Source organism: Pseudoalteromonas sp. PA2MD11, from assembly GCF_017808125.1.
In the GTDB taxonomy this organism is placed as follows: Bacteria; Pseudomonadota; Gammaproteobacteria; order Enterobacterales; family Alteromonadaceae; genus Pseudoalteromonas; species Pseudoalteromonas simplex.
Map to the genome: position 1 here is coordinate 79388 of NZ_JADKNF010000012.1, position 56988 is coordinate 136375.

The window sequence follows — 56988 nt, forward strand, 5'->3', positions numbered from 1 at the left end:
CATAAAAAGCCTCGCAGCAATGCGGGGCTTTTTACTTTCTAAAAGAAAACCCACTCCGCGCATACAAAACAGCGGCTTATTGGCTGACTCACCAAATCATATTAAAGCCCGTAGTGAATGCTACGGGCTTTTTGCTTTTTGGGCGGAGAAAAACCACTCCGCTCAATATTCAAAATGAATCATCATTCTTTGCTCTTTAATCTCGATTGCCCCTTTAAGTTGTTTAACCATTCTCTGCAATCTAGGAATATTTCTTAGGCTCACTAAGAAAGTCACTCATTATCATAACGGCTTGTTCTTCATATCCTTTAAGTCTGATTTACTTTTTGCTTAAAGGATTGAAAGTGAGTGTTATTGAGGGCAGTACTAAGGAATTTGGCAATACGACTATTCTACTTCATAGCTTGGGTTCTTCTTGTTATAGAATCGAATGGTATAGCCGGATGACGGGCGCATCGACGAGTTTAGCGAGGCTCACGCAAGGCAAGTACGTTGTTATTCGTAAATGGGCGCAAGTTAAAAATATGGCCGATGTTTCGAGTGAATTTAGTAGTCGAAATAGTGCGTTGATACACTTTTTAAATAACGTTGATATTGTTAAATCCCATGATGACTGGATCAGTGCCGCTAAGCAGCATTGTCTAAATTTGTTTGTTGAAAATGAAGGGCTAAAACCAGTTACTAAAGCGAGTTTCCCTAAACCGAGGTTGCAAGGAGCAATAGGAAAAGAAGTTGTTGTGAAATCGAAATTGGGTGAAAGGGAAATTGCTCAGGGCTTACTATTGCAGCTTGTTGGTAACCAGGCCGAAATTCAATTAACTAACTCAAAAAAGAAATACTTTTCAAATCAAGTGTATATAAGGTAGGTATTAAGCTGGTAGTTAAACTACCAGCTAATAAAGCTTGAACTACAACCAAATCTTTTGTAACTCTGGCCACTGCTTTTCAAATTGTGCACTGGGTTTTGCTTTAAAGTCGCTGCGCACGAATTGGTTCATCTTACCTTCTACATAGGCGAGTAAGAAGTTGGCTAGGGTGCTTTCGTCTGACTGGAATGCTTTACCTTCGCGCAGTTTGCGCTCGCGTAGCACTTGCTTGAACTGAGTTTCTAGCTTTTCAAATAAGCCTTGTACACGCTCACGTAAACGCTCTTGCTCACCTTGTAAGGCATCACCGGTCAAAATGCGGGTAATGCCCGGGTTTTTCTCGGCGAAGGCTAACAATAACAGCAAAATATTGTAGACACGTGTTTGGCTTTCTTTCTCATTTTCTAAAATGAGGTTAATGCGTGATAACAGGGTATCTTCAATAAACTCGATTAGGCCCTCAAACATCCGTGCTTTACTCGGAAAATGACGATATAACGCAGCTTCAGACACACCGACCTCAGCCGCGAGTTTTGCGGTGGTGATACGTTGACCTGGGCTGGTTTCTAACATTTGTGCGAGTGCTTGCAGAATCTGCTCTTTGCGATTACTTCTTTTTGTCGCAGGCATGACCATTCCTTTCTTATAATTTATTACTTGCGCTGTTGGGAGTCAGACAAGCCATTTTTTGTGCAAATGAGTGGCTTATGTTAATGTTTTATTCAGTTTCTTTCCAGCATTTTTACAAACGCTTGGCAAGCTCAGTCATTACGCTCATGGCTAAATCTTTTTTACTTCCCATTGCTAAATCTAGCTGCTCATTGTGCCAGAAGAGTGTTAAAGCATTATGATCAGAATTAAAGCCAAGGCCTTCTTTTGATACGTCATTTGCGCAGATCATATCGAGGTTTTTGTTCTTTAATTTACCTTGAGCATAGCTTGCAACATCTTGAGTTTCTGCCGCAAAGCCAACGGTATAAGGGCGGTTTTCGCTAAGCGCAGCGACATTAGCGATGACATCTGGGTTCTTAACTAAAGTGAGGGTTAGTTCATCACCTTGTTTTTTCATCTTTTGCTCATGAATTGCAGCTGCACGGTAATCAGCCACTGCTGCACAGCCGATAAAAGCATCCGATTGCGCGGCCAGTTCCATTGAGGCGGTGAGTAACTGCTCAGCACTTTCTATGTTAGTAAGCAGGGCATTAACAGGTGCTTTAATTGTTACAGGGCCTGAAATCAGATTTACCTTTGCACCTAACGCAAGTGCAGCTTCTGCAAGGGCATAACCCATTTTGCCAGAGCTGTGATTAGAGATATAACGAACTGGGTCGAGGGCTTCTCGGGTTGGTCCTGCAGTAATCGTGATAGTTTTGCCTGCAAGTAGTGGCTCTACTTCAGGTTGTGTACAAAGCGCGACTAACTCATGAGGCTCTAACATGCGTCCTGCGCCTACATCACCACAGGCTTGCTCGCCTTTACCTGGGCCCCAAATAACCACGCCGCGCTCACTTAGAGTGGCAAGATTTGCTTGTGTAGCAGGGTGGGCATACATTTGTTGGTTCATTGCAGGTGCAACCGCCACTTTTGCAGGGGTAGCCAGTAGTAGGGTCGTCAGTAAGTCATCTGCAATACCCATGGCCATTTTGGCTAAAATATTACTGGTTGCAGGGGCGACTAAAATAAGGTCTGCCCATTTGGCAAATTCGATATGACCCATTGCGGCTTCTGCTGCGGGGTCGAGTAATGAATCAGAAACAATCTCACCGCTAACTGCTTGCATAGTTAAAGGAGTAATAAAGTGTTTGGCTGAGTCGGTCATGACGACTTTTACTTCACAGCCTTGATCTTTTAAACGGCGAACAAGTTCTGCGCATTTATAGGCTGCAATACCACCACTCATACCTAACAGGATTTTTTTATTTACTGATTTTGTCATTACGTGAAATTTAACCTTTGTCGATATGGGCTAACGATAGCAAATCTTTACCGATAGCATGAAGTTTTCTTTTCTACAGACAGGAAAAAACTAAATTTTATAGTACAGTTTAATATATGGAATAGTTGTTTTAAGGATGAAGCAATGCCATTAACCGATTTACCTTTATCAGCAAGGCCGCGGGAGAAGTTACTTGCCCAAGGTGCCAAAGCACTCTCAGATGCAGAGTTATTAGCAATATTCCTACGAACCGGTGTGCCGGGCATGAATGCCATTGAACTGGCTGAGCATCTGCTCGATATTAATAGTACGCTGCATGACTTATTTAATGCATCTGAACAAGAGTTTTGCGCTCAAAAGGGTTTAGGGGCTGCCAAGTATGTGCAGCTTCAAGCAGTGCTTGAATTAAGCCGGCGCTATATGCTTGAGCAATGTAAGCGCGAGGCGTTATTTACTTCGCCACAAGCCGTGTATGACTATTTAACTATTCAGTTACGTGGCTTACAGCAGGAAGTATTTATGGTGCTGTACTTAGATAGTCAAAACCAGTTGATTAAAGACGAAGTACTTTTTTACGGCACTATTAATGCCGCGTCTGTGTACCCCCGTGAAGTGGTTAAAGCAGCGCTGCGTAATAATGCGGCGGCACTAATACTTGCTCATAACCACCCAAGTGGAGTTGCTGAACCTAGTCAGGCCGATAAATTGATCACCACTAAATTGCAGCAAGCTTTAGCCTTAGTCGATATAAATGTGCTGGATCACATCATAGTGGGTGGTGAAAATTGTGTTTCGTTTGCCGAAAGAGGGCTTATATAGAGCCAACTGTATTAGAGAGTGTGTTAAAAATGAGCAGTTTAGGGCGATTTTAGAAATTAGTTTAATTTAAATGCAGTTTTTACTTTCCCTAAGGGCATTCGATCTTTATAATTAGCCGCTATCAAATTTACACATGAGCTGATTGGATAAGATCTGTTACTTGATCTTTGCCTGTATAAGCTGTATAAAGAGCGCCCTTCGATTTATCCCGGGGCACAAATACTGGCCTAAGGGAAAATTAAGCTCGAGCGAAGTTATTGGAGATATATAGACATGTCTAAAGTATGTCAAGTTACAGGTAAGCGTCCAGCGGTTGGTAATCACCGTTCACACGCGAGAAACGCGACTAAACGTCGTTTCCTACCTAACCTACAAACTCACCGTTTTTGGGTTGAAAGTGAAAAACGTTTTGTAACACTACGCACTACTACTAAAGGTATGCGTATTATCGATAAAAAAGGCATCGACGCGGTTCTTACAGAAATCCGTGCTCGTGGCGAAAAAGTTTAAGGAACTGAATCATGCGCGATAAGATCCGTTTAGTTTCAACTGCTGGTACTGGTTTTTTCTACACTACCGACAAGAACAAGCGTAACATGCCTGAAAAAATGGAAATCAAAAAATACGATCCTAAAGCTCGTAAACACGTGATTTTCAAAGAAGCTAAAATCAAGTAATTTTAGTTTTCAGAATTCAAAAACCCAGCCTCGGCTGGGTTTTTTGTTTTTAGCGTTTAGAAAATCTTAATAGAGCACAATAATCTAGCTTGGCTTGCTGTTTTATCTTGCTTAATTATCAATCTAAGCGTAAAATGCGCGCTCATTTCGGCTTATTAAATTTAATTCCTTGCCTTAAACCGACTGGCCGAAACGGTAGAAGGCTCTATTAACCGTAAGGAATATCCATGCGTCATTACGAAATCGTATTCATGGTTCACCCTGATCAGAGTGAGCAAGTACCTGGTATGATCGAACGTTATACTGGTTCTATCACTGAAGCTGGTGGTACTATCCACCGTCTTGAAGACTGGGGCCGTCGTCAATTGGCTTACCCAATCGACAAGCTTCACAAAGCTCATTATGTTCTTATGAACGTTGAAGCACCTACTGAAGTAATCAGCGAGCTAGAAACTACTTTCCGCTACAACGATGCAGTGCTTCGTAACTTAGTTATGCGTACTAAAGACGCTGTAACTGAAGCATCTCCTCTTGCGAAAGAAGAGAAGAAAGAAGCACCAGCTGCTTAATCGTTTTGAGTTCAAGCATGGCGCTTGCAGTTGAGACAAAAAGATGAGCCAACCGCTTAATCCTTATATGAATCAGCTGACACTATCTGGGGTTGTTTGTAAAACACCTAAATATAGTCAAAGCCCTGCTGGTATACCGCATTGTATTTTTGTTCTTGAACATAAATCGATGCAAGTTGAAGCAGACCTTAACCGTAATAGTTATGTCAGGCTTCAAGTTGTTGCCAGCGGCACGCCAATGCAACAACAAACTCAACAATTGCACGTTGGGCAACAAGTGCAAGTGACGGGGTTTTTAAACCGTCACGAAGGCCGAAACGGCTTAAGCCAATTGGTCTTGCATGCTCAACATATAGAAAGAATTTTTTGAGGAATTTTACTCATGGCACGTTATTTCAGACGTCGTAAGTTCTGCCGCTTTAAAGCGGAAGGCGTACAACAAATCGATTATAAAGATCTAGCTACTCTTAGAAACTATGTTACAGAAAGTGGCAAAATCGTACCTAGCCGTATCACAGGTACTAGCGCTAAATATCAGCGTCAGCTAGCAACTGCTATCAAGCGTGCTCGCTACTTAGCCCTTCTTCCATACACTGACTTACATAAGTAAGCAGCGGATTAACAGTTTTTAAAAGGTGTAGAGACATGCAAGTTATTCTACTAGACAAGATCGCAAACCTAGGTGGCCTAGGTGACCAGGTTGTAGTTAAATCTGGCTTCGCACGTAACTTCCTTTTCCCACAAGGTAAGGCAGTTCCTGCAACTAAAGCTAACATCGAAACTTTCGAAGCACGTCGTGCTGATTTAGAAGCTAAGATCGCTGAAGATCTAGCTGCTGCTCAAGCTCGCGCTGACAAGTTAGAAGCATTAGCTGAAGTTACACTAGTTTCTAAAGCTGGTGACGAAGGCAAGTTATTCGGTTCTATCGGTACTCGCGACATCGCTGAAGCTATTTCAGCTGTTGGCGTTGAAGTTGCTAAATCAGAAGTTCGTTTACCTCTAGGTACTATCCGTGAGACTGGCGAATTTGACGTAGCAATCGCAGTACACTCAGACGTATCGGCTACTATCAAAGTAATCGTTATCGCTGAAGCTTAATAGCAATATTAAGTAAAAAAAAGCCGCACTTAGGTGCGGCTTTTTTGTGCCTGAAATTTATAAATTGTAGCATTTTGTACCGCTATTGCTTCTTCAGTTGCCATCCAATAGTATTGGTTTCTATATTTTAAATAGACAAATACTAGTCCTATAATCTTACCTATTTTACAAACATACGTTCTTTTTTCTTAATTTTATTTTTCTTATTAGTATAATCGAATGGGTAAAAGTAAATTGGTTAAAATTGACACTGACAACGCTGTCATTTATATTGTGCTGGTTAAAAAGTGTTAAGGGGTTGAGGTTGAAAAGTGCATTAGTACCACATGGAATGGGTAAACAAGCAGGATTTACATTAGTAGAAATTCTTATCGTGATCGCTATTTTAGGGATTCTGTATAGCGTAGCACTGCCTGCTTACACTGAGCACATGCAACGTAGTCGCCGTGCTGATATTCAACAAGAGTTACTGCAATACAGCGCCAGCCTCGAACGTATTTATTCACGAAATGGCGGCTACCCCAATGCATTTGCAACTCAAAATACTGACTATTACACCTTTACCTACACAGCAACAGATAAAGTATCAGGTGCTGTAAGCGATTTTAAAAATCGTGGCTACAGTTTAAAAGCCGCTCCTAAATCGGGTTCGGCGCAAGCAAGTGATCGCTGTGGTGACTTAACCGTTAAACATGATGGTAGTTATAGCGCTTCATTTAGTGATTGCTGGGAGTAACACAATTGCGTCGAATTGCAGGGTTTACCTTAATTGAGTTAATGGTTGTGCTGAGTGTTATTGGCATTATGGCAGCCCTTGCTTTCCCGTCTTTTAGTCAGCAAATTTTGCAAGATCGCGTCGTAACTACTGCAAATCAATTAAATAGTGCTTATAAATTTGCACGCAGTGAAGCGGTCAAACGCGACAAACCTATTAACCTAGTTGTTAGTAATAATAGTTGGCAAGTGACCCTCAACGAGGGCGGCGTAGACACGGTTTTAAAAGAATTTTCGGTCACAAAAAGCGGCGTTGCCGTCAATTTAGTCGCATTGGCCATTAGTGCCAGTGGCGAAGTTGATAAACAAGCTGAAATTTTAGTGAAAGATGAGCACACAAATACCACTGATTACGTGATGTGTGTGCTTAAAAGTGGCCAAAACTGGTTAGTAGAAAATTCACAGCGAGGATGTGCATGAATAAGCAGGCAGGCTTTTCATTATTAGAAGTGATGATTTCAGTGGTGATCGCTGGCATCGCATTATTAGGCTTGGCGGCAGCGCAGCTAAAATCGCTGCAATATGCAACCAATAGCTTTAATTACACAGTGTCACTTATTCAAGGGCAAAACACCATTGAGCGTTTGTGGCCGCGTATTTGTGAAATTCAAAAAACCAATACCGCACTTTTTCAAGACGCGATATTTAGAGCTTCGCTCGCGCCACAAGTGAGTGATTATCAGCTGACGATCCCAGCTACTTACAGTGATGACATGCAAATTAATGTGGCTTGGGTTGATAAACGCATGACAGACAATGCAGAAAATCAAATTAGTCTAAATGCCAGTTTTCCTGATTTAACGGCGGTGTGCTCATGAACAAACGCGTTCAGGGTTTTACCTTAGTTGAACTGATGGTGGCATTGGCAGCTGGCGCTTTTTTATTAGCGGGAGTGAGCTTGTCTTACTCGGCGATTAAAAGCACGATTGAGGTGAGTAAAGAGCTTGAAAACGCTCAAGAAGTGATTCGCTATACCAGTAAAGTATTCAACCGCAGCATAAAGCAGACACAACTAACACCGACCATCAGTGCAGATAAAAGCACGATTACCATTACTCAACCTAGCGGTGTGATTGCTTGTGATGGCTCTGCGACAACTGCGCAGGTAGTTGAAGTATATAGCTTAAATGGTAGCAACTTAATGTGTTCACTCGATGGTGCTGCCTCAGAGCGATTACTGACAGGAATCGAAGCTTTGTCATTTGATATCGCCGGTGAGCTTGTCACAGTCACTGTAAAGCCAAATGATTTACCAGCTCAGTTCGGTAATGGTATTAACATTGATATTGCCTTAACTAATGCAATATTAGTCAAAGCATACGGAGCTGGCAGTGTATAACAAGCAAAATGGTTTTACCCTAATTACAGTGTTGATCTTGACCAGTATGGCTAGCATAGTGGTGCTTAGTTCGCTACGTGAAAACGTTGTTCAAGAACGTTTAAGTGGCAACTTTCAAAAGAAATTAAACAGCCGCTTAATGGCTGAAAAAGGTGTGTTTGAACAAGCTAAGTTACTGCAACAAACCTTGAATGATGAAGGTGTATTAGCGGTTGAAGATTTGATCAGTAAAACCAGTAACGCATCGGGCTCTGGTGTTATTGCTGATGATGCCATTTTTAATGCCAGTTTAAGTCAAAACGCTGCTGGTGAGCTTGAAATTGCAAGCTTGGGGCAACGATTTGATGGTGACGCGCAAAGTAACTTAGTCGCCCGTTTTGCAGTACAAGGTGCGAAAGGTAGTTCTGTTTTCACTAATGCGATGGTGGGCTGTAAGGGAGTCGATTTATCGGGCAGTGGTAGTATCGACAGCTATGATTCGAGTAAAGGCAGCTACGAAGAAACAAAGTCGAATGATGGTGATGTTTCAACCATTGCTGGCGATTCAGATGTAGTGCTATCGGGTCATTCACCGATAAAGGGCGATGTAAAAGCGACCGGAGTTATTTACTTAAATGGCTCATCACCAATTATTGGTAATATCCATTCGAACTCCGGTGTTTATATCTCTCCTGGCAGTGGTTTACGTGTAGATGGTAATGTCTATACCCGTGGTTATTATACCCATCGTGGCGGGACTGTTTCGGGGGTTGTGCGAGCCAATGGTGATGCAAAAATGCAGTGGTCAACATTCATCACGAATAGCCAAGGCGAAGCGTTGGATATTATGTATGGCGGTTCAGGCGATTTTAAAGATACCAGCAATAACCAGCAAGATGGTGTGCATTATAGTGATCGTAAATTTAACGTGAACCCGAATGTTGAACCGGTAACTGTAGCCGATCCAGCTGCACCTGATTATGACCCTACAAACCCAGATACCAGTTGCGACCCGTTAATTTTGCCAGAGAAAATGACAGGCATCACAGACCAAGTAAGCAGTTACAGCTCTATTTCTGTAGGTCCTACGCAACAATTTAAGCTTAATACTGAAAAGGGCTATTTTAGTCGCGGTGGTAGCCAAGTTATTATGCCAAGCCTTGCTGATGTTTTCTTGTTTAACTCTAAAGCACAGAACCAAGCTAATGGTAGCAATAGCAAAGAGTATATTTTTGCTCTTGATAGACTCAAAATGACCAGTGACGGCAAAATGGAAGTTTCTGGTGGTGATGTTATTTTACTGATTGATGGTGACTTTTCGATGGCGGGGAGCACAACACTGACTATTAAAAAAGACAGTAGTTTAACTGTGTTATTAACCGGAAAAGTCAATATTGGCGCAGGCGCAAAAGTTATTACTGAGCAAGAAGGATTAACTACTAGTGGTCATCCGTCGTTATCATTCTACTCATCATTTAATGGTGTAAATGGCGTGCAATTTAGCGGTGCTGCGAATTTATATGCGGCTATTTATGCCCCTTTGACAACGGTGAAGCTATCGGGAAGTGGTGAGCTGTTTGGTAGTGTACGTGGCTCTACAATTACCGCAACAGGGGGCAGTGGTGCTCACTATGATGCGGGTTTATTACAAGTACAAAATGGCGGCACGCCTGCTTCTTCGGCACGTATCGTATTTTTAGGTTGGAGCTACAAAACCGCAGAAACAACTGAAGAAGAAAGCGAAGCATCACCTGCCGAATAACGTAAATCCCCAAATAAAATTGTGTAAGCTCAATTATTTGTAGCTTACACAAAAAAATTTAATTTCATTTAAACCTTTTGAATCCCTCCTTACGTCTAATACACTAAATTCACAACAATAATCATAAAGGACAACATCCAGGATGTTGATAGATGCAGAACAAGCGTTCGCCCAGCAAAGTGAGCATGCCTTGATAGAGCGCGTAAAAAGCGGTGATCAAGCTGCCTATGCAACACTTTATGAGTTGCATGTGAAGCGGGTTTATAGCCTTTGTTTGCGATTACTTGCAGACAAAGAGCACGCAGAAGATGCAACACAAGAAGTGTTTGTACAGTTGTGGCACAAAATCGCGAACTTTGATGGACGCTCACAATTTTCGACTTGGTTACATAGTGTTACCAGCAATATTGCGATTAGCTACATTCGCAAACATAAAAGCTGGTTTCAAAAAGTAGTGAGTTTTGAACAAAGCGGTATGGATGAGCAAAGCGCAGCAGATTGCGACGGCTTTAACGGCCTCGATAAATTAGTACTGAGACTACCTGAGCGAGCACGTATGGTGTTTGTACTTCATGCAATTGAAGGCTATCGCCATGAAGAGATAGCAAGCATGCTTGATATGGCGGTCGGTTCAAGTAAATCGCAATTTCACCGTGCAAGGCAGTTATTAAAAGAGTGGTATGAAAATGAGTAAGCCAGAATTTGAACAATTTTTAAATGACTCGCTTAACCATAAGCAAGATATTAGCCCAGACAAAGATCTCTGGCCCGGTGTTGAGCGAGCAATTGCGACAGGGCAGCCAGAGCAAACTGAGAAGCCAAACCATGGCTGGAATAAACTCGCTGCAGTTGCCGCTTGTTGTATTGCCGCACTATTGACCGTACAGCTTTTTGTTGGCCAAGGTGAGCCAAATAGCATGATGGCAATGAGCGACTATTTTACCAAGCAAAAGCAAGGTTTGTTGGTGCAGTATCAAAATCAACCTGCGTTAACCGATAACTGGCAGCAACAACTAAAAGAGTTAGAAGAAGCCGAAAGTGCCATAAAGCAAGCACTTGAGAATGAACCTGAAAACCCAGCTTTATTACAAATGCTGTCGCAGGTTTATCAGCAACAACTGGACTTAATTAACAAGGTGCATGCACCGAAGTGGCAAACGATTTAGGAGTGACAATTATGAAAGTACTAGCCTTAACTTTAGGATTATTGCCACTGATGGCAATGGCAGGACAAACCATTAATGAACAAATTGATGTACCTGCAAATAAACGCATTTTTATTGAAAACCAACGTGGTGATGTACGCATTGAAGGGTGGGATAAACCACAACTTAAAATCGAAGGTGAGCTTGACGATAAAGCACAAGGCTATCGTTTAGAGGTTGAAGGCAGCCGTGTTGAATTTATCGTAAAAATGCCGCGTAACTTAGGTGGCTGGAATAGTGGTGACGGTTCTCGTTTAACCATTTACATGCCAAAAAGCAGTGAGCTTGAATTTGCTGGGGTGAATGTCACAGTTAGTGCTAAAGAGCTTGAAGCGGGCGCAGAGATTGATACCGTCAACGGTGATATCACAGTGCAAGATATTCGCGGCAACATGAGCTTTGAAACGGTCAATGGCGATGTGAATGCCCACGACTTAAACGGTGATATTCGCTTTGAAACCGTTAATGGTGAAATTAACGATAAAAACTCACAAGGTGCCTTACGCTTTACCGCGGTGAATGGCGACATTAAGTCAAAAACCAAAGCACAAGATGTGCGTCTTGAAAACGTAAACGGTGATATCGACTTTGCTTTTGATGCAATTAAAAAATTGCGCATCAATACTGTAAATGGTGAAGCAGAAGTACACATCAATAAGCTGCTAGCAGATGCCAATATTCGTTTTGAATCAGTCAGTGGTGATGCCGAGTTTTATTTCCCAACTGATGTATCGGCAACGTTTGAAATTGAAGCTCACGCTAACGGTAAAATCGTTAATGAGCTTAGTGATGACAGAGCAACGAAGGCGAAATACGGCCCATCTAGCGACTTAGAATTTAGTATTAACGGTGGGGATGCTGATATTGAAATGGATACGATTAGCGGACGTATTGAACTTCGTAAACAGAAATAACGATTGCAGTTCACTCAATTACAATAAAGCGGGAGGACTTCCCGCTTATACCAATCGTGTTAAGTTGTTGGTCTTAAATAGCGACAGATAAATGAAGTGATAACAAGGCAGAAATTTTGACATGTAGTTACTCTACTTTAGACATTTCTAACGCAGTTAGCGCTTTATTTAGCACGCTAGAATGACCAAATATTTAAGTCGATTGGTATTAACTATTTGCACAGCCTTAGCAAGTAGATAGAATAGAGCCATTCAATTTTAGTTTTGTGATGTTATGGCCAAACCAGATAAGCAAGTCGATACGTTAAAAGTCCCTCCCCATTCAATTGAAGCTGAGCAATCTGTTTTAGGTGGTTTAATGCTTGATAATCAAGCGTTTGACCGTGTTGCTGAGTTAGTGGTTGCACAGGATTTTTATACCCGCACCCATAAGCTCATTTTTGAAGCAATGGTGAATCTTGCTGAAGGGGGTGATCCAATCGATTTGATCACTATTTCTGAGAGCTTAGAGAAAAACAATCAGTTAAGTAGTGTTGGTGGTTTTGCCTACCTTGCTGAAATTGCCAAGAACACGCCAAGTGCGGCGAACATTGATGCTTACGCGAATATCGTACGAGAGCGTGCTGTTATTCGTGAAATGATTGGTGTTGCAAACGAAATTGCAGAAGCTGGCTTTAGCCCCGAGGGGCGTACTAGTCATGACCTGCTCGATTTTGCTGAAAGTAAAGTATTCAAAATTGCTGAGCAGCGTAGTAAAAGCACTGAAGGCCCACAAAACTTACACAGTATCTTAGAAAAAACCGTTGATAAGATTGAAGAGCTTTATCAGTCGCCACAAGATGGTGTGACAGGTGTAAGTACCGGCTATACCGATCTGGATAAAATGACGGCGGGTATGCAGCCTTCTGACCTTATTATTGTGGCGGCACGTCCATCGATGGGTAAAACAACCTTTGCGATGAACTTAGCCGAACACGCCGCCATGACGCAAGACAAGCCTGTACTTATTTACTCATTAGAGATGCCTTCAGAGCAAATCATGATGAGGATGCTGGCATCGCTAGGTCGTATTAACCAAACTAAGGTTCGTACCGGTCAGCTAGATGATGACGATTGGGCGCGTCTGTCGTCAACCATGGGCTTGTTGATGGAAAAAGGTAAAATGTATGTCGATGATGCATCAGGCCTAACACCAACAGATGTGCGTTCGCGTGCACGCCGTATTGCCCGCGACCATGGCGGTATTAGTATGATCATGGTCGATTACTTGCAGCTAATGCGTGTGCCAAGCTTGTCGGATAACCGTACTTTAGAGATCGCTGAAATCTCTCGTTCATTAAAAGCACTGGCAAAAGAACTGCAGTGTCCGGTTATTGCACTATCGCAGCTTAACCGTACCCTAGAGCAACGTGCCGATAAACGCCCAATCAACTCCGACTTACGTGAATCAGGCTCAATCGAGCAGGATGCCGACTTAATCATGTTTATTTACCGTGATGAAGTGTATAACGAAGACAGTGCAGAAAAAGGCGTGGCCGAAATCATCATAGGTAAGCAACGTAACGGCCCAATCGGTAAAGTACGTTTAACCTTCCAAGGTCAATTCTCGCGTTTTGATAACTACGCGGGTCCAGCCATGGACGACGAATACTAATGCGCTTAGCCATTGCCGAAATCAACCTACAAGCACTTGCTCATAATTTAGCGCAAGTGAAGCGCTTTGCGCCTGGTTGCAAAGTAATGGCGGTGCTTAAAGCCAATGCTTATGGTCATGGCTTAGTTAAAATTGCTCAATACTTAAATGATGCGGATGCATTTGCGGTTGCGCGAATAGACGAAGCGTTAGCGCTACGTGCAGGTGGACTGACAAAACCGATTGTATTGCTTGAAGGTTTTTTTCATAAAGATGATTTACCTATCTTGCTTGCCAATAACTTTCAAACCATTATTCATGATGAAAATCAGCTCGCAACGCTTGAAAAAACAAGCCTTGATGCACCAATTGCATGCTGGTTAAAGGTGAATACTGGGATGCATCGACTGGGTATTGCACCATCGCAATTTGAGTCTTTCTACAGTCGCTTAAAAGCAAGCCCAAATGCCCGTGATGACATTAAGTTAATGACGCATTTCTCGTGCGCCGATGACATCAATGATGAAAAGACCGCTCAGCAAATTGCCTTATTTGATTCACTGGCAGATGGCAAAAGTGAGCAGCATTGCCTTGCAAACTCTGCTGGTATTATTGCTTGGCCAAAAGGTCATGGTGAGTGGGTGCGTCCTGGCTTGATGCTTTATGGCGTATCGCCGATGCTTAATGGTGTAGGGCAGCAGCACGGACTGGAGCCTGTTATGCGTTTGACTACGCGAGTTATCGCGATACGCGATGTCGATGCCGATCAGTGTGTTGGCTATGGCGGACGCTGGCATAGCGATAAACCGACTAAGCTTGCGGTGGTTGCGATGGGCTATGGGGATGGTTATCCACGCCATGCCGAACAGGGCACACCTGTAGTTATCAAATCACAACGCTATGGTATTGTTGGCAGTGTGGCGATGGACATGATCACGGTGGATATTGGTGATAACCGCGACAACATAAAAGTGGGTGATGAGGTGATCATGTGGGGGCCAGAGCTTCCCGTTGAAGAGATTGCCCAGTGCGCAACAACTATTCCTTACGAATTACTCTGTAATATCACCCCACGAGTCAGCTACGAGTATCAAGAGTAACTTTGTTACTCTTTAATAAAATACACGTCACTGAAACCCATTCGTGCGAATTCTTGGTCACGAAAGTTACGTACCGCCGCAGAGCCTTTTGAAGTCATTTCGACTTGTTGTTCCATCTTTAAGTAATTGGTTAAATCAATGCCTTCAGCCGCTGCGATCGCATGGTACATATCGCGGTATTTATCTTTTGCAAAATTGATTTCGCGAGGCTGGTTTTTAAATTTGTAAGTGATGCGGCGTGCCATAATGAATCCTCAATGTTTATCGGGGCTGATTTTACACTAAAAAATAACCATAGCCATGACTTGTTAGTACAAGCGGGTTACAATGCAATACTTTTTAAAGACTCGGTAACTCATAATGAAACTTTCAGTAGAGATCAGTAAGTACCCACTACATCAAGACTACATTCCGTTTATCAAAGGTTTTATTGACCGTGTAAACAGTTATGAAGGGCTTAAAGTGATCACCAACACCTTATCTACTCAGATTTTTGGTGACTATGATTTAGTGATGTCTGTACTTAATACTGAAATCAAACGTTCTTATGAAGAGTTTGGTAAAGCTATTTTCGTCTGTAAATTCTTACATGGTGACTTGTCGCCTAGCGAAGACTAAAGCCAACAGTAGCGCGTGTTATGGAATTTTTAAGCGAAACCTTCTCAGGCTTTACTGCCATGTCGCATTGGGAATATATTGCCGTTGCTTTATCGGTGGCGTATTTGCTGTTAGCGATTAAAGAAAGCTTATGGTGTTGGCCTGCCGCGTTTGTAAGCACCTTTATTTATACCGTAATGTACTGGAATGGCGCACTGTTGATGGAGTCGCTACTTAATTTTTACTACATGTATATGGCGGTATATGGTTGGGTCGTTTGGCGCAGGGGCATGGACAATAAAGATCATCTGCCCATTATTTCATGGTCGTTAAAGCGCCATGCGGTGATTTTGCTTGCCACCTCACTGGCCTCAGTTGCCATTGGTTTTGTGATGACCAATTACACGCACGCTGATTTTGCTTATTTAGACAGCTTTACCACCTGTTTTGCGGTGGTGACAACCTACCTTGTTGCCAAGAAGGTACTGGAAAACTGGTTGTATTGGATTGTGATTGATGCGGCATCTATGTACCTATACTTTGAAAAAGGGTATTACCCAACCTTAGTACTTTTCGTGTTTTACACCATTATGGCTGCATGGGGCTTTAAAACTTGGTATGAAGAATACGAGCAGCATCAGGCTAAGCCGCTTGCACAGCTATAGATGAAAACTGAGCAACAAATTCACGCGCTTTTTACGCGCTTCAACTCACGTTTAGTTATCACCTCAATCAGTCCACTGGTTGAGGGGTTAAGCAATGATAACTACCTAGTTAAAACAGCAAGCCAGAATTTTTTGGTTAAGCACTATTGCGACCACTGGCCGGCGATTGGTCTTGCAGCGCAAGCGCATTTTGCAAAGCAAAGCTGCTGCCCAGCCCCACTTTGGTTAGAACAAGCAACCGACACGGCTATTTTCGAATACGTGGCGGGTAGTATTGCCAGCGGTGAATTTTGTAGTAGCTTATTGCCCGACTTAGTTAATTTACACCGTTACCCTGTGCTAACCGAGCCGATGAATATTGCTTATGAAATTAACTACTACCAGCAAACAGCGCGGTACCAGCAACATGCTGAGCTAATTAAACAGTCACTGGCTTATATTGCTTCAGCGCCTAAAGACATGGGTTTTTGTCATAATGATTTAGTGAAAGAAAATATCATTGTGAATGAGACGGGTATGTTTTTAATCGACTTTGAATATGCCAAAAGCAACGATGTTTACTTTGACTTAGCTGCGCTGGTGGTGAGCTTTGCGTTAAATGATGAGCAGCAACTGGCGTTACTTAAACATTACCAAGCGTTAGTGTGCGAACATCACGAATTTTACTTATCAGTTGAAAAGCTCGCGGCATTTCATGCGCTGTTTTTACTTTTATGTATTTGTTGGTATGAACAACGTGGTGCGGTGGATAAAGTGGCGCCACTGCTAACACAGCTTAACCACTTCATAGAAAAAGCTAAAAATTAAAGACCGCCAATTCGCTCAGCAAGTTCTTTATATTTTTTTACATCTTCTTGTTCAAACAAAGGCTCCCCTTTGTCATCTTGTGATTTCGAGATCAGTAAATGTTCGCGAGCAAGGCGCTTTACGCGTTCAACTTTTACACCCAAAAATTCCGCGACTTGCTCTGTAGACATTAAACTCATGATCAAATTCCCCTTACATGGCAATACTGCCACCTTGTTATTAATTTTATTAAGTATACGTTAATACCTTGGTTCTGCACGAAAGTGAAGTGTTTTAATGCAAATTGCTGAATTTGTGTGCATATAAAGGCCTTGATGCTAGCATTTAGCGCAAGATGCCATTATCATTGCCGGGTTGTCATGCTGATATCGCGAGTCAGTATTGATGACGACAAATGTGCTCTCGTGGTGAAATGGATATCACGTGGCCCTCCGGAGGCTAAGTTGCAGGTTCGATCCCTGCCGAGAGCGCCATTTGCTCTTCTATTAATTTCATTCAGATGTGCTAATCTCATAGTTTAGTATTTGTTACTAGGCAGGTACCTCATTTCATAAATTGTTGTTGCATTTAGCTACACACCAAAAAATTAATTTGCTCTACTATGTTTAGTAATCAGTAGATTAGCTCTACAGGAGTGTTTGAACATGTCTATTTATAGTAATGTTACTTGTCTTAACTTTTGTATTAATTAGTTTTCAATTCAGAGAGGGAAAGCCTCAGACAATTGACGGGCAGATAATAAAATGATAAAAGCCAATATTCCTAAAAATGAAAAGCAAAGACTAAAAGCCCTTTACGACTATGAAGTAGTAGACAGTGAAGCCGAAAAAGTATTTGATGACTTAACGACATTGGCATCTGAAATTTGTGAAACTCCTATATCGTTGATTAGCTTGGTTACGCCAGATCGCCAATGGTTTAAATCAAAAGTGGGCTTAGACGCTGATGAAACAAATCGAGAAATTGCTTTTTGTTCGCATGCGATTTTAGAGGATGATGTGTTTGAAGTATCAAATGCATTAGAGGATGAGCGCTTTTTAGATAACCCGCTAGTTGTAAATGATCCTAATATACGGTTTTACGCAGGTGCTCAATTAGAGACACCAGATGGTTTTAAAATAGGCACTTTGTGTGTTATTGATAAAAAACCTAAAACACTAAACGAGCATCAAAAAGTTGCTCTAAAAATCCTGAGCCGAGAAGTCATTAGTCAATTAGAACTTAGAATAAAAAACAAACGACTAATTGAAATGAGTGAGCGTAAAACTGAGTATCTATCTAATATATCACATGAATTAAGAACTCCACTCAATGCTATTGTTGGCTTATCTGAGCTAATTTTAATGCATGAAAAAATTGCCGATGTAGATGCCGAGATTCGCTCGCATGTGGATCACATTTGTTTTAGCAGTAAGAACTTGTTGGAAATCATTAATGCTGTACTTGATATAAGTAAAATCGAGGCCAACAAAATGGAGCTAAACGAGGAAAATATAAACTTAACGGACTTATTAAAGAACATCATCACATTACTTAAGCACAAAGCTGAGGACTCGGGCGTCACATTAAATGAGTGCTTTAGCTTTGAATCTTGCACCTTCATAAATATCGATGGTCAAAAGCTATCACAGATCCTTATTAACATAGTCACCAATGCAATTAAGTTCAGTGGTGCCGGTAAGCGCGTGGATGTGACTGCATCTTTGCGAAATGAACAGCTTTGTATTGAAGTTAAAGACCAAGGAATTGGCATTAAAGAAGCCGATTTAAAGTTACTATTTAACAAATTTGCGCAAGTTGGAAAGGCAAGTACATCACAAGAAGGGACAGGGTTAGGGCTTTCGATTACTAAGGGGTTGGTTGAGTTAATGGCTGGCAGCATAACTATTTCTAGTGATGAAGGGGTTGGCACTACCGTAAATATAACACTCCCATATTCACTCGAAAAATCGAAAGCTCCTTTATTGAAAAGTGAGCCAATAAACCAAGTCACTTTAAGCCAATGCAAAGCGTTAATTGTAGAAGATAATAAAGTGAATCAGGTTGTAATAGCTTCAATGCTCGAAAAGCTTAATATGACGTATGAAATTATTGATGATGCAAACAACATACTTTCGAAGTTAAAGAACAATCATGTTGATATAGTTTTAATGGATATTAATTTACCTGGAATAAACGGTGTTGAGGCTGCAAAGCTTTTAAAATCTAATCACATTGCTATTCCTATTTTAGCTCTTACTGCTGATGTCTTTTTAAGTTCTGAAGATAAAACGGTATTTAATGGCTTTTTATCTAAGCCCTTGCAATTAGAGTTGCTCGAACAAGCCTTGCTTAAAGTGTTTAGTCTAGAGGCTAAGTAAAATAGGCATTGTGTATTATGAGTTTAAAACCAGTCTATTCATAATATACTGAATCCAAAGTATAAATTAAGGGGCACAATGGCTTATCAGCCCATCGCCTGTGGCGACTACGATAAATATGAATTATGGTGCATGCATAACTCTTTATTACGCATTACCTTAGAATCTGGTGAACAGTTAGAAGGTAAGGCAAAGACCTTGAAGATACTCAACTCCGGTGGCGAGCACCTGATTTTGGCAACAAAAAAAGGCGAACATGCCGTCCGCCTTGATTTAATTAAAATGGTTGTCGAGCTATAGCCATTTTTTATTTTTAAAGTAAATGCCAATCCCAACGGTTAGCACCACTAAGAAAATAATAAATAAGCTAAATGCGTAAGGGCTTTCAGTGCCCGGAATACCGCCTACGTTTACACCTAGTAAGCCAGTTAAAAAGCCAAGTGGTAAAAACAATGCAGCAACCACCGACATCACATACATGCGCTGATTTAGTTGCTCAGATACTTGGCTAGTAATTGCTTGTTGAATAATTTGCGCGCGTTCAATTGAGCTATCTAGCTCTTCTAAGTAACGGATCAACATATTGGTTGTTTCGTTTAAGCGTGCCTTATCGTCTTCATCTAACCACTTATACTTGTTGTTTAACAAAGTAATAAGTGCTTCTTTTTGTGGCCGTAGATAACGTTTTAACGCGATTGTCTGGCGGCGAATTTGTGCTAATGATTGATGATCAAAGCCTTTGTTTGGTTCATCAATTTCATCTTCAAATCCATCGAGTGTGTCATCTAAATTGTCGATAACAGCTTGCATACGCGAGGTTAGGTTTTGCGCTAATTGGCACACTAACTCAGAAATTGTGCAAGGACCATTGCTGCCATCGAACGATTCAACAATATCTTGCACCGATAATAAACGGCGCTTACGTGTTGTGACCACAATGTTTTCGTTAATAAACAAGCGTAGCGAGACCATGTCTTCTGGACTTTGCGCTGGGTTTAAGTTAACTCCACGTAAAAACAGCATATTACCATTAGTGACTTTACTTAAACGCGGGCGTGTTTCATCGGCAATCAGCGACTCAAGTTCGTAATCAGTTAATAAATTACTTTGCTCAAGCCATGCAACGGCTTCAGCTTGACTGTAGTCCATGTGCACCCAAAGCTTTCCGTGTTCGGGTTGCCAATTTTGCAGCTCAGTACTATTTTCAATAGCACGTGCACCGCCTTGTTCGTCTAAGATTAAGACATGAAGTAACCCATTGATCATATTGAACTCTCGTTTTACAAATAGTGCGATATAGTTGAGTATATACATTAGTATAGTCAAGACTATATTAATGAAATCGATTTATCGAGGGGATAAATATATTTCGTTGGTGTTTCTAGCTCTGTAGCGTATAAGACACTTTTTTATAGAGGGCACATTAATGAGCGCAAAAATTATTGTTGGCTGGCGAGAATGGCTTGGCCTGCCTGAACTAGGAATAGAAAAAATCAAAGCAAAAGTTGATACCGGAGCAAGAACTTCATGTATTCATGCTTTTGACATTGAGGAATTTTCAGAAAATGGCGAAACATGGGTGAAATTTACTACCCATCCTCTACAAGACGATGTAGAAACAACGGTAGAGTGTCGCGCCAAAGTAGTTGAGCGTAAGTATGTGACCAGTTCAAGCGGTCAGCGTGAGCTACGCTACTTTATTGAAACAAAATTAGTCGCAGGAACCCAAAGCTGGCCTGTAAGGGTGACTTTAAGTAACCGTTCAACAATGAAGTTTAGAATGTTGTTAGGGCGTACAGCAATGGAAAATCGCATAGTCGTTGATCCGGCTTTATCTCATTTATTATAGAAAAAGGACTTATCACACGTTGCTACGTGTATGAGTTTATCAGTTAAGGTTTTTAACTTATGAAACTTGGTATTTTATCTCGCAACCAAAATTTATATTCAACACGTCGCTTAATTGAAGCAGCAGAGCAACGTGGTCACGAAGTGAAAGTAATTGATGCACTTCGTTGTTATATGAACATTAATTCAGAGCAGCCTGAAATCCATTACCGCGGTGAAAATTTAAGAGATTTTGACGCTATCGTACCGCGTATTGGTTCATCAGTGACCTTTTATGGCTGTGCGGTATTACGTCAGTTTGAAATGATGGGGGTATTCCCTGTCAATGAATCAGTGGCGATCACTCGCTCACGCGATAAGTTACGTTCATTACAGCTACTTTCACGTAAAGGTGTGGGTATGCCAGTAACAGGCTTTGCAAGTAAACCTGATGATGTAAAAGATTTATTAAGCATGGTGGGTGGCACACCAGTGGTTATTAAGCTACTTGAAGGTACCCAAGGTATTGGTGTGGTATTAGCTGAAACACGTAAAGCTGCAGAAAGTGTAATTGAAGCGTTTATGGGCTTAAAAGCCAATATTATGGTGCAAGAGTACATCAAAGAAGCGGGCGGTGCGGACATTCGCTGTTTTGTATTAGGCGATAAAGTAATTGCTGCGATGAAGCGTCAAGCGCAAGAAGGTGAATTCCGCTCTAATTTACACCGAGGTGGTAGTGCGACATTGGTTCGTATTACTCCAGAAGAAAGAAGAACAGCGGTTGCAGCTGCTAAAGCGATGGGTTTAAACGTAGCGGGTGTTGATTTACTTCGCTCTGCACGTGGTCCATTGGTGATGGAGGTTAACTCATCACCTGGCCTTGAAGGTATTGAAGTTGCAACCGGCAAAGACATTGCAGGCATGATTGTTGAGTTTATTGAAAAAACAGCGGCATCAAAAAGAACTGCAACGCGTGGTAAAGGTTAAGCCTTTACCCATAGGAAAATAAGCGCTCTATTAAAAGGAAAAGTGCGTGGCTAAGGTTAAGAAAAATACACCGTTTTCAATTTTAGGCGATACGGTGGGTGTTGGCGAACGTAAAACATTTGCGATTGAAGCTGCCAAGCTTTACACCCACTCGCCGTTAAATATTCCAATTGAAGTCGTCAATGGTGTGCAGCAAGGGCCTGTATTAATGGTATGTGCTGCAATTCACGGTGATGAGCTCAATGGTGTTGAGGTTGTTAGGCAGTTGCTTGCTAAAATCGATCCAGAGCAATTGCGCGGTACTATTATTGCGGTACCGATTGTGAATGTGTTTGGCTTTATTCACAAGTCACGCTATTTACCAGACCGCCGTGACATGAACCGCAGTTTTCCGGGCTCAACACGAGGCTCGTTAGCAGGGCGAATGGCGAATGCGTTTTTTACTCAGGTGGCAATGCATTGTACGCATATTATTGATTTGCACACAGGTGCAATTCACCGAACTAACTTGCCACAAATTCGTGCCAATTTGAGCGACCCTGCAACGGCGGCTATGGCAAAAGCGTTTGGTACTCCAGCGGTGATTGACGCGTCACTTCGTAATGGCTCATTGCGCAGTGAAGCAGCCAATTTAGGAATACCCGTTATTACCTATGAAGCCGGCGAAGCGCTACGCTTTGACCCAATAGCCATTGCAGCTGGTGTGCAAGGTGTTGACTATGTCATGCGCCATTTAAAAATGGTGCGTGGCAAACGTGCTAAAAAGCTACCAGAGCCGATTATTGCAAGCTCGACGAGTTGGGTACGCGCTGAAGTTGACGGTATTGTTCGTGCACAAGTGTCACTCGGTGAGCGAGTAATGAAAGGGCAGGTTCTCGCTTATATTAGCAGCCCTCTTGGTGATGCTGAGCTTGAGTTACTAGCGCCACGCAGCGGTATTGTCATTGGTCAACAAACCATGCCGCTGGTAAACGAGGGGGATGCTGTATTCCATCTTGCTTACTTTGCTCACGCAAACAGCTTAGTTGAACAACAGCTCGAAAACTTTATTGATGAAATAAGTGATATTGAAGACGAGTTAAAAACCGCAGAATTAAATAACTAATACCCTATTCTGTAATTCAAAAAGCCAAACTACCTGTTTGGCTTTTTTGTATCCGCCTGTCCCCATCTAATACTTGACCTTAGAGCAAGTACAAGGTTTATAGTTTTTTTACTTACTTAATTGTCGTAAGAATGACTAAAGGATCAAAGATGAAAATTTTTCTATTTTATACAGGCTTATGCACGTTTGCTATTTCACTTATGCACGGCTTTTTTACTGAGCAAAGTGTTGTTCACATTGTGTTATTTCACCCTTTAGTCATTTTATTTAGTTTTATATTAATCGCCTATGGAAGCAGAAAAAAAACACCTCTTTAGCAAGCATCTCGTTAACTTTAAGTCGTTACTTTTTTGGACCTAAAATACGTTTTATGGTTGGCGCTTTGGTTGCTGTAGGTGGGTTTTTTAGGACCATCACAGGGCGGGTAACAAAGATGTTGTTTGGGTAAATCACTTTGTGACCATCAACGTGTTCAAGTACCACGTTCATTAGTCCCATTTCGATAATGCGGCCTTCTAAGAAGTTTGCACCGTCAATTACTCTCACCCAAAAGCCAACGCGGCAGTCGTTTTGAATAAACATCAGCAAGAAGGCTGTTAGGTTACTTAGTAACGACCAGGCTGCAAAAAGCGCGACACCCAGCATGGCAAAAATGGATGAGCCAAGTACTAGTAAGCCGCGTAGCTCTATACCCCAAAAAACCAATACTAAACACAGCATGACAATGGCAAGAATGATATTGAGCAACAGCTCAGCACGGTATTCACGATGCGGATCAGCTTTGCCTTTAATTGCTTTTAACAACAGTTTTTTGGTGGTTTTACGAAGCAGCGGGTAAAGCAAAACCGCGATAACAGTCACGATTAAATGATATTGCTCGTTAAAGAATTCGACGAAGTCCAAAAGGGTTCCTAAGTTAATATTTTACGTTTCGATTTTAGCTTTTTAGCTAAACAATAACACTACTTTAAAAGGTATTTTTAACCGTTACTAGCCACTGCACAGAGTCGATATCATCATCTTGTTTGTTAATTGGTGCGGCAATATCTAGGTGAATTACCGTACCGGCATTGGCACGGCTTGGCGCTAAGCGAAGGCCCACACCCACATTTTGTAGCACGTTACCATTGGCACCATTATCTTTGTCGTTATACCACGCTCTACCAATATCATAAAACGCAGCACCACCCACTTTAAACAATTGCAGTAAGTCATATTCCCAGTAGTAGCGCTTCTCTAAAGTCACTAAAAAGCTGCGGTCGCCTACTTGGTAGTCAAGCGGGTATCCACGCAGGCCATTCTCCCCACCAATCGTGAGTTGCTTATCAGCAGTGAGATTTTCTGCATATTGTAGGCGGGCTTTGGCATACCAGCTTTGTCTTAGTGTGGTATTGAGGTAATACTGTAACTGCGTGCTGGCAAACAGGTTTTCTACGTCATCGGTTTCTTCATTCCAGTAGCCATCAAGGTCTGCTTTAAAGCGCCACAATTGGTTGTCTCCAGAGTAATGCGCCTTTGATAAAGATAACGAATAAATAGTACGGCTGGCATCGTCGCTAAAGTCTTTACTCGAATAACCGAGAAAGGCGTGGATATTCCAACCAAGGTTTAAATCTTCAGTACGGTAGATGCTATCGAAGTTTCTAACCTTAACGTAGTGATCTTCAAACCATTGACCACTAACGTAAGGGTAACTCAGCGTTCTATCTTCAGCGATAGGTAAATTCGTTAATGATATGGCCTTGAAAGTATCTTTACGATTTTCTACCCCGAGTTTGATACGCTGAGTCCAGCTATTGCCAAGTTGTGATGAGTGACCAAAGTAAGCACGGTTTAAAATGGTCTTTTGCTCAAATTCGCTAACTACATCGCCGCGATAGTAAAGTGACTCTCGGCGTTGATCAGAGTAACTTGTCACACCGTAGCTGTAGGGCGTATCAATCGAGAAAAACGGATAGCTTACATCGAGATAATGACGTTTACCGTCATCGTTGTCTGAGTATTCTAAACGGCCTTGATAACGGCTAGAGAATATATGTGGATCGTCATACACAAATAGGTAACCTGTGCGATCAGCATCACGGGTGCGGCTAAATGACACTCGTTTACCCCAACCTAAAAAGTTTGACTCGCGAAAGCCGATACTCGACTCATTCTCACCGCCGCTACGGCTAAAGCTTATTTCTGGTAATAAAGTCCACAGATCGCGCGTAATTACTTTTACATGGACGTTGCCATCACAATCGAGCTTTGCGTTGATACGTGCATCATATAAATAGCCTTGTTTACGCAGTAACCGCTCTGACTCTAGTAATTTACGTGGATTGTAAACATCACCTTCTTCGAACAATAAAACGCTGTGTATTACCTCTGGCTCAGTCGTCATGTGAGCGCGATTGGCAAAGCGGAATAAAAAGTTATTTTCTTCTTCTAGCTCAGTGTTAAAGACGTTTAGCTGTTCAAGTTCAATGGCGACTATTTTACGGTTATTAGCAGCATCGGGAAGTGGATTATCTGCATCGAGTTGGCGGCGTAAGTTATTATCTTGCGATTTAAGCGTGCGCTGGTTTTGACAATAATTATTATCGTCAGTTAATAGCTGCTCTGCATGAACATTGGCTGCTATGCAGATTGGTAATAGTGCTATTAGCCTAGCAACAAAGTGCGACTGCTTAAATCCCATTTACACCCTTAGTTGAGTATGTCCTGTGCAACTACTACATACTAAGCGTGGAAAAAAGTCTAGCTTATTATTGTAATTGCATGACTAAATATTGATAAAGTTGCGGTAAAACTGCACTGGCCTCAATGCCTTCAGCATTAATCCAAATACTTTCACTGTAATGTTCAAAGTTTAGATTAAAACTATGATCTGTAAAGTGAAAGCGTAATTGATGACGATCAGCGCCAGCATCAAAGTCGGCGGTTGTTATTGCTGGAGCGTGTAAGAAAAGGGTTGCCCAAAGTTCAAAGTCTTCGTCGTGTGGAAGCTCACTTGACGTTATGAGAATGATTTCATGCTCAGTATCATAGCTTAGTTCAGTCATATCAGTCCTAATTAGCGGCAAGATAGTCGCGAATGGTATTTAAAAACGGTGCGCCGTACTTATTGAGCTTAGTGAAACCAACACCCGACACTTTTAAAAACTCACTGTCGTTGGTTGGCATTAACTGCGCCATTTCAGCGAGGGTTTTATCATTGAATACCACATAAGGTGGTACATCATCAGCATCTGCCAACTCTTTACGTAAGGCACGTAATTTTGCAAACAGCTTTTTATCGTAATTAAACTGAGCAAGTTTATCTTGGTAAACGTGCTTAGCTTGTAGGCGAGGTTCAGCAAGTTGCAGTGCATACTCACTTTTAAGCACCGCACGGGCGGCTTCGGTTAAGCGTAATGAAGAGCCTTGGGTAATATCTTGGCTTAATAACCCTTGATGGATAAGCTGCCTTAAAATACTCAGCCAGAACTCCACACTATGCTCTTTTCCTATGCCATAGGTGCTTAGCTGGTGGTGATTGTTATCACGAATACGGCTAGTATTTGCGCCACGCAGTAACTCAACAATATAGCCAATACCAAAACGTTGTTCTGCACGATACACACACGAGAGAGCTTGTTGCGCGACAAGTGTGCCATCAAAGCTAGTCGGTGGGTTTAAGCAAATATCACAGTTACCACAGGTTTCGCGCTTATATTCACTAAAGTAATTTAGCAAAATTTGTCTGCGGCATGTTTGTGCTTCGGCAAAGCTGGCCATAGCATTAAAGCGTTGCTCTTCAACACGACGCCGTTGCTCGTCTTCAATATCTTCAAAAAAGCGGCGTACGCGACCAATATCGGCCGGATCAAAATACATTATCGCTTCTGCAGCCAGACCATCACGACCTGCACGACCGGTCTCTTGGTAGTAAGCCTCAATGCTTTTTGGAATATCGTAATGCACCACAAAACGTACGTTTGGTTTATTAATCCCCATGCCAAAGGCAACGGTCGCAACCACAATTTGAATATCGTCACGGGCAAAGCCCGATTGCACAAATTGGCGTTGTTCATTGCTCATACCTGCATGGTAGGCGGCAGCATTGAACCCAGCATCAGCAAGTTTTTCGGCTACATCATCAACTCGCTTACGGCTGGTGCAATAAATAATGCCGCTTTGATTTTGCTGTTCTTTTAAATATCGAAGCAGTTGCACCATAGGTTTGAATTTTTCTTCTATGGTGTAACGAATGTTAGGTCTATCGAAGCTACCAGTGTGCACGTAAGGGTGGTTAAGCTGAAGCTGTTCAATAATATCGTAACGGGTTGCTTTATCAGCCGTTGCTGTAAGCGCCATCATAGGTACATGCATAAAGCGTTGCTTTAACTCGTTGAGCCGACAGTAATGCGGCCTAAAGTCATGACCCCAATGCGACACACAGTGAGCTTCATCAATTGCAAAAAGTGCGAGTTTAAGATGACTCAAACGCTCTAAAAATTCGTGTTGTAGTACTTTTTCTGGTGCAACATATAACAGCTTAATTTGGCCGTAGTGTAATTGCTGGTAGACAGCTTGTTGCTCTTCAAAAGGCAGGCTGTTATTGATGTAGGCCGCTTGCACGCCGAGCGCCCTTAGTTGGGCAACTTGGTCTTGCATCAAGGAAATAAGCGGCGAGATAACCACAGTAACACCATCGAGGATCAAAGCAGGTACTTGATAGCATAATGATTTTCCTCCACCCGTTGGTAAAAGTACAAGCGAGTCTTGGCCGTCTAGCGCTGCGGCTATAATCGCTTCTTGGCCATCACGAAAGTCCTTGTAACCAAACACTTGTTTGAGTACGGCTTGTGGTGATCGAACGGGTGTGTTGGGCATTGCGGTATTGGTATTCATCGCCGAGCATTTTAGTGGTTTTTTATAGCGATGTCTTTAGCAATATACCCAAACTACCTCAAAATGCAGAATTCAGCGTTTCACAGGAGCTTAATATCAAGGCGTTACTTTGCAACAATGGCAGTCCCTTTTAAGAAGTAAATACATGGGTTTATTTAGCGCGTTTTGGTTGCGTCACTGCTTAGGGGGCGTAAAATAGCGTTTTTAAACTATAAAGCCAAACTTATGCCTACCAACATTGAGCAGCGAAAAGGCGTCATTTTCGCTTGTTTAGCCTTTTTTATGTGGGGTCTCGCGCCCATTTATTTTAAGTTATTACAGCAGGTTTCTGCTTTTGAAATCTTAATGCATCGTGTTATTTGGTCGGTGTTGTTTTTACTTCTTATTATTGCAGCTCGTCATCAGTGGCAGCGTATTCGTGTCGTGCTTGGGCAGCCTAAATTACTCTTGATGTTGGTAATAACTGCAAGTTTACTTGGCTTTAATTGGGGCTTATTTATTTGGGCGGTGAACAATAATCATATGCTCGATGCTAGTTTAGGTTATTACATCAACCCACTACTAAATGTGTTGCTTGGTATGTTGTTTTTAGGTGAGCGGCTGCGTAAATGGCAAGGCGTTGCTGTAGGCCTCGCGCTTTGTGGTGTGCTGCTTCAATTAGTGAGCTTTGGATCATTTCCTGTGGTTGCTTTTTCGCTAGCTGGCTCGTTTGCTATTTATGGTCTTTTACGCAAAAAGCTGCCGATTGAATCATTACCAGGGTTATTGCTCGAAGCACTTATTTTATTACCTGTTGCACTTATTTATTGGTGGTTTATGGCGCCTTCGCCAAGCTCTGATTTAACTGCAAATGATTGGCATATTAACGTGTTACTGATTAGTGCAGGAGTGGTGACAACTTTACCACTGTTGTGTTTTACCGGTGCAGCAAAACGCCTTCAGTACAGCACATTAGGCTTTTTTCAGTACATTGGTCCAAGTTTAATGTTTATGCTTGCCGTGGCTTTTTATGGTGAGGTATTTGATGCTGAGCGTGTGGTGACCTTTGCCTGTATTTGGAGCGCTTTGGCGTTATTCAGTTGGGATTCGTACCGCCAAAGTCGTAAGCAACGCAAAGCGAAATTAGAGGCAGTGACTAAGCCTGTATAGGCTTAGCTTATTAGCTTGTTGCGCCCAGACTCTTTTGCTTGATAAAGCTTTAGATCGGCCTGTTTTATTAGTTCATCTAAACTATAAATAGGCCCATTATGAAAACCAATCGACAGCGTAAACTTGATACGGTCTTTGCTAAATTCAGGGCTGTGCTTTTCAACAAATAAGCGGAATTTTTCTAAACGCTGTAACGATTCATGTCGGTCTTGATCAGCAAAATATACTGCAAACTCTTCACCACCAAAGCGGCCAACTAAATTATTTTTAAAATACTTTGCCATACATTGCGATAGGCCTTTAAGCACTTCATCACCGGCATCATGACCATAGTTATCATTTATTGATTTAAAGTGGTCAATATCGATCATAGCTAAAGAGACAGAGTTTTCTGCCAGTTTTGCAGCTTTGAGGTGGCTGTTTGCTTCACCAAAGAAATAGCGGCGATTAGGCAGCTTAGTGAGGTAATCAGTGTTTGCCTGTAAACGAATCGTTTTAATGTTTTCAAGCATGTCGACGTTTTGACTTAGCCGGCAATAGAATTCTTCATTATTAAATGGCTTGCGAAGGTAATCGTCTGCACCAGATTTTAAAAAGCGCGTTGATAAGTGCAGAGTATCGAGTGCAGAAATGCCGATTATGGCTTTTTCATCATTGGAATATAAACGACGAATTTCAACACAAAGCTCATCCCCATTCATGTTTGGCATTTCGTTATCGGTAATGATCACCGATATTTTTGGGTTTTCAGCCAGTACTTTTAAAGCGTCGACACCATCAACAGCTTCAATGGTTTGGTATTTGTGACGAGTTAATAAGTTACAAATATGGTGGCGAGTTGCCGCTGAATCATCAACGACAAGAACTTGCACTTGTTCATTTCGAGGCAAGCGAGCGAGTTGTTTTTCCAGATACTGATAAGCTTGTTTATTTTCTTTAGTAATGTAGTCAATTATTGGGTGCTTTTCGACAATATTACGCGTTGTCTCATCTAGGTTTCCCGTCATGACAATTGTAGGAATATCAGAGGCGATAGTAAAAGGAACTGCTTCGCCTTTTGGTGCATCAGGTAGAATAAAGTCTACTACCGAGCAAAAATAAGAGTGCTCTTCAACTAACTTTTTTGCTTCAGCCAACGAGCCTGCAATATCGGCTTCATAACCAACTTTTTGCGCGATATGCTTTTGCACTCGCGCAATCGTTGGCGTATCTTCAATTATTAATATTCTTCTAGTCACGGTTTGCCTTGTTATAACTTTTTGGCGAAGCAATAGTTACTACAAGTTTTAACCTTAAAAGCCTAAAAAAGCAAATCGTTATAAGCTGTCTGACTCAGAATAATATTCAACGCTTTGTGTTGTTGGGTTTACAATACGGGAACGTCCAAACAATGTATGAAATTTCGTTTTGCAAGTGGTTTGCTTTAGGTATTTGACCCAAGCACGTTCAATTGCATTGGTCGCTTCAAGATTGCCGGTGACAACTTGAACAAATTGAGTTTGAAATTCATTTTGTGGTTCTAGGGTTTTGTTGTATAAACCTTTTAGAACAACACCATGCTGCTCGAGAATGTCGGCTTCTAGCAAAGTGAAGTGACCACTACGACCAAAACCGCGTGGGAAATTTTGATCATCATAGAATTGACGTTGGCTTGCAAATGCCTGACGAAGTGATGAAATGTCATTGCTCATGGCTTTATCCTCATGCCCTAATTTCTTGCTGGAGTATGGATCAAGTTGTCGATTTTATTAAACAAATTATTTTTATCGTAAGGGTAAAAAATGGATATCGATTTATTGAAGACTTTTGTTGAAGTGGTCCGTACGCGCCATTTCGGTAAGGCAGCTGAAAATTTATATATTACACAGTCTGCTGTGAGTTTTCGGATCCGACAATTAGAGCAAGGTTTAGGCGTTAACTTATTTATTCGCCAACGTAACAACATACAGTTAACGGCGCCCGGTGAGCGATTACTGCCACATGCACAAATGATCATTACGGGTATGCAGCGCGCAAAAGTTGATGTGGCACTTGCAGATAATATGCATAAGCAAATTAGCTTAGCAGGAACACCTAATATTTGGGATGCATTTTTACAGTTTGGTATTACTAATATTGTTTCTGCTATGCCGGGTGTGTCGTTAGTTGCCGAAGTCAAAGCACAGCAAGAGAGTACTCGCTTATTATTGGAGCGTACTCTAGATTTAGCTGTGTTGTTCGATCCCCCTAAAGTAGATGAACTGGTTGTACAGCGAATTTGTGAGCTACCTATTATTCCTGTGAGCGCGTTTGAAACAGCAAATAGTGAAAACTTTTTCGATAATCAATATGTGTATGTTGATTGGGGTACCACCTTTTCTTTATGGCATGCTCGTGAGTTTAACGGCCACGCCCCTCCATATTTTAGAACCAGTACGGGCCGTATTGCGCTTGATTTAATTTTGAAGTGCGGCGGCAGTGCCTTTATTCCTCAGTTATTAGTTGAAGAGCAGCTTAAATCTGGTGAGCTTTATCATGTTGAAGATGTTGCGCATACATCGCGTGATGTGTTTGTTGCTTACCACAGAGACAACGAGCAAACCCCTCTGTTAGAGAAGTTAGTCACTTTATTAACTGAGCTCCAAATAAAAGCTTAAAATTAATTTAATTTAGCTTTCATAAAAATTTAATTTTACAACAGTGAGTTACGTTTTTATTTCAAAATTAATTACATTTTATGAAGCTAAATTGACGCTTTTATTTCAACTGTCATCTTTCTGTCATTTTTTACTGTCACACTGCGCGCATTGAAACACAACATGTGTTTTTTGTTGCGATTATTGAGGAAACGACATGAAATTTGCAAAGTCTAGCTTATTCCTAGCTTTATTTGGTGGTTTATCTTTTTCTGCACTAGCTGATGTAGATGTATATGGTAAAGCAAACGTGACTGTTCAATCATCAGATGATGGCGAAGGGTCTTTCACTGAAATTAAAAGCAATAACTCACGTTTTGGCTTAAAAGGTTCAGAAAAAATTTCTGAAGGCTTAGAAGCGGTTTATAAATTTGAGTTTGGTGTAGACGTATCTGACGCTGATTCAAAAGGCGACAATGACGATAACATCACTGCGCGTAATCAATACGTGGGTGTGAAAGGTAGCTTTGGTCAAGTTGTTATCGGTCGTAACGATACAGCAATGAAGCAATCTCAAGGTAAAGTTGATTTATTCAATGACCTTGAAGGCGATATCAAGAACGTATTTAAAGGAGAAAACCGTTTAGGCGACACCATTTCTTATGCTTCTAAAGACTTCAGTGGCTTCAAAGTATTAGCAACTTATGTAGCTGAAGATGATGTAGATGCTGATAACGGGTACTCAGTAGCGTTAACTTACGGCGATGCAAAACTTAAAGAAAGCAAACTTTATGCATCAGTTGCAGCTGACAGCGAAGTAAAAGGTTACGACATTGTTCGTGCAACAGTACAAGGTAAACTAGGTGACTTCAAACTAGGTGCTATGTACCAAACACAAGAAAAAGTGGATGGTAGTGCAGAAGCTGATGGTTACTTAGTAAATGCTGCTTACCAAATGAATAGCAACACGTTCAAAGTACAGTACCAAGTAATTGACTTTGATGAAGGCGATAAGAAAACAGCTATTTCTGCAGGTGTTGATCACAAGCTAAACAAAAACACCAAAGTATTTGGTTTCTACTCAACGTTTGATACAGACAATCAAGTTGACCAAGATTACCTAGGTGTTGGTATTGAATACAAATTCTAAGTGAACACTCCCTTACTTGTGAGCCCAGCTAATTAGCTGGGCTTTTTTATTGAACAACAAAATTATACTGAAGTTAGCTTTAAGCTTGTGCGTAGTTTGATTTGCCTGCAAGCCAGCGTTGAATCAATTTATCGGTAAGTTCTGGGTAGTCATTCAATATTTTGAAAGCGATGGGTCTGACATGATTGAGTGTTTGTTTATCGCGGTTTAGGTCGGCGATTTTGAATTCAGCTAAGCCTGTTTGTTTGGTGCCAAGTACTTCACCTGGGCCACGAATTTCGAGATCTCGCTCAGCAATCACAAAACCATCATTACTTTCACGCAGCACACCTAAGCGTTTTTGCGCTGTGGCTGATAATGGCGCGTGATAAAGTAAAACACAGTGTGATGCCGTTGCCCCACGACCAACACGGCCGCGTAGCTGGTGAAGTTGTGCAAGCCCTAACCGTTCAGGGTTTTCAATAATAATAAGGCTCGCATTAGGCACATCAACACCCACTTCAATCACCGTTGTGGCAACCAGTACATGAATATTACCTGCTTTAAACTCACTCATAATGGCTTGCTTTTCGGCGGCTTTCATCCGGCCATGCACCAAGCCAACGTTTAGCTCTGGCAGTGCTGCTTTTAATTGCTCGGCGCTATCCTCGGCAGCTTGGCATTGCAGCACTTCAGATTCATCAATCAGGGTGCAAACCCAATACACTTGACGACCTTGCTCTGAGCATGCTGTTCTCACACGTTGAATGATTTCGTCTCGGCGTGCATCAGGAATCGCCACTGTTGTAATAGGCGTTCTACCGGGTGGTAACTCATCAATCACTGAGGTTTCTAAATCAGCGTAGGCTGTCATTGCTAAGGTTCGCGGGATAGGGGTTGCAGTCATCACTAATTGGTGTGGGTAGCAATCACCAAAGCGACCTTTTTCACGCAGTGATAAACGCTGATGAACACCAAAGCGGTGTTGCTCATCTATGATAATTAAAACGAGATTATTAAACTCAACCTGTTCTTGGAATAATGCATGGGTGCCAACAATCATTTGTGCTTCCCCAGAGGCGATTTTTTCCAAAGTCGCTGTGCGCTCTTTACCCTTACTTTTGCCTCCTAACCAGGCAACTTCAACACCGAGTTGATTAAACCATTGGCTAAAGTTGATACCATGTTGCTCTGATAAAATCTCTGTTGGTGCCATTAAAGCGACTTGGTAGCCTTCGCTTATCGCTGTGAGCGCACTGAGTGCTGCAACTAAGGTTTTACCAGAGCCGACATCGCCTTGTACTAGGCGCATCATCGGAAACGGGTGTTGTAAGTCACCTTTGATTTCTGCCACCACACGACTTTGCGCGTTGGTTGGGCTAAAAGCTAAATTAGCTAAAAACTGTTGCTCAAGTTGGTTATGAGGCTTTAAAGCAACCGCTTTTACCGTTTGCCCTTTTTGGCGCAGCTTTAAAAGGCTTAAGTTTTGCGCAAGCAGCTCTTCAAACACTAGCCGTTGCTGAGCAGGATGCATACCCTGTTCAAGAGCAGTTAAATCAACATCGTTTTGTGGGCGATGTAAGATCATAAGTGCATCGGCTAAACGCATTCCGGTTGGCTGAAACTGTTCTGGCAGTAACTCTTCGACAGGGTATTTAGTTAATAGTGCAAGTGCTTGATCGCTAAGTGCACGAATAGATAACTGTTTTAGCCCTTCGGTAACAGGATAAACAGGTGTAAGCGTGGTATTAGTTGGTTGCTCAGAAGGGGTATCCGATAAGCTGTATTCCGGATGTGTCATTTCAAAGCCAACTCTGCCACGGCGGATCTCACCAAAGCAACGAATGATTTTACCTGCACTTAAGGCATTTTTTTGAGCCGCGCTAAAGTTAAAAAACCTGAGCGTTAAACGGCCCGTGCCATCATTTACTTGGCAAACCAGCATGCGCCTTTTTCCAAAAGTAATTTGGCTGGTTTCAATGGTGGCTTCAACACTAACATGGCTATGTGGTTGCAGCTCGCAAATTGGGTGAATGCGGGTGCGGTCTTCATAGCGATGAGGCAAATGAAACAGCATGTCTTGTACCGTATGAATATTTAGCTTAGCTAGGCGCTCGGCCATTTTTGGGCCGACGCCTTTTAATTCTGTAATTGGGTATAACGCTAAGCTTGGATGACTCAAAGGTGACTCAAATTATTAATTAGTAGACTTTTTTCAGTTTACTTGCACTCGTTAGTGGCTTCAAGCGGTTGCGTGTGTTTTAAAATGTTCCAGAACGTTTCATCAGCAACAATTTCGCCATTTTCATCCAGCTCAGGGTACGGCAGCTCTTTTTCGCGGCATTGTTCAGCAATGATAGGGTGACAGCCTTCAAACAAAATACGATGCTTAACTTTCGCATCAAGCATATCGCGGTTATAAAGGCCTGCTTCTTCACGTTGGCGCTGTGCTTCAAATAAAATAAGTGCTGCTGCAACAGATACATTAAGAGATTGCACCATTCCTTGCATTGGGATGATGATGTTTTTATCAGCATGAGCGAGGGCACGCGGCGAAATACCATCACGTTCTTGACCAACAATAACAGCTGTCGGTTTGGTGTAATCAATTTCACGAAAGTCGACTGCGTCGTCGCTGAGGTGAGTTGCTAAAATTTGTACATCAGGATTTTGCGCACGCATCATGGCTACGGCTTCATCGATATTGCGATGCAAGTGAGTTTCGAGCCAGTTTTTACTACCACCTGAAGTATTGTTAGTTAACCATTTTTGATTCTCTGGCCATACAGCATGAACATGATGGCAGCCTGTCGCGTCAGCTGTGCGGGCAATGGCCGATAAATTATGATGCTTATGTACTTCTTCTAAACAAACCGTTAGGTCCGTTTGGCGGCGATCTAACACGCGCTTAACACGCTCAAAGCGAGTTGTATCCATAGTTGTGTGCTCGTTGACGGATTCTAATTGGCGCTGATTATACCCTAGGGAACAACAGCACGGCTAATTGGGTTTTGTAATGAGATCAGCGTTTCTGTTGATTGAATAGCTTCGATGGCTTGTATTTTGTTAATTAACACATCTTGTAGATGATCAATTGAGCGTGCCATCACTTTGATAAATATACTGTAATTACCCGTGGTGTAATAGGCTTCTACGACTTCTTCTAGCTCTTTTAAATGCAGTAACGTTTGTGGGTAATCACGGGCATTGTTGAGGTTAATACCAATAAAACAGCAAACATCGTAACCAAGCTGTTTGGCATCAATACTGACTTGGGTACCTGTAATAATTCCCGCTTGTTTCATCTTTTCGACTCGAACATGAATAGTTCCGGCACTTACTGCAAAGCGTTTAGCAAGTTCTGCATACGCTGTTCGCGCATTTTCCATTAAAGCATTAAGGATGTTTTTATCGAGATTATCGATTTGATAATTTTCCATGGTATTTATTAGTGTTAATTATTGAATCAGTAAAATTTATAGCATTATTTTTATGAAAATTTCAATGTTAAGTTCTTTTTATTGCGGGTTATTGAAAATTATGTTTGTTTGGTTGAGGATTGTTTTAACAGGAGGGGCCAAGCAGCGGGTTTCTCTAATCAAGCAAGTAACAATAACTGGGAATGAGGCCAATTATTATGAGTTCACACTACCTGCAGCAACAGCAGCAAATTAGTAAAGTAAAACAGTTTTTTTCAAGCCAATTAGAACAACAATTAGGATTAGTTGAGGTACAAGCGCCGATCTTGGCAAAAGTAGGCGATGGTATTCAAGATAACTTAAGCGGTACTGAAAATGCTGTATCGGTAGCAGTGAAAACAATTCCGGGTAGCCAATTTGAAGTAGTGCACTCTTTAGCTAAATGGAAACGCAAAACCTTGGCTGATTACGATTTTTCGGTAGGTGAGGGGCTCTATACGCATATGAAGGCGCTTCGCCCAGATGAAGAATCTTTAAGCCCAATTCACTCGGTGTATGTTGACCAATGGGATTGGGAAAAAGTAATTTGCGAGAGTACTGAGCGCACCTTAGACAAGCTAAAAGAAACCGTAACATCACTTTATCAGGCTATTAAAGCAACCGAACGCTTTGTATCAAGCGAGTTTGATTTAACGCCATTTTTGCCAGAGCAAATCACCTTTGTACACAGTGAACAGTTACGTCAGATGTATCCTGACTTTACTGCAAAACAACGTGAAAAAGCGGTAGCACAAGAATACGGTGCGGTATTTTTAATTGGTATAGGCGGCACACTTGCCGATGGCAAAATTCATGACGTACGAGCACCGGATTATGACGATTGGTCAACCCAAACCTGTAGTAAATTTGCTGGCTTAAACGGTGATATTTTAGTTTGGAACCCAGTGCTAGAAGATGCCTTTGAAATCTCTTCAATGGGCATTCGTGTAAGTCCTGATGCATTAGCTACTCAATTAGCGATTACAGGTGACCAAGCTCGTTTAGAGTTTGATTGGCATAAACAGCTACTTGCGAAGCAGTTCCCGCAAACAATTGGTGGTGGGATTGGTCAATCACGACTCGCTATGTTGCTGTTACAAAAACAGCATATCGGGCAAGTACAAGTTGGTGTTTGGCCTGAACAGCTAAAACAGCAAGTGGAAGGAATTCTCTAAGTTAAGATTAATGACCCTGGTAAAAAGAGGCTTAAAGCCTCTTTTTTATTAACTGGTTTTAAACTCCACCTCAACCTTGTTCTCTTCAAGCTTAACCTTGCAAGGGGGGTACTTACGGTTTGTACGTAGCACTTTTTCAAAAATATGTATTTCTACCCCTGAGTGCAATGTTTTGTTAACGACTAATTGCGCATCTTCAAGTAAATCATGCAAATGATGCTCTAAACTTGATAGTTTTTTCTCAAGCATTTCAGCTTGCTCGCAATAGTGCATTTGTGTGGCCCCTATTTTGGCCAGAAGAGTTTTTTTCTTTTCTGCATCTTTTACTAAATCCGCTTTTTCGATAGCCGCTTGTAAGGTATCAAGTTGCGAATCTGTTTGTGCTAAATCTTTGAAGCATTGGTCTGTTTGTGCTGTTACATCAGCACCTGAAGCCGCTAAGTTAATCACCATCTTCGCGCCTGATTCATTGCCAATTTCGCCAGCAATAACTATTTGAGCATCTAAAATTTCACCGCCAAATAGTTTTCCTTGGGGGTTATCTTCTTGGCCGACTTGCAACAATTTAGTGGCTTTCATTACACAATGGCTGGCTTGTCGGTCGATGAGGATATTGTTTGCTTCAAGGTAGCTGTATTGACCATGTGATAAGTGAATGTCACCTTGGCTGATGATATTACATGATAACTTTTTATCTTCGAGTTGGTGGCCAATTACGCCTTGTTTTATGGTGATATCACCAGCTGCAGATAAATGACCAGACTCTACAGTGCCCATAACTGTTATATCGCCTTTGGCATTAATACGCATTCCCGGCTCAACATTATGAGTTACAATGACGCTACCTTCAAAATCTACATGGCCGGTTTTTACGTTGACATCGGCAATGGTAAAAATATCATCAACACGCATGCCATTCGCGATATCTACTGGAACACCTGCAATGGCTGAAATAAGTTCAAGCGGATTATTTTTAGATATTTCGGTACCTTCACCAGCAACTAGAGTATTACTTTCACCAGGCTTGGCTGGTAATACATCACCGGTAACAGTAAAGCCTTCTTTACCCGGAGTCGCAGGGATTTGCTTGATAAGTAATACGCCGGGTTCGACACTGGCAAGCTTGCCAAAATCACGCATATCGACAGTACCATCTTCACGCAATTTGGGTTTTTTTAAGCGATCTTTGAGCGTTTCAACTTGAGAAACTAGTTTTGATGGTTGGCCATCGATAGGTAAGCGACCTTTTGCTAGCACGCCTTTAGCGACTTCTCCTGCTGGTAACTCAAACTGTTGTTGTAATAGCTGTTCCAAGAAAGCTTGTTTGTATCCGCGAGCAACGCCCGCTCTGATAAGCTCCTTTTTAGCTTCATCAAGCGTCATAACTTTGCCGCCTTCAGCAAGAGTAAGTTCGCCTGTAGCAAGCATTTTATCATCGCTTAGGGTTACAACTAGGCTCGCATCATGTTTAGAGGCAACAACAAGCATGCGCTCGTTAGAGTCACTTTTGAAGAATTTATTGATAGCTTCATGATCCACTCTGCATTCGCAAAATGGTGACTTTTCTAATGCTTCGATAATAAACGCAGCACTAGGAGGCGAGTTTTCATGAACATCTAATAAAACGTTGCCGTTGTGAGCGAGCTTAAACACGTGGAGATCCTTTTTGACTACATTAGCTAAAGGTTTTATTTGTTATAACAACAGAGTGCTAGAGATTTGCTAATGAGTCAAGAATTTCGGGTGAGGGAAGTAATAACTTTTTCTAAAAAAGTGCCAGCAACTTTGTGTTGCTGGCAGGGCTGATTAGTTTGTTGAAGGTAGCTCCATGATACCGTCAATCTCAACTTGCACACCTTTTGGTAACGCACGTACGCCAATTGCGGCGCGTGCAGGGTATGGTTGCTTAAAGTACTGGCTCATTACTTCGTTGACAATCGCAAAGTTAGATAAGTCAGTTAGAAAGATATTTACTTTCACCATGTCTTGAATTTGGCCGCCGGCAGCTTGGCAAACAGCTGTTAGGTTTTTGAATACTTGGTGAGTTTGCTCAGTGAAGTCTTCAGAGATCACTTCCATTGTTTCTGGTACAAGTGGAATTTGACCTGATAAATAAACAGCCGTGCCTACTTTAACTGCTTGGCTGTAAGTACCGATAGCTGCAGGCGCATTATCAGTAGAAATAAAAGATTTGTTCATGATTATCCTTGTTACTTTTTACGATAGACTCTTTGCACATCAGGCATAACGCGAATGCGGCGCATAATGTTAGCAACATGAACGCGGTTTTTAACCGTGATGCCTAAATCTATCATGTATAAATTACTTTCTTTTTCGTCAGTCGCTATTTCAACAATATTGGCTTGGGTTGAGGCAACAACATTGGTTAATTTAGCCAGCGCACCTTGGTGATTAATAATCTCAATACGAAGGGCAGCAATATATTCTTTCTCTGGGTTATCGTCCCATTTTACAACGAGGTATTTTGAGCGCTCTTTTTCCCAACCACGAATATTTTTACATTCTTGGCGGTGAACCGTAAGGCCTTTACCTTGGCTTATATAAGCTGTAATTGCATCACCCGGGACTGGGCGGCAGCATTTAGAGTAATTAACTAACATGCCTTCAGTACCTATGATGGTCGCTTTTGCTTTTTGTGCTAGGTCGTCTAGGTCGTCTGCATCAACTTGCATCAAGCGTTTTGCAATAAGCACACTCATGAGATTACCTGAGCCTATTTCGACTAGTAGCTCAAGGACGGTATTTAGTTCATGCTCTTGAAGTACACGGCGAATGTTTTCATCTGGAATATCATCCAGTTTGGTTTCACCAAGTGCTGAGTCTAGTAAACGTCGACCGAGCAGCATGGCTTCTTCATGCTGTTGGCTCTTCAGGTAATTGCGAATACCTAAACGTGCTTTACCTGTTACAACAAAGTTTAACCAAGTTGCATTAGGGTGCGCTCCAGAGCTGGTGATGATTTCGACCGTTTGCCCTGTATCAAGCGCTTTGCTGAGTGGGTGAGGTTTACGGTTAACGCGTGCTCCCACACAGGTATTACCTACATCAGTATGAACTGCATAAGCAAAGTCGACTGCTGTCGCACCCATTGGTAGCTCAACGATACGGCCATCTGGCGTGAAAACATAGATCTCTTCAGGGAATAGCTCTGTTTTAACGTTTTCAACAAACTCAAAAGACGAACCAGCGCTTTGCTGAAGTTCCAGTAAGCTTTGCATCCATTGGCGAGCACGTTGTTGTGCTGTGTGGCCTGCATTATCACCGGCTTTTTTATACATCCAGTGAGCAGCGACCCCTTTATCTGCCATATGATCCATATCGTGGGTACGAATTTGAATCTCAACAGGAATACCATGAGGGCCAACTAATGAGGTATGAAGCGACTGATAGCCGTTAGTTTTTGGTACAGCAATATAATCTTTAAAGCGAGTTTCGATTGGCTTGTAAAGGTTATGCGCAACACCTAATACGCGATAACAGGTATCCATATTATCAACATTGATACGAAACGCGTAGATATCCATCACTTCGTTAAACGACAGCTCTTTATTAAGCATTTTTTTGTAAATGCTATAAAGGTGTTTTTCGCGGCCAGATATAGTTGCTTCGATGCCAGACTCTTCTAAACGCGCTTCAATTTCAGTTTTAATATTACTGATAACTTCTTTACGGTTACCACGTGCTTTGACTACTTCTGATCTTAATGCGCGATGGCGCATCGGGTATAACGCTTGAAAGCCTAAATCTTCTAATTCATTTTTAATATCGTGAATACCAAGGCGGTTCGCAATTGGTGCGTAAATCTCTAGGGTTTCACGGGCAATGCGACGGCGTTTGTCAGGGCGCAGTGCGCCTAAAGTACGCATGTTGTGAGTACGGTCAGCCAATTTAATTAAGATCACGCGAATATCTTGCGTCATCGCCATGATCATTTTGCGGTAGTTTTCGGCTTGGAATTCTTTTTTATCTTTAAAGCTGAGTTTATCTAGCTTACTCACCCCTTCAACAAGCTCGGCAACCGTGTCGCCAAAAATTTCAGCTAAGTCTTGTTGGCTAAAGTCAGTATCTTCAATCACGTCATGCATCAGGGCAGCCATCAGCGTTTCGTGGTCTAAGTGCATGCCGGCAAGTATTTGTGTCACTTCGACAGGGTGGGTGATATAAGGCTCGCCACTTGAGCGTGTTTGGCCTTCGTGGGCTTCGCGAGCGACCACGTATGCTTTTTGTACCAGCTCAATATCAGCAGGTGGTAAGTATTCGGATATTTTCTTTTTGAGGCCTTCGAATAGATACAAAGTCACACTCCAATGCGCAAATGAAGTAAATCGGTAACGGTATGAATAGAATATACGATGAAAAGAAGGGCTTGCCAACGGCTAGTGTAGAAATACTAGCCGTATAGCTAAATCAAAGCGGGGAGCTTGATTACTGGTTGCCACCTACGATAGCAGCCACAGCAGCCATTTCTGCTGCTTCTTGATGTTGTTGTTCTTCACGATCAATTAAGTCCATAGAAGAGCTATCTACTAACCCTTTCTCAATTTCACGTAAAGCAATAACCGTTGGTTTGTCATTTTCAGCATCAACGAGTGGATCTTTACCACCAACCGCGATTTGGCGGGCACGACGAGCCGCAACTAAAATTAAGTCAAAACGATTACCAATTGCATCTACTGCATCTTCAACAGTTACGCGAGCCATCTTAGCACTCCAAATAAATTCTTAAGCAAAGGCGTAGTTTACTGTACCAAGTTAAATTCGCCAATAGCTTGTGGTTAATTTTTATCTTATTCTTAAAAAAGTATTACTTAAGTAAGTTCTCTAATAACGCCTGATGGCGCACAGCTTGGCTTTTTAACGATAAACGTTTAGCCATAACGATCGTTTCGATTTCTGTAAGCGCAGTATCAAAGTCATCATTAACAACAACATAATCATACTCATTATAGTGTGATGTTTCTGATTGTGCTTTTGCCATTCTTCCTGCGATCACCTCAGCAGAGTCTTGACCACGGTTATTTAAGCGCGATTCAAGTTCTTCTTTTGATGGTGGAAGAATAAAGATAGTCTCAACATCATCAACTAATTTGCGGATTTGCTGAGCACCTTGCCAATCGATATCTAAAAATACGTCAATACCTGCTTCAAGTTGGCTTTCGATTGCTTGCTTAGACGTACCATAGTAGTTATCAAACACTTGCGCCCATTCAAAAAAGTCATTTTTCTCAATTAGCGCTTTGAACTCATCCACAGAAACAAAGTGATAGTGCACACCGTTTTCTTCACCCGGACGAGGTGAGCGAGTGGTGTGCGAAACCGATACCTTCATATCGCTGTGTTTCTTTAGTAAAGCACCAATTAAGCTTGATTTACCAGCCCCTGATGGAGCTGACAAGATAAATAAATTTCCGCGAGTTTGCGCCATGATCTGTCTCTATACAAAATAAATAGGCCTGCGGGAGCGCTACTCCAGCAAGCCTTTACAATGTAGTACAGTGTACTGTATTTGACCTGTTTAGCTCAAGCTTGCTAGTTGAAATCGGTTTCTTGTTCTAACTCATTGTTAGCTTGCGACCATGGACTTTCAACTCGCCTTATGTCTTTAAAGCTATTGTACTAAAGGGCTACTGCTTACATTAAAATCAAACCCTTCGATTTTTGCATCAGCAATTAGTAATTGGATATATTGCGCGATGGCTTTACGTTCTACTTTTTTATTTAAGTAGTTTTGAATGCGTAACTTGACGGCTTCATAAGGCAGTTGTTTACCATCTTCTTTAAAATCAACATAGACAATATGATAGCCAAAACGGGTTTCGATTGGGTAGTTGATCAACCCTTCATCAGCACTAAACACGGGGCGCTCGAATTCACTAACTGTTTGCCCTTTAGAGAGTTGCCCTAGTTGCCCGCCTAATGTGGCTGAGTCGCATTTGGAATGTAATTTTGCAAGTTCACTAAAGTCGGCGCCTTGCACTAAGGTTGCAATAATGTGCTCTGCGAGTGTGAATGCTGTTGCGCGTGCGTGTTCATCTTCGTGTGGCGCTGCTAGTAAAATATGGCGTGCTGCAATCAATGGTGGGGTGGTGAACTTTGCTTTATTTTGATTATAGTAATGTTTGCACTCTTGTTCGGATGCAGTCGGAATGAATACTTCTTTTTTGATTAACTGGTTTAAGAGATCATTTTGCTGCTGCTCTGATAAAGTACTTGAACCTTTGTTAGCATGATCCGTTAATTTTAAATGTGACGCGCGTTGTTGTAATAACTCCCCAATGATTAAACTTTCAGCAGCATTGACCATTGCTGCTCGGTGGTCATTTGCTGGGTGGTACTGCATTTCATGCAGAATATCGGATTCGCTGATAGTATGATTATTGACTGTGATCATGGTCACCTCTGCACTGGATATTGCTAAAAGGAAGGCTGCCAACTAAAAGGGTTAATTGGCAGCTAAGATATTAAGATTTGCTACGAACAACTTGGTAACTACGAGATAGATACTGAATTGGTACGCTGGCAATGTGCACTAAACGGCTAAATGGGAAGACTAAAAATAAGCTCATTCCTAAAAATACGTGAAGCTTATAAATCCAGTGCACTTGTGCTATTGCCGCAGCGGCTTCTGCACCGTCTAAGGTGACAATATTTTGCGCCCAGCTCATTAGCAGTAGCATTTCTGCACCGTCTAAATGACCTGCAGAGACAAAAATTGACAGTAACCCTAAAATCAATTGCACATAAAGTAGCAGTAATACGGCAATATCCATTTTGCTGCTCGTTGCTCTGATCCGTGGGTTGGTTAAGCGGCGTTTAATTAAGATTGTTAAACCATAAAAACACAGTAGACCAAATACCCCTCCAAGGCCCATTGCAATTAATTGTTTATGGCTGGCTTCAATCCCAACCACATGCCATACCTCTGCGGGTGTCAGTAAGCCAACAAAGTGACCCAATAACACCATGATGACACCAATATGAAAAGCACGGCTACCTCGTTTTAGCTCTTTGCTTTCAAGTAATTGGCTTGATCCGGTTTTCCATGTGTATTGTTCTCTGTCATAACGAATGATTGAGGCAATAATGAATACCGCTAAAGTAATGTATGGATAAATTCCAAAAAGTAACGTATTTAAATAACTCATGGTATACCCCTAACTGGCCTGTTGATTAAAGTCAGTCCAGGAAACTGGAACATATTGATCTTTGCGTTGTGTCTCAAGTGGGCGATTAACCGAACTAGGGCAGTTTGTTGCATCTTGAGCGCCAAACGTGACGGCTTCTTCTTCCCATTCTTTATCAATCGCTTGCTTTGTATCGTCTCGTTTTTCTTCATTGATTTGTGCTCTGAGTGCATTTAAATCTATGTTACTTTGGGCAATATCAAGTAAGCTCGAAAAAACAATGGCATAGTTACTTTCTCGTTTTTCGAGTCGGCACATAAGTAAAGCAAGGATATGCTCAACCTCAGATAACCACTCTCGAGCATTCTCGCTCCCTTGTGTTGCTAAGAAATCCAAAAATAGCGGAATGTAGTCAGGTAATTCGTTGAGGTTTAGCTCAAGCCCTGCTTGTTTATATTGTTCAATTAAATCGACCATGGCCTGACCACGGTCACGGCTTTCGCCGTGAACGTGTTCAAAAAGCCACAAACCTAGCGCGCGACCACGCTCAAACAGGCCATCGTACTGTGCTTGCCAATCCATTAAGTCGCCTTGGCATTGCTGTTGAATAAATGCTGTGAGTGCTGTTTTATTGTCATCATTTAATGAGCTTTGATTAACAATCTTGATTAACTCAGCTTCGGCTTCAACCAACGACTGTGTAGGGTAATCAAGTAAATGAGAGAGTACGCTTAATACTTGCATCGTTTACTCCTTTATTTCTACAGGAATGATTTGCTTAACGGTTTGTTTTTTTCCGCCAAACAGATTCACACCATTGTTGCCGTCACTACAGCCGTTACCAAAACTAAAGCCACAGCCATTTTTCATATCATAGGCATCTGCTGCATAAGATTTATGGCTTGATGGGATCACAAAACGATCTTCATAGTTAGCAATTGCCATGTAGCGATACATTTGTTCAACTTGCTCGGCGGTTAAGCCTGCTTGTTTAAGAACTTCAATATCTTCAACGCCTTCAACCTGTTGTGAACGCTTAAACGCTCGCATTGCAATCATGCGTTCAAGTGCCCTAATAACAGGCTTTTCATCGCCTGCGGTAAGTAGGTTAGCTAAGTAGCGCATCGGAATTCGCAGCGATTTAAGGTCTGGGATCACGCCACTCATACCAACATGACCTGCTTCAACCGCTGTTTGAATTGGTGACAGTGGCGGGATATACCACACCATAGGTAATGTTCTGTATTCAGGGTGTAGAGGCAGTGCAACTTTCCAGTCCATCGCCATTTTATAAACTGGTGACTGACGTGCCGCTTCTAGCCAAGTTTCAGGGATCCCCTCTTTGCGCGCAGCTTCGATAACCTCAGGGTCATTTGGATCTAAGAACATGCTGAGCTGAGCTGGGTAGAGATCTTGCTCGTTCGGTACGCTGGCGACTTCTTCAATGCGATCAGCATCGTATAAAAGAACACCTAAGTAGCGAATACGGCCTACACAGGTTTCAGAGCAGACAGTTGGTTGACCCGCTTCAATACGTGGGAAGCAGAAAATACATTTTTCTGATTTACCTGACTTCCAGTTGTAATAGATTTTTTTGTACGGGCAGCCTGAAACACACATTCGCCAACCACGACATTTGTCTTGGTCAATCAATACAATGCCATCTTCTTCACGTTTATAAATTGCGCCCGAAGGACAGCTCGCTACACACGCTGGATTGATGCAGTGCTCACAAAGACGTGGCAAGTACATCATGAAGGTTTTTTCAAACTGGCCGTAAATATCTTTTTGAACAACATCATCGAAGTTCTTGTCTTTTTTACGCTCAGAGAACTCAGTCCCTAAGATCTCTTCCCAGTTTGGTCCCCAATTGATTTTTTCCATGCGTTGACCGGTGATCAATGAGCGTGGACGAGCCACCGGTTGATGTTTGCTATCAGGTGCGTTGTGCAGGTGCTGATAGTCAAAATCAAACGGCTCGTAGTAATCATCAATCTCAGGTAAATCTGGATTTGAAAAAATATTGGCTAATAAACGGCGTTTATTACCCTGGCGTGGCTCTAACGTACCATTTTTATTGCGTTTCCAGCCGCCATGCCATTTTTCTTGGTTTTCCCATTCTTTTGGATAACCAATACCTGGTTTACTTTCAACGTTATTAAACCAAGCGTATTCAACACCTTCGCGGCTAGTCCACACATTTTTACAGGTGATCGAGCAGGTATGACAGCCGATACATTTGTCTAAATTTAAGACCATGCCTATTTGTGCACGTACTTTCATAATTCTATCCTCGGCTACTCGTTATCTAACCAATCAACTTTGTCCATCTTGCGGACAATAACAAACTCATCACGGTTACAACCTACGGTGCCATAGTAGTTAAAGCCGTAAGCTTGTTGCGCGTAACCACCAATCATGTGCGTTGGCTTCATAACTGCACGGGTTACCGAGTTGTGTATACCACCGCGTGTACCAGAGACTTCTGAGCCAGGGGTGTTAACGATACGTTCTTGTGCGTGATACATCATGCTCATACCTTGCGGTACACGTTGTGAAACAACAGCACGTGCGGCAATTGCGCCGTTTACGTTAAACACTTCTATCCAGTCGTTATCTTTGATATCGCCTTCTTTTGCGTCAACTTCACTGATCCACACAATTGGACCGCCTCGACTCAGGGTGAGCATTAACAAGTTGTCAGAGTAGGTTGAGTGGATACCCCATTTTTGGTGTGGTGTGATCCAGTTCAGTGTTAACTCTTTATTGCCATTTGGTTTTTTGCCAAGTAAAGGTTGTGTTGTCTTTAAGTTGACCGGCGGTTTGTAAGACACCATGGTTTCACCAAAATCACGCATCCATTGGTGATCTTGATAGAACTGCTGGCGGCCTGTTACTGTGCGCCAAGGAATTAATTCGTGCACATTGGTATAACCTGCGTTGTAAGACACATGTTCGTCTTCTAACCCTGACCAGGTTGGTGAACTGATGATCTTACGCGGCTGAGCTTGGATATCTCTAAAGCGGATTTTTTCTTCCTCTTTAGGTTTTGCTAAGTGAGTATGGTCTCGACCTGTAAACTCACCCAGTGCTGACCATGCTTTTACAGCTACATGACCATTTGTTTCTGGAGCAAGACTTAAGATCACCTCTGCAGCATCAATTGCGGTCTCAATTTTTGGACGCCCTTTATGCGGGCCGTCTTCTGTGTGGGTGTAGTTAAGCTCTCCTAAGAAATTAACTTCTGTTTGAGTGTTCCAATTAATGCCTTTACCGCCATTACCGAGTTTGTCCATTAATGGCCCGAGTGAGGTAAAACGGTTGTAGGTGTTAGGGTAGTCGCGCTCAACAACTAACATATTAGGCGCAGTAACCCCAGGGATAAGATCGCACTCATCTTTCCACCACATTGCAACGCCATCAGGTTGAGCAAGCTCTCCCGGAGTGTCATGCATTAGCGGTAATGTAACAAGATCGTTTTCAACCCCTAAGTGGCCTTCACATAAGGCAGAGAATTTTTTCGCAATTCCTTTGAAAATATCCCAATCAGAGCGAGACTCCCACACCGGATCAACGGCTTTTGAAAGCGGATGAATAAACGGGTGCATATCTGATGTATTCATATCGTCTTTTTCGTACCACGTTGCTGTTGGTAAAACGATGTCTGAATACAAGCAAGTGGTTGACATACGAAAATCAAGTGTGACCCATAAGTCGACCTTGCCTTCTGGCGCATTGTCGTGCCAAACAACATCTTCAGGTTTTTTATCACCACTTTCACCAAGATCTTTACCTTGCAGGCCATGTTTGGTGCCTAAGAAGTGACGCAGCATGTACTCATGCCCTTTACCTGATGAACCTAGTAAGTTTGAACGCCAAACAAACATATTGTGTGGGAAGTTTTGTGGGTTATCAGGATCTTCACAGGCAAATTTTAAATCCCCTGATTTTAGCTGTTGAACTGCATAATCTTTAGGTGATAGTCCTGCTTTTTCTGCATCTTTACATAACTGTAATGGGTTCATACCTAATTGTGGTGCAGATGGTAGCCAGCCCATGCGTTCTGCGCGGGTGTTGTAGTCGATAATTGAGGCTGACCATTTTTCTTTATCTGCTAGGGGTGATAGCACTTCGGTCATTTCGAGTTTTTCGTAGCGCCACTGATCGGAGTGATTGTAGAAAAACGAAGTGCCGTTCATTTGACGTGGCGGGCGTTGCCAGTCTAAACCAAACGCTAATGGTAACCAGCCACATTGTGGGCGTAGTTTTTCTTGCCCTACATAGTGAGCCCAGCCGCCACCTGATTGACCCACACAGCCACACAGCATCAGCATGTTGATAAGGCCACGGTAGTTCATATCCATGTTGTACCAGTGATTTAAGCCGGCGCCCACAATGACCATACTGCGGCCTTTTGTTTTGTCTGCATTGTCAGCAAATTCGCGGGCAATTTGGATAACATGGTCGGCATTCACACCGGTGATTTTTTCTTGCCAGCCCGGAGTGTAAGGCACATCATCGTGAAAATCTTTTGCAACGTTAGGATCGTCTAAGCCGTTATCTACACCGTAATGTGCAATCATTAAGTCAAAAACTGTCGCAACAAGTGCTTCACTGCCATCACTTAAAGTAACGGTTTTAACTGGTACTTTACGGACTTGAATTTCATCATGCTCAGTATGATGGAAATAACCCAGCTCGTGAGCTTGCGCGCCAAAGTAAGGGAATAACACAGACTCAGTGCTATCTGCATGATCTTTAAGGCTTAGCGCAAGTTTAAGGTCATCCCCTGTTTTACCGTCACGCTGTTCAATATTCCACTTGCCTTTTTCACCCCAGCGGTAACCAATTGCACCTGTAGGCGAAACTAATTGACCGCTTGTTTCATCAAAGCCAATGGTTTTCCATTTTGGATTGTTATCTTGTCCTAAGTTATCGGCTAAGTCGGCAGCACGTAAGAAAGCCCCTTGTGTATAGCCTTTATCTGATTTATCAAGCTTAACTAGCATTGGCATATCGGTATAACGACGTACATAGTCAGTAAAATACGCGCTTGGCTTGTCGATATGGAATTCTTTTAAGATCACATGGCCAAAAGCCATAGCAAGTGCTGCATCTGTGCCTTGCTTAGGTGCTAGCCACATATCAGACAATTTAGAACACTCTGAATAGTCAGAGGTGATTACGACGGTTTTGGTGCCTTTATAGCGCACTTCGGTAAAGAAGTGAGCATCAGGAGTTCGTGTTTGTGGCACATTTGAACCCCATGCGATGATATAATTTGAGTTATACCAGTCTGCAGATTCAGGAACGTCAGTTTGCTCGCCCCAAATCTGTGGTGATGCAGGTGGTAGGTCACAATACCAATCATAGAAACTTAAACAGTTACCACCAATTAAAGATAAGTAACGAGAACCCGCAGCGTAGCTAACCATACTCATTGCAGGGATAGGCGAGAATCCCATGATGCGATCTGGCCCATATTTTTTGGCGGTATAGACATTTGATGCAGCAATGATCTCATTTACTTCATCCCATTTTGCACGAACAAAGCCACCTAAACCGCGTTTTGACTTGTAGCTTTTCGCTTTTTCAGGATTTGTAACAATTGACTCCCAAGCAAGTACCGGATCTGAGTGTGCTTGCTTTGCTTCACGCCAAAGTTTTAATAACACTTGTCTTACTTTAGGGTATTTTAGGCGGTTAGCGCTGTAGATATACCAAGAGTAACTTGCACCACGAGGACAACCGCGTGGCTCATGATTAGGTAAATCAGGGCGGGTACGTGGATAGTCTGTCTGCTGAGTTTCCCAGGTGACTAATCCGTCTTTAACATATATTTTCCAGCTACATGACCCTGTGCAGTTTACACCATGTGTAGAACGTACAATTTTATCATGTTGCCAACGACGGCGATAACCGTCTTCCCAATCGCGATTTTCATCAGTTGTGACACCGTGACCACCTGCAAAACTCTGCTTGTTAGTCTTGAAAAAGCGCATTTTATTCAAGAAATGGCTCATTTACTTATTCTCCTATCCTGCTCAATTTTAGTGCGCTACCCATAGGCACTTCGACTAGCAGACAGCTACATTGCGAAACTTAATATAGTGCTTCGGCTGTACAGTACATTGATGTAGGTCACTATCTCAATATGATGTAAGTCAATGAAAATAATAAAGATACCCACAAATAGGTAGTGTCATTTTTACGTGTTTATGGTGAAAATAGTGGCCTTGGTATCATTCAAGCGTTATGGTTTTATAAAAGTGAAAGGGTGAGAATTTATTGTGGGTATTCGACTCAAAGAACTAAAAAGTACGTTCAATGGCTCGGTGATGATTTACATCAAGGGCTCCTTAGTCGGGATTATTAGTTTAGCAATATGCACGTTATTCTCGTCGTATTGGATCACTGAGTTAGCTGATTTGGATGCGCGCGCTATAAACTTGAGTGGCTCGTTGCGTATGGAGTCATATCAGCTTGGTATGCTGAGATTAGAACAGCAGCAGGAGCAGTTAGCTGCACAAATCAAATTGTTTGAGGATAAACTACAAGACCCAATATTTATTAAGCTACAAGATGACCCTCACTTATCGCCCTTGTGGCAGTCACTAGTAACGCATTGGCATCAAAATCTAAAACCCACCTTGCAAACAGGTTCAATTGAAGACAAGGCTCATTTACATCAGCAGGTAATTTTACTGGCAGGGTATGCAGACAAGTTTGTATCAGAGGTGCAAGTTCAGGCCGAGAATAAAATACGATTACTGCGTTCGATACAACTTGCTGCATTGTTTATTACTTTATTAGTGGGAATTTTTACTTTGCATTTGATCAGTCTCAGAGTTGAGAAACCAATGGCTGAACTAACCCATGCGGCCTATGCAATTGGCAAAGGAAACTTTACATACCACGTAAACCTCAAAGGAGATGATGAACTTGCGTTATTAGGAGCAACGCTAAACCACACATGTAATGCAATCGCATCAATGTATGGGCAGTTAGAGCGGCGAGTGAAAGAACAAACCAAAGAGCTTGAATTGAATAATCAAGCCTTATCATTTTTGTTCAAAACAGTGCGCATGTTGTTAGAAACACCACAAGAAAAGCTCAACTTTCAACACACGTTTGATGAGTTAGCTGAGTTGATTGAGGTTGAAGATATTGAGCTTTGCTTGATGACGGCAAGTGGCGATAGACCCTATAGCCAAATCAAGCCAAGCACTGATGAACATCCATTTTGTGCCAACCAAGATTGTGGTCAATGCACAGGAAATGGGGCGTTTATTTTAGTTGACCAACCAACTGTAACGCGCTTTCCATTACTGTATGGAAGTCGCAACTACGGTGTTATTGTTTTACGTGGCTCAGAAAAATTTAGCTCAGATTCTTGGCAAGTACAATTGGTTCAGTCTGTTGCTGATCAAGTCGCACTGTCGTTAAATTTACATGATCAGCAAGATCAGTCTCGAAGAATTGCACTTTTACATGAGCGCACAGTGATTGCTAGAGAGTTACACGACTCACTAGCGCAAGCACTCTCCTATTTGAAAATCCAAGTAACCCGTTTAACCAAAACGCAAGAAAAAGAAAAATATGAACTGCAACAGCCTATTATTGATGAATTAAAAACAGGATTAGATGCGGCATACCGACAGTTGCGGGAGTTGTTAACCACTTTCCGCTTAAAAATGGTGGGAGAAGGGCTTGAAGCGGCGCTAGAAAAAACCATAGAGCAACTGGCAGATCAGAGCAATATGCAGTTTCATCTAAACTTTAAGATAAGTGAAGTGCCCTTATCACCGATGGAAGAAATCCATTTATTACAAATAGCCCGAGAAGCAAGCCAAAATTGTGTACATCACAGTCAAGGAAATAATGCTTGGATCAGTCTTACTCTAGGGGCTGATAAGCATGTTGAGTTGTTGGTTAAAGATGATGGTATAGGTCTTAGCAACAGTCGAGATAAGCTTAACCATTATGGTATGGCTATCATGCAAGAAAGAGCAAAGCACTTACACGGCGAGTTATTTGTTGAAGACAGCAAATCTGGTGGCGCTGAAGTGAAATTGGTATTTCGCCCTGTGGGAGGAACTCAGAATTATTGAATATTGATTTGTAATTTTTATATTAATAAAAATATACCCTTACCACCTTTGGGGTAGGTTCAACCACCCCCTCTTTTGTATAGTGTTTTTTTTGCTAACTCTCTAAGCTTAAACCAGTTTAACGCTGAAGTACTTCCACCTAAACTTTCTGAGCATGGTGGCTGTACCGTGGTTTACCACCGGGTTTATAGAGAAATGTATAGGCCTCCCGATTTGGAAAGGCTGTAATGTTGCAAGATAGTTTTAATAGAAAATTTAGTTATTTACGCTTGTCAGTTACTGAAGTATGTAACTTTAAGTGTAATTACTGTTTACCAGATGGCTATCAGTGTGATTCACGCCCTAAAACACTTAATGTTGAGCAGTTGCGAATTTTAGTGGCTGCATTTGCTAAAGCAGGCACTGAAAAAATTCGCCTAACAGGCGGCGAGCCAACATTAAGACGTGACCTACCAGAAATCATTGCTATGTGCCGACAAACATCGGGCATACATACTGTTGCATTAACCACCAATGGCTATCGTTTACTCGACAAACTTCCTCGTCTTGTAGACAGCGGCTTAACTAACTTAAACCTCAGTGCCGATAGTTTAAACCCGCATACTTTCGCACAAATCACAGGCAGTAATAGCCTTAAAGAGGTGTTAGCGTGTGTTGATAAAGCACTTACGTTGGGTATAAAAAAAGTAAAATTAAATGCTGTTTTGCTCAAGCAATATAATGGCAAGGAATTGCAGCAATTTCTTAACTATATCAAAGATAAAGCCGTTAGTTTTCGATTTATTGAACTGATGCAAACCGGTGATAATCAAGCCTATTTTAGCGAGCAGCATGTACGTGGTGAAACCTTAAAACAGCAGCTATTAACATCAGGTTGGCGTGTATTACCAAAAGAGCCAAACGCTGGCCCCGCAGAAGAATTTTACCATCCAAATTATGCCGGTACGATTGGACTCATAATGCCTTACAGTAAAGATTTTTGTGCCAGTTGTAATCGGCTCAGAGTATCCGCTGACGGTAAGTTACATTTATGTTTATTTGGCGAAGCCAATGATGATTTGATGCCTTGGATTGCAAACCAAGATATTGAAGGCTTAAAACTGCACTTATCAAGCAGTGTTCTTAGTAAGTGGCATGGACATCAATTGCACAACGGCAATGCTGGGCTGACTAAACAGCTGGCAATGTTAGGGGGCTAAAATGGTATTAGGTATTGTGCTTGCTGGTGGGCAGTCGCGACGTATGGGGACAGATAAAGCAATGCTTACCGTGCAAGGAAAGACACAATTGCAGCGAGCAACTGATTGCTTGGTTGATGCTGGCTGTGAGCAAATAGCGATTAGCCGTAACGAAGCAGGTTTTATTACTGATCAGTTTTCACAGCAAGGGCCTTTGGCGGGGATCCAAGCCTGTTTAGCTGCTTACCAGTGCCACGAAGCGGTTGTGATCCCTGTAGATATGCCTTTAATTGAGTCACGCAGCATTGCAGCTCTTATTCAGTTTGGCAGAACGCAGGGGCATTCGTGTTATTTCGAATCCAGTGCATTACCTTGCTACCTATCTGATTTAGAAGTTGCTAAAGCGCAATGTATGCAGCGTTTACAACATGGAAAACGCTCAATAAATGGTTTTTTACAGGCGATAGAAGCTAAGCCATTAAGGTTTAAGCAAAACAACTTAGCTAAATATGAGTTACTTAATTCTAATACACCGCAGCAATGGCAGTTGGCGCAACATTTAATGATAAATAAGGAGCGAGCATGGGACGGGCAACATCACAGTCATTTATCCCGCTAAATATTGTTTTATTAACCGTAAGTAATACGCGCTCAATAGAACAAGACACTGCGGGAAAGTTACTCGTAAAGCTCATTGTTGAAAGCGGGCATCGTATACAAGAGCGAGTGATCAGCAAAGCTAATCCATATCAAGTACGTGCTCAGGTTGCAAATTGGATAGCGAGCGAGAGTGTACAAGTGGTGTTAATTGCTGGTGGCACAGGCCTGACTCATGATGATGTTACCCCGCGAGCCATTGAAGGACTATTCGATAAACAAATCAATGGTTTTGGTGAGCTGTTTAGACATGTTTCGTATCAGCAAATAGGCACTTCAACACTACAATCAAATGCGTTGGCAGGGATGGCAAATGGTACTTTAGTGGTTGCCATGCCGGGTAGCCCAAAGGCGTGTGAAACTGCTTGGCAGCATATTTTAGTTGAACAATTAGATAGCCGTCATGGCCCCTGTAATTTTGTTGCACAATTAAAGCAGGTGAGTTCAACGCAATGTGGATCGCGAGGTGAAGGCTAATGCAGTTAACGCATATTGATGAAACAGGCCAAGCTGCAATGGTTGATGTGGCAAATAAAGCAGTCACAATCAGAGAAGCTAAAGCGCAGGCTATTGTAAAAATGCAGGCCAATACCTTGGCACTGATTTGTCAAAATCAACTTAAAAAAGGCGATGTGTTAGCGGTTGCCAGAATTGCAGGCATTCAAGCAGCTAAAAAAACAGCGGATTTAATTCCTCTTTGCCACCCTTTGGCATTAAGCAAAGTGGCGGTTGAATTTACTATTGATGAGCTAAATTCAACGGTTCAAATTAATAGCTATTGTAAGTTAGCGGGGCAAACCGGTGTTGAGATGGAGGCGTTAACCGCCGTATCAGTTGCAGCATTAACAATGATTGATATGTGCAAAGCGGTTGATCAGGCAATGACGGTTGATGCGTTATGTGTGACATACAAAACGGGTGGCCAGCGAGGTACTTATCAGCGAAGCAACGAGGAGCTAGTAAATGAATAAGGTGTTATTTTTTGCCCAATTAAGGGAGCATCTAGGGTGTGACACTCTGGTTGTTGATGCAGCTGGCTTATCTGTTCAGGCGTTAAAGCAGCAACTTGCCCAAAAAAGCCCACAATGGCACGACTGGCTGCTTAATAAAGATGTACTTGTTGCTGTTAATCAAGAATTGGTAGATGAGCAAACACACATTGAGCTACAGGATGAAATAGCTATGTTCCCACCGGTAACCGGAGGATAATAATGATCCGAGTTCAAGAGCAAGATTTTGATTTAGGGGAAGAATACCAAGCTTTGGTAGCTGATGACAGCACATCTGGAGCGGTGGTGTTGTTTGTAGGGCGCGTACGGGATTTAAATCAAGGCCATAAAGTCCATGATTTATACCTTGAGCATTATCCGGCCATGACAACAAAGTATTTACAGCAGCTTGAAAACCAAGCACTAGAATTATGGCCGATAGAAAAAGTAACCCTTATTCATCGAGTAGGGAAGTTGTCTCTACAAGATCAAATAGTACTTGTGGCAGTGTCGAGCGCACATCGAGAAGCAGCATTTGAAGCTGCCGAGTACCTGATGGATTTATTAAAAACCAATGCCCCATTTTGGAAAAAAGAGCACATTGAAGGAGAGCAAACTCGCTGGGTTGAAGCAAACCATAAGGACACGATCGCAGCAGCACAGTGGGGCTAAAATGCGTCAATTTTTTAAGCATGGATATTTTGTTTTACTGTTAGTCAGTGTACTTGTAATTAAAACAGCAAGGGCCGATAACTCAAGCGCACAATTAACCATAGCCTGCTCAGCAAATTTTAGTGCCACAATGGAGCAGCTAACTGCGTTATTTATTGCAGCCTATGATCAGCCCATTGCAATTAAAGTATCAACGGCTTCTTCGGGAACATTGGCGACGCAAATTATGCATGGTGCGCCATTTGATTTGTTTTTTTCTGCTGATAAAGCTTACCCCGCACGCCTGAATAAACAAGGAATAGGTATCGAAACAGCTCAATACGCTGCGGGTGTATTAGTTTTGTATGCAAATAAGCAAGATGTAACTCTCGAACAATTAACAAGCAATGCCCGCAATTTAACGCTGGCCATTGCAAACCCTAAATATGCGCCTTACGGAAAAGCGGCAATTCAGACGCTTGAGCAACTACAATTTAAACCAAAGCGTCTTATCAGAGGCAACTCGGTGCTACATGCTTTTCAATATGTTGACAGTGGCCATGCTGATTTGGGTTTTGTTGCGAAAAGCGTATTGCAGCCACAGCAGCAAGCTAAAGCGATTGAAATTCCACAAAGCTGGTATGAGCCTATCACGCAAGATGTACTACTGCTCTCAACATCAAGCCATGCCCGTGCTTTTTTTGAGTTTATGCAAAGCAAGCCTGCTCATACTTTAATTCAAAAAATGGGTTATAAATTGCCATGAGTGAAGGCGATTTACAGGCGATTTATTTAACCCTTAAGCTCGCTTCGTTAACAACCTTAAGCTTGCTT

Annotated in this window: 63 protein-coding genes, 1 tRNA gene and 1 riboswitch (1 of these 65 running past the window's edge); of the genes, 40 read left to right on the forward strand and 24 right to left on the reverse strand. The window is 42.0% G+C overall.

The features are described from left to right. Positions 1-344 precede the first annotated feature (344 nt). Positions 345-866 carry a hypothetical protein gene (locus ISP07_RS13780; protein WP_054554188.1) on the forward strand — a complete coding sequence of 174 codons (522 nt, stop codon included), beginning with the start codon at positions 345-347 and terminating at the stop codon, positions 864-866. Between the two features lie 42 nt (positions 867-908). Here ISP07_RS13780 and slmA read toward each other — a convergent pair whose 3' ends face one another. Both slmA and coaBC read right to left on the reverse strand, forming a co-directional pair. Beyond that, positions 909-1496 (reverse strand): nucleoid occlusion factor SlmA, encoded by a 588-nt coding sequence (gene slmA, locus ISP07_RS13785; protein ID WP_054554189.1) that lies wholly within the window; start codon positions 1494-1496, stop codon positions 909-911. A gap of 112 nt (positions 1497-1608) precedes the next feature. Continuing rightward, positions 1609-2802: a bifunctional phosphopantothenoylcysteine decarboxylase/phosphopantothenate--cysteine ligase CoaBC gene (gene coaBC, locus ISP07_RS13790; protein WP_209327938.1), complete on the reverse strand. Its 1194-nt coding sequence runs from the start codon at positions 2800-2802 to the stop codon at positions 1609-1611. Positions 2803-2946: 144 nt separating this feature from the next. Between coaBC and radC the strand changes: the two genes are divergently transcribed. The 17 genes from radC to alr all read left to right on the forward strand — a co-directional run bounded on the left by radC (position 2947) and on the right by alr (position 14671). Next, a complete protein-coding gene (gene radC / locus ISP07_RS13795) occupies positions 2947-3621 on the forward strand; it encodes a RadC family protein (RefSeq protein ID WP_138601269.1) in 675 nt (224 codons plus the stop codon). Positions 3622-3894: 273 nt separating this feature from the next. After that, a complete protein-coding gene (rpmB, locus tag ISP07_RS13800; protein WP_036973115.1) occupies positions 3895-4131 on the forward strand; it encodes a 50S ribosomal protein L28 in 237 nt (78 codons plus the stop codon). Positions 4132-4142: 11 nt separating this feature from the next. Further along, positions 4143-4298 carry a 50S ribosomal protein L33 gene (gene rpmG, locus ISP07_RS13805; protein WP_022946036.1) on the forward strand — a complete coding sequence of 52 codons (156 nt, stop codon included), beginning with the start codon at positions 4143-4145 and terminating at the stop codon, positions 4296-4298. A gap of 227 nt (positions 4299-4525) precedes the next feature. Further along, positions 4526-4867 carry a 30S ribosomal protein S6 gene (gene rpsF, locus ISP07_RS13810; RefSeq protein ID WP_036973113.1) on the forward strand — a complete coding sequence of 114 codons (342 nt, stop codon included), beginning with the start codon at positions 4526-4528 and terminating at the stop codon, positions 4865-4867. A gap of 67 nt (positions 4868-4934) precedes the next feature. Beyond that, positions 4935-5237, forward strand: coding sequence for a primosomal replication protein N (gene priB / locus ISP07_RS13815; protein ID WP_036973732.1), 303 nt, complete (start codon positions 4935-4937; stop codon positions 5235-5237). 12 nt (positions 5238-5249) lie between these two features. Next, positions 5250-5477 (forward strand): 30S ribosomal protein S18, encoded by a 228-nt coding sequence (gene rpsR, locus ISP07_RS13820; RefSeq protein WP_002962753.1) that lies wholly within the window; start codon positions 5250-5252, stop codon positions 5475-5477. 35 nt (positions 5478-5512) lie between these two features. Beyond that, positions 5513-5965 carry a 50S ribosomal protein L9 gene (gene rplI, locus ISP07_RS13825; RefSeq protein ID WP_054554192.1) on the forward strand — a complete coding sequence of 151 codons (453 nt, stop codon included), beginning with the start codon at positions 5513-5515 and terminating at the stop codon, positions 5963-5965. 304 nt (positions 5966-6269) lie between these two features. Continuing rightward, on the forward strand, positions 6270-6701 hold the full coding sequence (locus ISP07_RS13830; RefSeq protein ID WP_324616130.1) for a type IV pilin protein: 432 nt from the start codon (positions 6270-6272) through the stop codon (positions 6699-6701). A gap of 5 nt (positions 6702-6706) precedes the next feature. Continuing rightward, a complete protein-coding gene (locus tag ISP07_RS13835) occupies positions 6707-7159 on the forward strand; it encodes a GspH/FimT family pseudopilin (RefSeq protein WP_054554194.1) in 453 nt (150 codons plus the stop codon). Continuing rightward, the gene (locus ISP07_RS13840; RefSeq protein ID WP_209327939.1) at positions 7156-7557 is read left to right on the forward strand and encodes a type IV pilus modification PilV family protein; all 402 of its coding nucleotides are present in this window, start codon (positions 7156-7158) and stop codon (positions 7555-7557) included. Before ISP07_RS13835 ends, ISP07_RS13840 begins: the two co-directional genes overlap by 4 nt. After that, entirely contained in the window at positions 7554-8078 is a 525-nt protein-coding gene (locus tag ISP07_RS13845) for a prepilin-type N-terminal cleavage/methylation domain-containing protein (protein ID WP_063528379.1), read from the forward strand. The genes ISP07_RS13840 and ISP07_RS13845 overlap by 4 nt, the downstream gene beginning before the upstream one ends. Continuing rightward, positions 8071-9819, forward strand: a complete 1749-nt coding sequence (locus tag ISP07_RS13850) for a DUF7305 domain-containing protein (protein WP_235523717.1) — start codon at positions 8071-8073, stop codon at positions 9817-9819. Before ISP07_RS13845 ends, ISP07_RS13850 begins: the two co-directional genes overlap by 8 nt. A gap of 142 nt (positions 9820-9961) precedes the next feature. Further along, a complete protein-coding gene (locus tag ISP07_RS13855; protein ID WP_054554197.1) occupies positions 9962-10513 on the forward strand; it encodes an RNA polymerase sigma factor in 552 nt (183 codons plus the stop codon). After that, a complete protein-coding gene (locus ISP07_RS13860; protein ID WP_082389308.1) occupies positions 10500-10985 on the forward strand; it encodes a hypothetical protein in 486 nt (161 codons plus the stop codon). Before ISP07_RS13855 ends, ISP07_RS13860 begins: the two co-directional genes overlap by 14 nt. 11 nt (positions 10986-10996) lie before the next feature. Then, positions 10997-11938 (forward strand): DUF4097 family beta strand repeat-containing protein, encoded by a 942-nt coding sequence (locus ISP07_RS13865; protein ID WP_209327940.1) that lies wholly within the window; start codon positions 10997-10999, stop codon positions 11936-11938. 274 nt (positions 11939-12212) lie between these two features. After that, positions 12213-13592: a replicative DNA helicase gene (dnaB, locus tag ISP07_RS13870; RefSeq protein WP_054554199.1), complete on the forward strand. Its 1380-nt coding sequence runs from the start codon at positions 12213-12215 to the stop codon at positions 13590-13592. Continuing rightward, positions 13592-14671, forward strand: a complete 1080-nt coding sequence (gene alr / locus ISP07_RS13875; RefSeq protein ID WP_055197620.1) for an alanine racemase — start codon at positions 13592-13594, stop codon at positions 14669-14671. Before dnaB ends, alr begins: the two co-directional genes overlap by 1 nt. A gap of 5 nt (positions 14672-14676) precedes the next feature. Here the strand turns inward: alr and ISP07_RS13880 are convergent, their stop codons facing one another. Beyond that, the gene (locus ISP07_RS13880; RefSeq protein ID WP_054554201.1) at positions 14677-14916 is read right to left on the reverse strand and encodes a DUF2960 domain-containing protein; all 240 of its coding nucleotides are present in this window, start codon (positions 14914-14916) and stop codon (positions 14677-14679) included. A gap of 115 nt (positions 14917-15031) precedes the next feature. Between ISP07_RS13880 and ISP07_RS13885 the strand changes: the two genes are divergently transcribed. Genes ISP07_RS13885 through ISP07_RS13895 form a run of 3 tightly spaced genes read left to right on the forward strand, consistent with a single transcriptional unit; the run spans position 15032 to position 16740 of the window. Next, positions 15032-15289: a YkoF family thiamine/hydroxymethylpyrimidine-binding protein gene (locus ISP07_RS13885; protein WP_054563401.1), complete on the forward strand. Its 258-nt coding sequence runs from the start codon at positions 15032-15034 to the stop codon at positions 15287-15289. 20 nt (positions 15290-15309) lie between these two features. Further along, positions 15310-15933, forward strand: coding sequence for a nicotinamide riboside transporter PnuC (gene pnuC / locus ISP07_RS13890; RefSeq protein ID WP_209327941.1), 624 nt, complete (start codon positions 15310-15312; stop codon positions 15931-15933). Beyond that, positions 15934-16740, forward strand: a complete 807-nt coding sequence (locus ISP07_RS13895; RefSeq protein ID WP_209327942.1) for a phosphotransferase family protein — start codon at positions 15934-15936, stop codon at positions 16738-16740. On the opposite strand, the gene ISP07_RS13900 is transcribed toward ISP07_RS13895, so the two are convergent. Then, positions 16737-16919 carry a hypothetical protein gene (locus tag ISP07_RS13900; RefSeq protein ID WP_054554205.1) on the reverse strand — a complete coding sequence of 61 codons (183 nt, stop codon included), beginning with the start codon at positions 16917-16919 and terminating at the stop codon, positions 16737-16739. The genes ISP07_RS13895 and ISP07_RS13900 overlap by 4 nt on opposite strands. Positions 16920-17138: 219 nt before the next feature. On the opposite strand from ISP07_RS13900, the gene ISP07_RS13905 reads away from it, so the two are divergent. The 3 genes from ISP07_RS13905 to ISP07_RS13915 all read left to right on the forward strand — a co-directional run bounded on the left by ISP07_RS13905 (position 17139) and on the right by ISP07_RS13915 (position 19400). Then, a tRNA-Arg gene (locus ISP07_RS13905) sits at positions 17139-17213 on the forward strand. A gap of 270 nt (positions 17214-17483) precedes the next feature. Then, a complete protein-coding gene (locus tag ISP07_RS13910; RefSeq protein ID WP_209327943.1) occupies positions 17484-19100 on the forward strand; it encodes a hybrid sensor histidine kinase/response regulator in 1617 nt (538 codons plus the stop codon). A gap of 78 nt (positions 19101-19178) precedes the next feature. After that, positions 19179-19400, forward strand: a complete 222-nt coding sequence (locus ISP07_RS13915) for a Rho-binding antiterminator (RefSeq protein ID WP_209327944.1) — start codon at positions 19179-19181, stop codon at positions 19398-19400. Here ISP07_RS13915 and zntB read toward each other — a convergent pair. Further along, positions 19395-20366, reverse strand: a complete 972-nt coding sequence (gene zntB / locus ISP07_RS13920) for a zinc transporter ZntB (RefSeq protein ID WP_209327945.1) — start codon at positions 20364-20366, stop codon at positions 19395-19397. The two genes, ISP07_RS13915 and zntB, sit on opposite strands and share 6 nt — an antisense overlap. A 160-nt stretch (positions 20367-20526) precedes the next feature. On the opposite strand from zntB, the gene ISP07_RS13925 reads away from it, so the two are divergent. From ISP07_RS13925 to ISP07_RS13935, 3 genes are read left to right on the forward strand one after another with little or no spacing between them, the layout of a single operon-like run. Next, positions 20527-20949: an ATP-dependent zinc protease gene (locus ISP07_RS13925; RefSeq protein WP_209327946.1), complete on the forward strand. Its 423-nt coding sequence runs from the start codon at positions 20527-20529 to the stop codon at positions 20947-20949. A gap of 59 nt (positions 20950-21008) precedes the next feature. Beyond that, positions 21009-21914: a 30S ribosomal protein S6--L-glutamate ligase gene (gene rimK / locus ISP07_RS13930; RefSeq protein ID WP_209327947.1), complete on the forward strand. Its 906-nt coding sequence runs from the start codon at positions 21009-21011 to the stop codon at positions 21912-21914. A gap of 46 nt (positions 21915-21960) precedes the next feature. Next, positions 21961-23019 (forward strand): succinylglutamate desuccinylase/aspartoacylase family protein, encoded by a 1059-nt coding sequence (locus ISP07_RS13935; protein ID WP_138601134.1) that lies wholly within the window; start codon positions 21961-21963, stop codon positions 23017-23019. Between the two features lie 342 nt (positions 23020-23361). Here the strand turns inward: ISP07_RS13935 and ISP07_RS13940 are convergent, their stop codons facing one another. From ISP07_RS13940 to recQ, 4 genes are all read right to left on the reverse strand, one after another. Beyond that, complete coding sequence (locus ISP07_RS13940; protein WP_095209703.1) at positions 23362-23922, reverse strand: mechanosensitive ion channel domain-containing protein; 561 nt, start codon at positions 23920-23922, stop codon at positions 23362-23364. A 64-nt stretch (positions 23923-23986) separates the two neighbouring features. Then, positions 23987-25702 carry a BamA/TamA family outer membrane protein gene (locus tag ISP07_RS13945; RefSeq protein WP_209327948.1) on the reverse strand — a complete coding sequence of 572 codons (1716 nt, stop codon included), beginning with the start codon at positions 25700-25702 and terminating at the stop codon, positions 23987-23989. Between the two features lie 67 nt (positions 25703-25769). Further along, complete coding sequence (locus ISP07_RS13950) at positions 25770-26066, reverse strand: DUF3630 family protein (protein ID WP_209327949.1); 297 nt, start codon at positions 26064-26066, stop codon at positions 25770-25772. A 7-nt stretch (positions 26067-26073) separates the two neighbouring features. Continuing rightward, complete coding sequence (gene recQ / locus ISP07_RS13955; RefSeq protein ID WP_209327950.1) at positions 26074-27897, reverse strand: DNA helicase RecQ; 1824 nt, start codon at positions 27895-27897, stop codon at positions 26074-26076. A gap of 225 nt (positions 27898-28122) precedes the next feature. Here recQ and rarD point away from each other — a divergent pair, with 225 nt between their 5' ends. Beyond that, positions 28123-29046, forward strand: coding sequence for an EamA family transporter RarD (gene rarD, locus ISP07_RS13960; RefSeq protein ID WP_209327951.1), 924 nt, complete (start codon positions 28123-28125; stop codon positions 29044-29046). A 2-nt stretch (positions 29047-29048) separates the two neighbouring features. Here the strand turns inward: rarD and ISP07_RS13965 are convergent, their stop codons facing one another. Both ISP07_RS13965 and ISP07_RS13970 read right to left on the reverse strand, forming a co-directional pair. Beyond that, a complete protein-coding gene (locus ISP07_RS13965; RefSeq protein WP_209327952.1) occupies positions 29049-30284 on the reverse strand; it encodes a diguanylate cyclase in 1236 nt (411 codons plus the stop codon). A 78-nt stretch (positions 30285-30362) separates the two neighbouring features. Further along, a complete protein-coding gene (locus tag ISP07_RS13970) occupies positions 30363-30737 on the reverse strand; it encodes a DUF413 domain-containing protein (protein WP_209327953.1) in 375 nt (124 codons plus the stop codon). Between the two features lie 90 nt (positions 30738-30827). Here ISP07_RS13970 and ISP07_RS13975 point away from each other — a divergent pair, with 90 nt between their 5' ends. After that, entirely contained in the window at positions 30828-31682 is an 855-nt protein-coding gene (locus ISP07_RS13975) for a LysR family transcriptional regulator (RefSeq protein WP_054554216.1), read from the forward strand. Between the two features lie 196 nt (positions 31683-31878). Next, entirely contained in the window at positions 31879-32811 is a 933-nt protein-coding gene (locus ISP07_RS13980; protein ID WP_138601117.1) for a porin, read from the forward strand. A gap of 79 nt (positions 32812-32890) precedes the next feature. On the opposite strand, the gene recG is transcribed toward ISP07_RS13980, so the two are convergent. From recG to asnC, 3 genes are read right to left on the reverse strand one after another with little or no spacing between them, the layout of a single operon-like run. After that, on the reverse strand, positions 32891-34972 hold the full coding sequence (recG, locus tag ISP07_RS13985; RefSeq protein WP_209327954.1) for an ATP-dependent DNA helicase RecG: 2082 nt from the start codon (positions 34970-34972) through the stop codon (positions 32891-32893). Positions 34973-35010: 38 nt separating this feature from the next. Then, complete coding sequence (trmH, locus tag ISP07_RS13990; protein WP_054554219.1) at positions 35011-35727, reverse strand: tRNA (guanosine(18)-2'-O)-methyltransferase TrmH; 717 nt, start codon at positions 35725-35727, stop codon at positions 35011-35013. A gap of 44 nt (positions 35728-35771) precedes the next feature. Further along, positions 35772-36230: a transcriptional regulator AsnC gene (gene asnC, locus ISP07_RS13995; protein ID WP_054554220.1), complete on the reverse strand. Its 459-nt coding sequence runs from the start codon at positions 36228-36230 to the stop codon at positions 35772-35774. A gap of 197 nt (positions 36231-36427) precedes the next feature. Between asnC and asnA the strand changes: the two genes are divergently transcribed. Next, positions 36428-37423 carry an aspartate--ammonia ligase gene (gene asnA / locus ISP07_RS14000; protein WP_166339519.1) on the forward strand — a complete coding sequence of 332 codons (996 nt, stop codon included), beginning with the start codon at positions 36428-36430 and terminating at the stop codon, positions 37421-37423. 48 nt (positions 37424-37471) lie between these two features. Here asnA and ISP07_RS14005 read toward each other — a convergent pair whose 3' ends face one another. The 10 genes from ISP07_RS14005 to ISP07_RS14050 form a co-directional block, all read right to left on the reverse strand. After that, positions 37472-39076, reverse strand: a complete 1605-nt coding sequence (locus ISP07_RS14005) for a DUF342 domain-containing protein (RefSeq protein ID WP_054554222.1) — start codon at positions 39074-39076, stop codon at positions 37472-37474. 153 nt (positions 39077-39229) lie between these two features. Then, the gene (locus ISP07_RS14010; protein ID WP_054554223.1) at positions 39230-39622 is read right to left on the reverse strand and encodes a RidA family protein; all 393 of its coding nucleotides are present in this window, start codon (positions 39620-39622) and stop codon (positions 39230-39232) included. Between the two features lie 11 nt (positions 39623-39633). Next, entirely contained in the window at positions 39634-41739 is a 2106-nt protein-coding gene (spoT, locus tag ISP07_RS14015) for a bifunctional GTP diphosphokinase/guanosine-3',5'-bis pyrophosphate 3'-pyrophosphohydrolase (protein ID WP_199529939.1), read from the reverse strand. Positions 41740-41869: 130 nt separating this feature from the next. Further along, positions 41870-42145, reverse strand: coding sequence for a DNA-directed RNA polymerase subunit omega (gene rpoZ, locus ISP07_RS14020; RefSeq protein WP_054554225.1), 276 nt, complete (start codon positions 42143-42145; stop codon positions 41870-41872). A gap of 103 nt (positions 42146-42248) precedes the next feature. Then, a complete protein-coding gene (gene gmk, locus ISP07_RS14025) occupies positions 42249-42869 on the reverse strand; it encodes a guanylate kinase (RefSeq protein ID WP_199529940.1) in 621 nt (206 codons plus the stop codon). A 183-nt stretch (positions 42870-43052) separates the two neighbouring features. Then, complete coding sequence (locus ISP07_RS14030; protein WP_209327955.1) at positions 43053-43835, reverse strand: peptidylprolyl isomerase; 783 nt, start codon at positions 43833-43835, stop codon at positions 43053-43055. A gap of 70 nt (positions 43836-43905) precedes the next feature. Next, positions 43906-44589: a respiratory nitrate reductase subunit gamma gene (narI, locus tag ISP07_RS14035; RefSeq protein ID WP_166339513.1), complete on the reverse strand. Its 684-nt coding sequence runs from the start codon at positions 44587-44589 to the stop codon at positions 43906-43908. A gap of 9 nt (positions 44590-44598) precedes the next feature. Then, on the reverse strand, positions 44599-45312 hold the full coding sequence (gene narJ, locus ISP07_RS14040) for a nitrate reductase molybdenum cofactor assembly chaperone (protein ID WP_209327956.1): 714 nt from the start codon (positions 45310-45312) through the stop codon (positions 44599-44601). Between the two features lie 3 nt (positions 45313-45315). Next, complete coding sequence (gene narH / locus ISP07_RS14045) at positions 45316-46851, reverse strand: nitrate reductase subunit beta (RefSeq protein ID WP_166339509.1); 1536 nt, start codon at positions 46849-46851, stop codon at positions 45316-45318. A gap of 14 nt (positions 46852-46865) precedes the next feature. Then, positions 46866-50591 (reverse strand): nitrate reductase subunit alpha, encoded by a 3726-nt coding sequence (locus ISP07_RS14050; RefSeq protein WP_209327957.1) that lies wholly within the window; start codon positions 50589-50591, stop codon positions 46866-46868. Positions 50592-50858: 267 nt separating this feature from the next. Here ISP07_RS14050 and ISP07_RS14055 point away from each other — a divergent pair, with 267 nt between their 5' ends. From ISP07_RS14055 to modB, 9 genes are all read left to right on the forward strand, one after another. Continuing rightward, positions 50859-52679, forward strand: coding sequence for a histidine kinase (locus ISP07_RS14055; RefSeq protein ID WP_209327958.1), 1821 nt, complete (start codon positions 50859-50861; stop codon positions 52677-52679). A gap of 110 nt (positions 52680-52789) precedes the next feature. After that, a riboswitch (molybdenum cofactor riboswitch) is annotated at positions 52790-52919 on the forward strand. Then, a complete protein-coding gene (gene moaA, locus ISP07_RS14060; RefSeq protein WP_209327959.1) occupies positions 52907-53878 on the forward strand; it encodes a GTP 3',8-cyclase MoaA in 972 nt (323 codons plus the stop codon). It overlaps the preceding riboswitch by 13 nt. A 1-nt stretch (position 53879) precedes the next feature. Next, positions 53880-54476: a molybdenum cofactor guanylyltransferase gene (mobA, locus tag ISP07_RS14065; protein WP_209327960.1), complete on the forward strand. Its 597-nt coding sequence runs from the start codon at positions 53880-53882 to the stop codon at positions 54474-54476. Then, positions 54440-54991 carry a molybdenum cofactor biosynthesis protein B gene (gene moaB, locus ISP07_RS14070; RefSeq protein ID WP_209327961.1) on the forward strand — a complete coding sequence of 184 codons (552 nt, stop codon included), beginning with the start codon at positions 54440-54442 and terminating at the stop codon, positions 54989-54991. The genes mobA and moaB overlap by 37 nt, the downstream gene beginning before the upstream one ends. Further along, on the forward strand, positions 54991-55485 hold the full coding sequence (gene moaC / locus ISP07_RS14075) for a cyclic pyranopterin monophosphate synthase MoaC (protein ID WP_166339499.1): 495 nt from the start codon (positions 54991-54993) through the stop codon (positions 55483-55485). The genes moaB and moaC overlap by 1 nt, the downstream gene beginning before the upstream one ends. After that, positions 55478-55723: a molybdopterin converting factor subunit 1 gene (gene moaD / locus ISP07_RS14080; protein ID WP_209327962.1), complete on the forward strand. Its 246-nt coding sequence runs from the start codon at positions 55478-55480 to the stop codon at positions 55721-55723. The genes moaC and moaD overlap by 8 nt, the downstream gene beginning before the upstream one ends. Before the next feature lie 2 nt (positions 55724-55725). Beyond that, complete coding sequence (locus tag ISP07_RS14085) at positions 55726-56175, forward strand: molybdenum cofactor biosynthesis protein MoaE (RefSeq protein ID WP_209327963.1); 450 nt, start codon at positions 55726-55728, stop codon at positions 56173-56175. A 1-nt stretch (position 56176) separates the two neighbouring features. After that, positions 56177-56920, forward strand: a complete 744-nt coding sequence (gene modA, locus ISP07_RS14090; protein WP_209327964.1) for a molybdate ABC transporter substrate-binding protein — start codon at positions 56177-56179, stop codon at positions 56918-56920. Further along, a protein-coding gene (modB, locus tag ISP07_RS14095; RefSeq protein ID WP_209327965.1) for a molybdate ABC transporter permease subunit crosses the window boundary here: on the forward strand, positions 56917-56988 show its 5' end (the start). The gene runs 639 nt beyond the window's last position; 72 of the gene's 711 nt are visible here — the first part of the coding sequence; its start codon is at positions 56917-56919; its stop codon lies beyond the right edge, outside the window. The genes modA and modB overlap by 4 nt, the downstream gene beginning before the upstream one ends.

Bases quoted from the DNA above. Each gene is read 5' to 3' on its own strand.
- slmA (WP_054554189.1), bottom strand. From the start codon at position 1,496: ATGCCTGCGACAAAAAGAAGTAATCGCAAAGAGCAGATTCTGCAAGCA.
- coaBC (WP_209327938.1), bottom strand. From the start codon at position 2,802: ATGACAAAATCAGTAAATAAAAAAATCCTGTTAGGTATGAGTGGTGGT.
- radC (WP_138601269.1), top strand. From the start codon at position 2,947: ATGCCATTAACCGATTTACCTTTATCAGCAAGGCCGCGGGAGAAGTTA.
- rpmB (WP_036973115.1), top strand. From the start codon at position 3,895: ATGTCTAAAGTATGTCAAGTTACAGGTAAGCGTCCAGCGGTTGGTAAT.
- rpmG (WP_022946036.1), top strand. From the start codon at position 4,143: ATGCGCGATAAGATCCGTTTAGTTTCAACTGCTGGTACTGGTTTTTTC.
- rpsF (WP_036973113.1), top strand. From the start codon at position 4,526: ATGCGTCATTACGAAATCGTATTCATGGTTCACCCTGATCAGAGTGAG.
- priB (WP_036973732.1), top strand. From the start codon at position 4,935: ATGAATCAGCTGACACTATCTGGGGTTGTTTGTAAAACACCTAAATAT.
- rpsR (WP_002962753.1), top strand. From the start codon at position 5,250: ATGGCACGTTATTTCAGACGTCGTAAGTTCTGCCGCTTTAAAGCGGAA.
- rplI (WP_054554192.1), top strand. From the start codon at position 5,513: ATGCAAGTTATTCTACTAGACAAGATCGCAAACCTAGGTGGCCTAGGT.
- ISP07_RS13840 (WP_209327939.1), top strand. From the start codon at position 7,156: ATGAATAAGCAGGCAGGCTTTTCATTATTAGAAGTGATGATTTCAGTG.
- ISP07_RS13845 (WP_063528379.1), top strand. From the start codon at position 7,554: ATGAACAAACGCGTTCAGGGTTTTACCTTAGTTGAACTGATGGTGGCA.
- ISP07_RS13855 (WP_054554197.1), top strand. From the start codon at position 9,962: ATGTTGATAGATGCAGAACAAGCGTTCGCCCAGCAAAGTGAGCATGCC.
- ISP07_RS13860 (WP_082389308.1), top strand. From the start codon at position 10,500: ATGAAAATGAGTAAGCCAGAATTTGAACAATTTTTAAATGACTCGCTT.
- ISP07_RS13865 (WP_209327940.1), top strand. From the start codon at position 10,997: ATGAAAGTACTAGCCTTAACTTTAGGATTATTGCCACTGATGGCAATG.
- dnaB (WP_054554199.1), top strand. From the start codon at position 12,213: ATGGCCAAACCAGATAAGCAAGTCGATACGTTAAAAGTCCCTCCCCAT.
- alr (WP_055197620.1), top strand. From the start codon at position 13,592: ATGCGCTTAGCCATTGCCGAAATCAACCTACAAGCACTTGCTCATAAT.
- ISP07_RS13880 (WP_054554201.1), bottom strand. From the start codon at position 14,916: ATGGCACGCCGCATCACTTACAAATTTAAAAACCAGCCTCGCGAAATC.
- ISP07_RS13885 (WP_054563401.1), top strand. From the start codon at position 15,032: ATGAAACTTTCAGTAGAGATCAGTAAGTACCCACTACATCAAGACTAC.
- pnuC (WP_209327941.1), top strand. From the start codon at position 15,310: ATGGAATTTTTAAGCGAAACCTTCTCAGGCTTTACTGCCATGTCGCAT.
- ISP07_RS13895 (WP_209327942.1), top strand. From the start codon at position 15,934: ATGAAAACTGAGCAACAAATTCACGCGCTTTTTACGCGCTTCAACTCA.
- ISP07_RS13900 (WP_054554205.1), bottom strand. From the start codon at position 16,919: ATGAGTTTAATGTCTACAGAGCAAGTCGCGGAATTTTTGGGTGTAAAA.
- ISP07_RS13910 (WP_209327943.1), top strand. From the start codon at position 17,484: ATGATAAAAGCCAATATTCCTAAAAATGAAAAGCAAAGACTAAAAGCC.
- ISP07_RS13915 (WP_209327944.1), top strand. From the start codon at position 19,179: ATGGCTTATCAGCCCATCGCCTGTGGCGACTACGATAAATATGAATTA.
- zntB (WP_209327945.1), bottom strand. From the start codon at position 20,366: ATGATCAATGGGTTACTTCATGTCTTAATCTTAGACGAACAAGGCGGT.
- ISP07_RS13925 (WP_209327946.1), top strand. From the start codon at position 20,527: ATGAGCGCAAAAATTATTGTTGGCTGGCGAGAATGGCTTGGCCTGCCT.
- rimK (WP_209327947.1), top strand. From the start codon at position 21,009: ATGAAACTTGGTATTTTATCTCGCAACCAAAATTTATATTCAACACGT.
- ISP07_RS13945 (WP_209327948.1), bottom strand. From the start codon at position 25,702: ATGGGATTTAAGCAGTCGCACTTTGTTGCTAGGCTAATAGCACTATTA.
- ISP07_RS13950 (WP_209327949.1), bottom strand. From the start codon at position 26,066: ATGACTGAACTAAGCTATGATACTGAGCATGAAATCATTCTCATAACG.
- recQ (WP_209327950.1), bottom strand. From the start codon at position 27,897: ATGAATACCAATACCGCAATGCCCAACACACCCGTTCGATCACCACAA.
- rarD (WP_209327951.1), top strand. From the start codon at position 28,123: ATGCCTACCAACATTGAGCAGCGAAAAGGCGTCATTTTCGCTTGTTTA.
- ISP07_RS13970 (WP_209327953.1), bottom strand. From the start codon at position 30,737: ATGAGCAATGACATTTCATCACTTCGTCAGGCATTTGCAAGCCAACGT.
- ISP07_RS13975 (WP_054554216.1), top strand. From the start codon at position 30,828: ATGGATATCGATTTATTGAAGACTTTTGTTGAAGTGGTCCGTACGCGC.
- ISP07_RS13980 (WP_138601117.1), top strand. From the start codon at position 31,879: ATGAAATTTGCAAAGTCTAGCTTATTCCTAGCTTTATTTGGTGGTTTA.
- trmH (WP_054554219.1), bottom strand. From the start codon at position 35,727: ATGGATACAACTCGCTTTGAGCGTGTTAAGCGCGTGTTAGATCGCCGC.
- asnC (WP_054554220.1), bottom strand. From the start codon at position 36,230: ATGGAAAATTATCAAATCGATAATCTCGATAAAAACATCCTTAATGCT.
- asnA (WP_166339519.1), top strand. From the start codon at position 36,428: ATGAGTTCACACTACCTGCAGCAACAGCAGCAAATTAGTAAAGTAAAA.
- ISP07_RS14010 (WP_054554223.1), bottom strand. From the start codon at position 39,622: ATGAACAAATCTTTTATTTCTACTGATAATGCGCCTGCAGCTATCGGT.
- rpoZ (WP_054554225.1), bottom strand. From the start codon at position 42,145: ATGGCTCGCGTAACTGTTGAAGATGCAGTAGATGCAATTGGTAATCGT.
- gmk (WP_199529940.1), bottom strand. From the start codon at position 42,869: ATGGCGCAAACTCGCGGAAATTTATTTATCTTGTCAGCTCCATCAGGG.
- ISP07_RS14030 (WP_209327955.1), bottom strand. From the start codon at position 43,835: ATGATCACAGTCAATAATCATACTATCAGCGAATCCGATATTCTGCAT.
- narI (WP_166339513.1), bottom strand. From the start codon at position 44,589: ATGAGTTATTTAAATACGTTACTTTTTGGAATTTATCCATACATTACT.
- narJ (WP_209327956.1), bottom strand. From the start codon at position 45,312: ATGCAAGTATTAAGCGTACTCTCTCATTTACTTGATTACCCTACACAG.
- narH (WP_166339509.1), bottom strand. From the start codon at position 46,851: ATGAAAGTACGTGCACAAATAGGCATGGTCTTAAATTTAGACAAATGT.
- ISP07_RS14050 (WP_209327957.1), bottom strand. From the start codon at position 50,591: ATGAGCCATTTCTTGAATAAAATGCGCTTTTTCAAGACTAACAAGCAG.
- moaA (WP_209327959.1), top strand. From the start codon at position 52,907: ATGTTGCAAGATAGTTTTAATAGAAAATTTAGTTATTTACGCTTGTCA.
- mobA (WP_209327960.1), top strand. From the start codon at position 53,880: ATGGTATTAGGTATTGTGCTTGCTGGTGGGCAGTCGCGACGTATGGGG.
- moaB (WP_209327961.1), top strand. From the start codon at position 54,440: ATGGGACGGGCAACATCACAGTCATTTATCCCGCTAAATATTGTTTTA.
- moaC (WP_166339499.1), top strand. From the start codon at position 54,991: ATGCAGTTAACGCATATTGATGAAACAGGCCAAGCTGCAATGGTTGAT.
- moaD (WP_209327962.1), top strand. From the start codon at position 55,478: ATGAATAAGGTGTTATTTTTTGCCCAATTAAGGGAGCATCTAGGGTGT.
- ISP07_RS14085 (WP_209327963.1), top strand. From the start codon at position 55,726: ATGATCCGAGTTCAAGAGCAAGATTTTGATTTAGGGGAAGAATACCAA.
- modA (WP_209327964.1), top strand. From the start codon at position 56,177: ATGCGTCAATTTTTTAAGCATGGATATTTTGTTTTACTGTTAGTCAGT.